The sequence below is a fragment of the Pseudovibrio sp. Ad13 genome (assembly GCF_001623225.1).
In the GTDB taxonomy this organism is placed as follows: domain Bacteria; phylum Pseudomonadota; class Alphaproteobacteria; order Rhizobiales; family Stappiaceae; genus Pseudovibrio.
On record NZ_LMCC01000017.1, the window covers coordinates 171,652 to 229,322 of the forward strand.

The window sequence follows — 57,671 nt, forward strand, 5'->3', positions numbered from 1 at the left end:
ATGAGGATCAGCGTGGGTTAGGCACTCGAAACGCTGTTGGTGTACACGTATACCAAAAGTAGCGATTCGACCTTCGGCCCACGATTACGATCAGTTGCGACCGTCCGGTTTGGTCAACTCTTACGCTCCAAGAGGCCTTCGTAGGTGCTGAAGGTTGCCACCAGCTCGAATGGCCGCTTTGGAGAAATGGCGTTATGCTGCGCATGATAACAAGTGCCTCTGAACAAATGACGGGAATGGTGTTGGAAAGCAAAAAACGGATCAAATTGACCGGTTAGATTTGGCAATCGTCTTCCGGTTTGATGATCCTGCGAACGTCCGCTTGATCCGCACACATAACTCATGACTTTCACGATAAGGCATTTGTTGTCTTAATCAGCAAGTATGAGAGGACCTACTTGAAGTTGATTGCACGCTCTGACAGAGAAAGTTCATAGGTTTCTTGAATGACAGCAATTGGTCATTTGATAACTCCAGATAGCTCATGAACGCTACCATAGAAGCCTTCTGGTGTACCTCTCTCAGCTTCAGTTAGAGTTGCTCGAAAGGTAGGCTTGAACTCGTCTCAAGTAGTTACAGATTATTTACCGGGGAGCTGAAGATGTCGCTTGGTGGAACTAATTCAACCTTTGATAAAACCGCTCGTTTGTCCCGCAATGCAAATATGCAGTAGTGGCCTGAGGTTGAATTCCAAGCAGATTTAAGCTTACAACAAGCTGGGCGCGTGCAGCACAAATACCTTCTGCTCACTCAAGGAAGCCCCCCGGTGCAGTAATGCATTTAAGTAGCGGCGACGTTTGTGGCCCTCGATCAAGAAATACGGCGTATCAATATGTTCTCCAGTGCAATCAATGAAGCCACTAGGGGTTTCCAACACAACCACGGGATAATCCCAACTACCTTCGTCAAGAGCTCTTGCTGTTAGAAGCTTTTCGCCAGTTTTTTGCCCACTAAACACTTCGAAGTCGTGTGTTGGATTTAGCGCCTCATTGCCTCTGACCGTGCCCACCTTGGTGACGAAATCCATGGCAGGCCAGAGCTCTTCTTTACACTGCAGATCCTCAAGTGGAATAAAGGAAGCCACTGAGTCTTGCCAGTGGCGATACACCCATTGTTCAGCGCATGTTTCCGGCAGGTTCTTCAAGAATTCATAGTTTCGATCCCACCAACCTGCGAAGTCTTCTATGCAAAGCTCGCCGTATCCCTCAGGTTGCAAATTATCGGGCCAAACACATTCTTCGCCAATTTCACGTAAATCAATCATGTTCCGCTCCCACCAAGTAAATGCAATCTCAGTACCTACCTAACGGCACTGGAACATAAACCAAAGTCAGCTTTTAAGAATGTGCTGCGGTATCATCGATCATAACAAATGTCGATTAAGGGGCTAGGATGTACTGGGTACGCCCCCCGTTTCAACAACTACCCGAGTTCTCGCAATACAGCAAAAGTCGGCCTTGGTTCACGTCTTACCAAATCAAACAACACCTAACGTGAGTGAATGTGGCTCAATGTTCCATTATTGTTTTTCATAACGCCCCAATATGCACGCTCGATCCAGTTCGGCCTATAAAAGGATGAGCGCTGCCTCCAAGCAAGATCTCGTCTGAAAGTGATTCTGAGGTTCATTTCCAGTCCCTCAATTTGTTGCGGCTTAATTGGCTGTTGGAGTTTGAATGACAGCAAAAATTAAGGATCGAAGGCCCCCAGAAAACACGAGACAACACAGTTCGACTTTCATAAAGATTATTAATCTGATCAAGAATTAGTGAATTGCTGTCTAGAGTTAGCACCCTTTCGGAGGGAAACAAAAATTTTCAGATCGGATGTTGTTCAACTAAACGTGCATTTTTTTACTTCAAGGATATTGCCAGCCAGCTCTATCACAAAGGCTTCTTCTTTTTCCCAAGGAAAAACAATCTTTTCAAGGGCACAGATCTTTTTAAACGGCGCTATGTCAAAGGATGCTCCAAAGTCCATATCGTTTTGAAGCCATCCGATTTTCCGAGCTAGAACACCGAATTTGTAGTCAGTAATTAACACTGAACAAACCAGTGAGTTAATGTCTTGTACAAACGAAATACCCTGATCAATCTCTCGTCGCTTACCTCTACCACGGTAGTGAATATTCTTGTCAATGAGATCCGCACCATCCGTAACGAACATAACCCGATACCCATCGAGTAACGGATAGTCGGCGAGAGTGGCAGCACGAACTCCAACCAAAAAGCGGTCGTTGTGCTTTATCGCATTACTGATCTTGGGCCATTGATCTCTTCGCTTTTTTGCACCTGAAAAGAATTGCTCGAAGTTATCCTAACTGGAGCCAGCAAATTTTTTTGCTTTCGGAATGAGCTTCATTTTCGAATTTTTTGAAATAGATCCATGTATTCGGACCACTTCCTAAGCAGAAAGTCGAAAGACATCATGCTTGATGTTACACTTTTTTCGCCACTGCAAAGCGAGCGTTGATAGTCTTACAAAAAAATACTTAGAGCTCGCGTAAACTCAAATCCCTTGCTAACTGCTTTGGCTGAAAGGGCATTAATTGGCGCTGATGTTGATGAGGGGTTTAAACGCTCATATTTACCAACAACAAAATTTGAAATAAGACGTTCGTTTTCAATCTGAAATCGAATTTTCGACAAAGAGTTAGGATGCACGCGAACCTTCCCATAAAAATTGTATTTTTTGAAAATACATATTTTAGTTGTACCATGGAGTTGATTTGTGATGAATACTGTTGATTAGTACTATTTCGAAAAAGCGCTTTAGGTCCTGTCCTTTTGCAGCGTTTCAGGCTGCTTCGAGCCCAACGTGACCGATGTAACAAGTTAAATGATCGGTAGCTTTTTAAGCTTTGAGAACCAGTATGCGGTTTCAACAGCATAGCTATTGGACGTATTGCAAATTTCCATCAGATGAGCTGCCGTTCCAAGTAAGCTGATGCGTAGCATAGTGAAAGGAACTTACTATTATGGGATTGTATAGTGACCTCCTAAAACGCATCCAAGATGCAAACGAATACGGTGGAGGAGCAGAGATTTTTTTACTTCGTCAGTCCGTGTTTGATGCAATCGACAGAGGTGCTGACGGTGGCGATAGTACATTAATCGCCCTGCGAAGGGATTTGTTGGAACGTTTAAAAAAGTGGGTAGATGTAGAAGATCATGAGGCCCGCAGCAGACTATTCGAGACGTATTGCGAAGCTACTTTCTATCTCTCCAGTGCGAAACACGTTAAACTTGAAGGCATACCTCGCGGTCCAACTAACACGCCAGACTTCCAGACACTAAGTTTGCCCCATGTGAGATTCGAGATCAAAACGCTCGACATCGCCGACCCCATTGCCAGTTACGGTCAACAGATGAATGAAGGGCTTGAAGGTAGAATCGAAGCTACCAAACAAGCGCAGCACAACAGTATTGGTTTTGGCGAACAGAGCATTGCTCCCCACGGACTTGCCGAGACATGGCCTGAAGTTATTGAACAAACGATGCGAAAGCTGAGTGGCAATATCAAACAGGGGCAGTACACTGATGCACCCACATTTTTGGTAGCCAATCTCGGGCGATTGTGTGTCCGCGTAAATTCGGAACAGCTAAACAAGACATCCACAATTTCTGCAGTCGAGACTTTCGACGGACTGCCTGCCGACGTGTCAGGTCACCTGTGGACGATTGCGAACCATGTACCAGAAACGGATTTTTCTTGGCTTGATCCTATAGGGCAACTACATTCTACACCCATCATGCAGGCAGGTTTACTGAGAGACTATCCTTTCATTCAGGGGATAATCTTCACAACTGAACCGTGGAGCGAGTTTGAGGAGCATCAGGATTGGAGGGCTTCCTATGCTTTCCTCGGGGTCTGGAACCGAGACTGCACGTCAAATTTTGATATGGTTAAGACTGATCAAGCGCGTAGTATTTTAGAAGCCATATGTATGCATATCGTCGATACTTGTTAAAAAGCACTCTATCAGTAGGCGTCAGGCTACCCAAAGGAATCTGAAGAGCCGACATGAAAATCCCAGCAATGAGAGCTTACTTTGTCCGCATAACCGTTGCCGGGTTTTGGAAATGCTGCATTAGGCATGAATAGCGACTTTCCGGAATCGGTCACCTCGCGACATTCAATCGCCAAATATCTTCTCAGAGCCGCGATAAGTAAAAAAGTTAACTCTCGAAGGTAGTCTGGGCATCTTTAAAGAGTATGACTTCAACCCTTGAGAGCACCGCCTGATTGTCCGCTGCTAGCTCTTAATGTCAAGCCGATTGAGGTCAGTCCTAAGTTGGCCTCTCACTTGGGATGGGGCTGCTCCATAACCAGGCGAATGCTCGCTAAAGTCACACTGAAACATGCAGATACAGCAAACATCCTCATACTCAAATGCGTCGACTAGCGAGTTCCTAGTCCCCTCCCTTCAACCCCGCCTCAATCCTCTCCCCGACCGTTTCCGAGAGCACGCGGATCGGATGAGCATCATGGTTCACATAGCGGTTGGTGATGGTCACGTTTCGATGGCGCAAGAGATGACTGATAAGGAAAGCGTTACTTCCTGATTGTGCGGCGAAGGTGCCAACCGTATGGCGCAGATCATGAATGCGCACATCAGGAATGCCGGCATGATGGCGCACGCGCTGCCATGCATTTTCCACCAGCTCTTTTGTAATATGCCGTGTTGGATCGTTGATGCGAGCAAGCACATAGGGAGAACCATCTAAGCGCGGTACATCGGAGAGGATGTCGAGCACATTCCCACTTACGGGATGAGGTTTGCGGCCGTCTCCTTTCTTTGAAGGCAAGGCAATTGCTCCTTCTTCAAAATCCACATGCTTCCATTCAAGAGAAGCGATTTCCATTAACCGTGCACCCGTGTAAAGCAGCAGCTTGAGGCAATAAAGCGCCATCGGATTAACCGGTGTTCGCCGCTTCTCAATATCGTGGCGCAAGTGCTTGCGGTTCTCTGGCTTAGCCTTGATGATCCAAGGGAGCCCCTCTTTCTCTGCAAGCTCCAGCGTCTTACCCAAGCGCTGTAACTCATCACCAGATAAGAACCGGTCGCGCTCATTCTCCTTGTAACGCTTCACCAATCGCACCGGGTTACTGTGCTCAGGCCTCAAGCCCCATATTTCAGCCAGATTGAACGCTTTAGAGATGATCGCCAGCACATGGTTTGCTTGTCGTGGAGTTCTGCGCATGGAGCGATGAAGCTTGGAGATATCCTGTCGGGTGACAGAGGCCAGTTTCGCTTTGCCTAAAGGCTTTCGCACACAGCGTTCAAGAATACGCCGGATCTCAATCGCAGATTTCGGTTTGTTGTGCACCTCAACATGTTCGCTGAGATACATATCAAGCAAGTCATCGACTGTTGGCGCATTGCGGATGATCTTGCGGTTAACCGTTGGGTCTTCCCCATTCCGCACCTTGGCCAGAACATCGACTGCCAGTCCTCGTGCCTGATCTGGTGTCAGCTCTCCGTATTTCCCAAGGGTCAGACGGCGGGAGCGCCCTTCTAGTGTGCGATATTGGACAATGAAGGTTTTGCGCCCGGTTGGCGCCACCTGCAGCCCAAATCCCGAGAGCTTACCGTCCCAGACGAAGTACTTCTTCGCCGTTGGCTTGGCTGCATCGACCGTCCGTTTCGTGACATTGGGCATCAGACAAAACTCTCCCGCTGACGGCCCATAACAAGAGCCGCTCCACATGCGAAAATAGAAGTTAAAAGTAGTCCCCGATTTCTGCTGTTTCTGACGGCCTGACAGCTTGTGACAACCTTTTTGGGCTTCTCTATCGGCCCTGTGCAAACACGGCCTCATCCCCTTATAGATCGCTTGCGCTGTGCCTGCCGATTTTGGTCAGCATATTGTAAGCAAATGTACGAGTTTCGCAGCGAAATGCAAGGTAGGCAGGAGCAAATAATTTTCTACAACTCATTGATTCATAGTACTGAATCGTAGTAGAGTGTAAGTGGACGTGAGTTGCAAATTGCAACTTGTAATCAGGGGGTCGCAGGTTCAATTCCTGCTGCTAGCACCTTCGTTTCTCTCTTGATTTATCAAGAAAATTCCAAAGCCTCCCGGAGGAGGCTTTTTTGCTTTTCTGAAATGAGTTCACCCATCCAGATCAATTGGATCTCTGTCAAACGTCAGGCCAGGGACAAGGACGACAGAACCGTCCTTTTCTTTCTTTGCTGCCAGTGACAGATACAAGGTTCCTATGGATCCCACATCCATGATGGCGAAGAGGTAGGGGGTGTCGGGAGTTCCCAATCCTGTGGGATGGTCCAGGCGGCCTGTTGCGAGGCCAACGAGTGCGGCTCCCCATGCTTTTAGTGTTTTGCGATCTCCGGCAACTTTTTGGACCCAGTTCTCGATGGTCTCCGGCACATCACCACCATTCGTAATCAGCGAGAGCCAGTCGATTGCAGGCACTTCGCCCAGATCACCAACAAGGCCACCAAATCCAATAGCTGGAAAAAGAAGCGGGTTCCACTTGCTGAATTCCTCAGCAGCATTTTCAGCCTTATCACTGCTGCCTTTCTTCATGGCCTGTAATGCATCTCTTAGGCAACCGTTGAGATCTTTGCTGACGGTTTGTAGCTGCTTACGCAATTGAGCGATTGGGTCTTTCAACCAGTCTTTGTTAAGTTTGTATTCTACAGGATCTTCCCCTTCGGGAAGAAGCAGCCCAACCAGAAGTCCAAACTCCAGAGTTGCAGCATCCAGCTCATCGGCTCCTATTGTTTTTTTCATACCAAACTCCTCACGGTATCTGCGTTAAAACACTTGTGAGGAATGACGAGAGCCTGGCGACTGCGTGAATATCTGGACTTGTAGAACTCAATAGATGGTTAAGGAATGAGAAACCCATCAGCAAGTTAGCCCCTGATGAAGCCGTTAAAATTCTCATAGAACTTTCGGGCACGATTTAGGCATCGGCTTACCTCAACTCCAACGGACAACGCTCAATACCTCATTTTATGGCTAGATAATAATTACATATCGCCATAGGCACGACCTCATGCTCCCCCAGAACGAGGAGACCTGTAATGAGCTTAGAAAACCCAAACACTGGTGAAGATGTAAATGCTCTTGAAGGGATTATAAGCACCTATCACTCAGAAATCGCAGACAACACGATTTTGCTGGCAGAGCTGGCCAAACTGAAAGATTTTCTGGAACACAGTGGCCAACATTCTCTCAAAGAGCGCGTACAGGTCTTTGACCATATTCTGGAAGAACTTCAGGAAAACTCCGGCGATCACCTTCGTATGACAGAAGAGAGCCCTCAACTGGATCACCACGAAGTAGAAGCCAACCGGCATCTGGATGAACAGGAAACCTTAAGAGACGCACTAAACAGGTTCGGCTCCCGCTACCTGAACTGATTTCAGCGCAAGCACTCAAAAGCATCACCGACTATGGAGTGCTGCGTACACCCCAACACGTAGCACGGCAGTTTTAATTTGACCGTCCCTTCCCTTCGTATCATGCCTGAAAGCAAGACGGAGGCAATCATGTATGTGCTGCGAGATCTGATTTTACAAAATGAAAACACCCTCATAGACCGCATATTCTTTTATGCCAAAAGTCAGGGTTACACGCAGTATACAGCCACACTGCGGGAGGCATGGCGCATATCAGTTGAAGGTCTCTCAAAATCCATCGTCAAAGCGATGGAGTCTTATGACACACCGCCTGAAATTGATGTCAGCTCCGATTTCTCCAGCCACCCCTTCGCTGCATTTGGCGTAGAGCAAGCCAAGAGCCATCGATCCAGAGGTGTAACACTGGGCTATTTCCTCGGTCTGACAAAATACTACCGCAGCGCCTATCTGGATCTGCTGGAAACACAAGAGTTTTCAGAGGCAGATAGAGCCAGATATCGCGCCTACTTACTGCGCTATTTCGATTTCATGGAACTTGGTTTTTCGACGGAATGGAGTGGCGTTGCAGAAGATAAAAAACTGCACGAGGCTTATGAAGAAAACCGCCGTATCACCAATGAGAAGAACAAGTATCTCACCATTCTGGAAAGCCTGAGCGACCCCATCGTATTGATGGATGAAAGTGGCCAGGTCAATGACCTCAACTATGCTGCTCAGGCTGTTTTTTGTGGGTTGCAAAACACGAAGGTCAAATACGTCAATGCAGCCACACGTGAGCTGCTGACAAACCAACTACTGCCTTATCTGCCGCAGAAGCTGGAAAGCTGCTTTACAGACATCACGCTGGACACCGCGATAGGTCCACGCGTTTTTGATATCCGCGCCCAACATATCGTCGACTTCAGCCGCAAGTTTCCCGGGATGATCCTCATCCTCAATGATGTCACCGACCATAAAAATGCCAAGGAAGAAGCTGAAGCCGCGAATAGCGCCAAATCCACCTTCCTTGCCTCCATGAGCCACGAAATCAGAACACCTCTGAACGGAGTGCTTGGACTAGCCGATCTCCTCAAGGACACGAGCCTCAAGCCAGAACAGCACCGCTATCTGGATGGTATCATCTCCTCCGGTGAAATGCTGCGCTCAATCCTCAATGATGTACTGGATTACTCCAAGGTGGAAGCAGGCTCGCTGGAGCTGGAGGCCGTTGATTTCAAGATCAGGCAAGTCATCAAACAGGTTGTTGACCTCACCCAACAAGACGCTGAAACCAAAGGGCTACAACTTCACATAGAGGTACATCCGCAGGTTCCAGAGATACTGCGGGCTGATCCCACCAAGATCAGGCAGATCCTGTTGAATTTCGTCAGCAATGCCATCAAGTTTACCAATGCAGGTTCCATCACCATCGGCGTGCATATTCCTGAAAGCAAGATCCGACAGGCAAGATGTCTTCAGATCATGGTGACGGATACTGGAGTGGGTCTGCCCACCGGAGATCACAGCTACCTGTTTGAACCATTTGTACAGCAAAACGCCGCGATCAATCGCTTATTCGGAGGAACTGGTCTCGGTCTTGCAATCTCAAAACGACTGGTCAATGCGATGGGTGGTGAAATCGGTTGCCGGTCTAATCAAACTCAGGGCGCTAGCTTCCATTTCTCCATTCCGTTTTATGAAGCGGATCAGACCGTCAGCGTCATTGAAGATAAGCAAGAGACCTGGAAGCCAAAGAAGTTGAAAGTCTTGCTTGTTGAAGACAACAAGGTCAATCAGTTGGTCACTGAAGGCTTTCTTGAAAAGGCAGGACATGGATGTAGCACAGTCGGCAGCGGTGAAGACGCACTGGCCCAGTTGCACGAACACCGTTTCGATTTGGTGCTCATGGATAACCGTATGCCCGGTTTGAGCGGCACAGACACAATCGCCCGCATCCGAGCCTCTCATTACCACCATATTTCCAACATTCCCGTTATTGTACAAAGCGCCTGCATCTTCCTGGCTGACATCGAGAAGAGCTTCACTGCTGGTGCCGATGGCTTCCTTGGCAAGCCGTATTCTCAAGAGGACCTTGAGGATGCCATCGCCTCCTGCCTCTCTGACAGAGCCATGTTTGCACGTAAATCCAGACAGACATTGCAGGAGCAACCTACAGAACTCATTGATACAACGGTGTTACGTGGTCACTTCGAGATGCTGGGAGATACGCGAGCCAAACGCATTGTCGATGCATATATGCAAACGTCGCGTTTCATCATTCCAGAGCTGCGAAACCACATCGCAACCCAAAACTTTCCCAAGATCAGAGACAAGGCGCATAGCATGAAGGGCGCATCCCATAATGTGGGTCTCATTCATACCGCTAATCTCGCAGAGCAGTTGGAACAGGCAGCTCAAAACAAGGAAAAGCACAAAATTATGGAGATCTTCAGCGCACTGGAGGTGACCTATACAGCCTCAAAGCACAAGCTGAACGAAACCTGGCTCAATTGCCTGACGAAAGCGCCGGCAAGCGCATAAGCGTCTTCAGTACGCACCTGTAAACACATAGCCAACGCCATGCACAGTCATGATCAAAGTCGGGTCTTTGGGGTTCGCTTCGATCTTACGGCGCAACCGGCCAATCAGCACATCAACAGTACGGTCGCTTGGATCCCATTCACGATGGTTCAGGTGATCCAGCAGATTATCACGGGTGAGCACACGCCCCTTGTTCTCAACCAGCGCAGAGAGCAGCTCAAACTCGCCACGTGTCAAACGAACATCCTCCCCCTCGGGAGACTTAAGTCCGCGCTTGTCCAAGTCCAGAACCCAGCCTGAGAAACTCAACACGCGCTCATCAACAGCGACAGGCACCCGCCCTGCCCTCACCCGGCGCAGCAAATTTTTGGAACGTGCCAACAGTTCACGCGGGTTGAACGGCTTGATCACATAGTCGTCTGCTTCCATTTCAAGCGCAACAATCCGGTCCACATCATCCGTCCGGCCTGTCACCATGATGATCCCGACGTCCGACTTCTTTCGCACGTCCTTCAAAAGCGTCAGGCCATCGTCATCTGGCAGACGAATATCAAGCATAATCAGGTCCACATCACCACCAGCAAAAACCGAGCGCATTTGCGCGCCGTCTTCTGCTTCAGAAACACGGTATCCTTCGGTCTCAAAATATCCGGAAAGTGCCACGCGGCTGGTCAGGTCATCATCAACGACCAGTATATGTGCCTTATTTGTCATATGCTTGTTGTCGGCTTGTGTGTTTACATCATGTTTACACCATTCTACACCCCGTTCATATTTCCTCCAAACGCTATTTACAACCTTAGTCTAATTCTCTGAGCATTGAGCGGACCGACTTGTCCGAGAGTGCAAAAGAGATAGAAGATGAATATCTGGCGACTCCTGCGGACGAAAACCGCAATATTTCCAATAAGCTTATTACTGTTCGGCACATTTGCAGGTGGCGTCGTGTTCTGGGGCGGCTTCCATACTGCAATGGACTACACCAACACTCTGGAGTTCTGCGTCTCGTGTCATGAAATGCGCAGCACGGTCTACGAGGAGTACAAGAAATCTCCGCACTTCTCGAATGCATCCGGTGTTCAGGCAGTCTGTTCAGATTGCCACGTGCCCAAAGAAACTTACCCAAAGATCATTCGCAAGATCGAAGCTGCCAAAGAGGTCTACTCCAAGCTCACTGGTAAGATCGATACCAAGGAGAAATTTGAAGCCCATCGCCTGACCATGGCCAAGAGTGTCTGGGCAGAGATGGAAGCCAACGACTCCCAGCAGTGCCGCAACTGCCACAAGCAAGCTTCCATGGACTTCGCCAAGCAGCATCCCAAAGCCTCTGAAACCATGCAGAAGGGTTTCAAGGACGGCGAGACCTGCATCTCTTGTCACAAAGGCATCGCCCACAAACTGCCAGACATGTCTCAGGGCTACAAAGCTTTGTATGACGAGCTCAAAGCCCTGTCAGTAAGCGAAGGTGCAAGCGCAGATCATCTGTACGCCATCACCAGCAAACCTTTCTTCGTTGAACAGTCAAAAGCGGAAAGTAACGGCAAAAGTGACGGTCGCATTCTGGGCGGAACCGATGTCGCCGTTCTGGAGCGCAGCGGCGATCTGCTCAAAGTGCGCATCGCTGGTTGGCAGCAAGATCAGGTGGATCGCGTGATCTATGCCCTCCGAGGCCAGCGCATCTTCTCTGCCACTGTCGGTAAAAAGGTCATCGATAAAATCAAACGCCTAAAAACCGAGGTAGATCCGGACACAGAACTCACCTGGCATCAGGTACAGATCGACACTTGGATCTCAAAGGCAAATCTGATTTCAAACGGAGATCAGCTCTGGACCTACACCAGGGAAATGTACAGTGCTGCATGCTCCACATGCCATGGCCTGCGCGATCCCGAGCACTTCCTTGCCAACCAGTGGATCGGCTCCCTCAAAGCCATGAAGCGCTTCATCTCACTGGACAAAGAACAATACCGCATTCTGCAGAAGTACCTGCAACTCAACGCAAAAGACACAGGTGGGAGTGAAGCTCATGGGTAAGCACGAAACCATCACTCTTTCCAACAACGACAGATCTCTGGTTTACCGCTGGCTGGCAAGTTTCTTCACCAGTGAAGTGAAAATCGAAACTCTGGAGAGCTACAGCTCTCCAGAAGGACGGGCGCTTCTGGATGTCTTCTCACAAGCACCGGCACTCACATCATTTACGGGTGAGCTTACCAAGCTGACAGAGCTTCCCGTTGAGAGTTATCAAAGCAAGGTGCTCGATCTGGCAACTGCATATTCTCGTCTGTTTCTCGGTGTTGGCGGTCAACACTCTGCCCCTCCTTACGAGTCCGCCTATTACAACGAAAAAGGCACGCTCTTCCAAAAACCAACAGCAGACATGAACAAGATCCTTCAGGATCTGGGTATCTCCATTGAGAATTCAATGAAAGAACCCGCCGATCACCTCGGCGTTCAACTCAACGTACTGGCAGAGTACATCGACCGCGAAGCTCTGGCAGAAGCCAATGGCGATCATGAGACCGCATACACCTCACATCAGAACCAGATCCGCTTCCTCTCGAACCATCTTCTGAACTGGGTGCCCTCTTTTTGCGAGAGCTGTAAGCGCTTTGACAAGTCAGATTTTTACAAAGAACTGGCCAATGCCCTCAACGCCTGGCTTGCCATGGACCTTGCTCGCTTGAATGAGGCAAAGACCACCACCTGACCAACTCCATTTACAACCTGTTTACTCGATTTTACATCCCGTTCAATCAACGCGCGAACCACGTTTACACGCAGTGACTACGGTGAATCTCAAGAGAAAACAGGCTGTTTTCATCGAGCAACTCGCTCAACTCATTGATTGTCTGCCAAAATAAAAGGACAGCAGAGATGTCGAAAATCATTGCAAACTATACGTCTCGCCGTAGTTTCCTGAAAGGCGCATCCGCACTGGGCGCTCTGGGTGTATTGGCTCCATCCATCTTCTCACCGCGCTTTGCACAAGCAGCCGTCAACGGAGAAGTTCTCTCCGGTTGTCACTGGGGTGCATTCCGTGCAGTGGTTAAAGATGGACGCTGGACCGAAGTTAAGCCTTGGGAGCAGGATCCACATCCTAGCCATCAGTTGGCTGGCGTCATGGACTCCGTCTACTCACCATCCCGCATCAAATATCCAATGGTCCGCCGTGCCTACCTTGAAAAAGGCCGTGGTGCAGACGTTGAAGACCGTGGCAGCAACGATTTTGTGCGCGTCAGCTGGGACAAAGCGCTCGACCTTGTTGCACAAGAACTCAAATACGCCAAAGCAACTCACGGCCCACGTAGCGTCTTCACCGGTACTTATGGCTGGAAGAGCGCTGGCAAAATCCATAACAGCCGCAGCCTGTTGCGCCGTCTGATCAACCGCGGCCTGCAAATGCCAAACGTGACTCACACAGGCGATTACTCAACCGGTGCCTCTCAGGTGATCATGCCGCATGTTATGGGCACGCTGGAAGTCTACGAACAGCAGACAGTCTGGCCCGTTGTTGTCGACAACACAGAAGTACTGGTCGTTTGGGGTGCAGACCCAATCAAGACCAACCAGATCGACTGGCTAATCGCAGACCATGACAGCTACACCTACCTTGAAGAATTCAAGAAAACCGGCAAGAAAGTCATCTGTATCGACCCACTGAAATCCAAAACCGCAGAGTTCATGGATGCAGAATGGGTGCAGGTCAAACCACAAACCGACGTGGCTTTGATGCTCGGCATGGCACACACACTCTTTGTTGAAGAGCTGTACGATGTCGACTTCATGGACGAGTACACCGCAGGCTTTGAAAAGTTCCTGCCATATCTGACTGGTGAGACAGATCAGACACCAAAATCAGCTGAATGGGCCTCAGAAATCTGCGGTGTCCCAGCAGATAAGATCAAGGAACTGGCACGCCTGTTCATGGGCAACCGCACCATGCTCACCAGCGGCTGGTCCTTGCAACGTCAGCATCACGGCGAACAACCACATTGGATGCTGGTCACACTGGCTTCCATGCTAGGTCAGATCGGCCTGCCGGGCGGCGGCTTCGGTCTCTCCTATCACTACTCCAACGGCGGCACACCAACCTCCAACGGCCCTGCCCTGTCTGGCATGAACGATGGCGGCGCAATGGAAGGCTCTGTCTCCATTCCTGTGGCACGCGTTGTTGAAATGCTGGAGCGTCCGGGCGAGGAATACGACTTCAACGGCACCCGCTATACCTTCCCGGATATCAAGATTGCTTACTGGGCTGGCGGCAATCCGTTCCATCATCATCAAGACCGTAACCGCATGATCAAGGCCTGGCAGAAACTGGAAACAGTGATCGTTCAGGACTACCAGTGGACAGCAACAGCACGCTTTGCTGATATCGTTCTTCCAGCAGCTTCTGCCTATGAGCGCAATGACATTGAAGCGATGGGCTCTTACTCCAACAAAGCAACTGTGGCCATGAAGAAGATCGTTGATCCGGTCTTTGAAGCACGCAGTGAATACGACATCTTTGTTGATCTGGCAGACCGCCTTGGCAACAAAGAAGCATACACCGACGGTCGCGACGAGATGGATTGGGTCCGTCATTACTACGAGCAAGCTCAAAAACAGGCAGCAAGCAAAAATCTTGAAATGCCTGCATTCGAGAAGTTCTGGGAAGACGGCATCGTCGTTCATCCCGTCTCACAGGCAGCAAAGGAATATGTCCGCTACGCCGACTTCCGCGAAGATCCTCTTCTGGAACCGCTGGGCACACCAACTGGTAAGATCGAGATTTACTCCAAAAACATCGAGAAAATGGGCTACGACGACTGTCCTCCACATCCAATGTGGATGGAACCGCTCGAACGTCTCGATGGCCCGGATGCTAAGTTCCCGGTTCACGTCAACACAGGCCATCCAAACGATCGCTTGCACTCTCAGCTCTGCGGAACAGTCCTTCGTGAAGGCTATGCAGTTGCAGACCGCGAGCCATGCATGATCAACCCAAAAGACGCAGACGCTCGTGGCATCAAGTCCGGTGACGTCATCCGCATCTTCAATGATCGTGGCCAGACACTGGCTGGCGCAATCGTCAGCGAAGACATCATGCCAAGCGTCATTCGCCTTTATGAAGGTGCTTGGTACGATCCTGTCGAAGGCGGCAAAGTCGGCAGTCTCTGCGCTTATGGTGATGTTAACACCCTTACGCCAGACCTTGGCACCTCCAAGTTGGCACAGGGCAACTGCGGTCACACCGTCATCGCAGACTTTGAGAAATTTGAGGGTGAACTGCCAGAAGTCAAAGTCTTCACCGCTCCAAAAAACGGATAGATCAGGAACCAACTAAACACCGAAAGGGCTGCTTAGTGCAGCCCTTTTTTTTGGCACAATCCCAGCATTTTAGTCGATGTTTAGAGCCGTCTATCAGCCTTCAATAACTGCCATCACATAGCATTCAGGCTAGAAAACACGAGTGTGCTAGAACCATCTATGAAATAGACTTGCGGGGAAATGATGACAGAAAAACAACAGAATACATCAGCCCACACCAAGGAAAAAATGGCGCGGCGCTATGACGACGATCATGAGCACAAGCATGATAAAGATCGGCAAGAGTATGAACGCGGCCAGAAAAGCCATCCGGAAACCCAACATGGTGGAGACCCGGAGGGCCACAAACACCCACACAAGCACCGCCCAGGCAAAAGTCATTCGGACGATGGCCACCACCACGCAAAAATGCATGATCACAAAGAGCACACCAGAGAGCATCACAAAAAAGACGAGCATTGATCTCTGGCTATAGGTTCTCACAAAAACACCCCGACCATTTCTGATCGGGGTGTTTTTTATTCTCAGATTTTCAGCTGTATCAGCTACCCAGCAGACCGTTCAGTATCTCCCAGGCACCGGCCAACGGAGCCATAAACCGCGTGGCCAAGGTCAAAAAATTCAACCAAACTAATACAGCAAAGTAGTTCAGCCATCCACCAAGCATCACCCAGATAACAGCCAATGGAGCCACGATCCGCATGATCCATGTGAAGGCGCCCATCCACTTGAAGGTCAAAGATCCGTCGTTGCTCAACTCTTTGCCCATCTTCTCAAGCACAACCCAACCAGCAAACAGCGAGGTCAAAATACCGCCGATTGGCAGGGTGTAGTTGTCAACCGCATAGACCATCAGGTCAAAGAAGTTCATGCCGAACAGCTTGTACTCGCCCCAGACACCCAGAGCCAGTGAACATGGCACGCCGATCAGGAAGATCACAATGCCCACCACAATAGCAGACCATTTGCGCTCAATGCCGTATTCCTCTGCAAAGTAAGCCACCGGAATAGCCAACAAAGAGATGGAAGAGGTCAGAGCAGCAATCAGCAACATGGCGAAGAAGATGATCTGGAACAGATAGCCACCAATCATCTCGCCAAACACAGCTGGCAGAGTGATGAAGGTGAGGCCCGGGCCAGCACCTGGATCCATGCCGAAAGCAAACACAGCTGGCAGAACCAGCAGACCACCCAGCACACCAACCAGCGCCGCTAAGAATACCACCCAGCAAGACGCATTCGGAATGTCTGCATCCTTATCCAGATAAGAACCGTAGGTGATCATCGCGCCCATACCCAGCGACAGGCTGAAGAACGCCTGACCAAGAGCTGCACGCAGCATCTCGCCATTCACCTGCGACCAGTCAGGCACGAGGAAGAACTCAATACCTTCCCAGGCACCCGGCAGGGTCACACTGCGCACCACCAGAACCATCAGCAGAATAAACAGCAATGGCATCAGGACTTTAACGGAACGCTCGATACCTTGAGCAACACCTGCGATCACGATCCCCATGGTCAACACCATGAACACACCGTGATAGAAGATTGGCTCCCATACAGCAGAGACCAACCCGCCAAACTGGGCCTCCAGAAGCTCAGGCTGTGCAGATTCAATGGTGCCAGCAATGCTCTTCACCAGATACGCGATCGTCCAGCCGCCAACAACGGAGTAGAAGGATAGGATCAGGAACCCCGTGATCACTCCAATCACACCCGTAACTGACCACAACCGGCCACCCAGCGCGCGGAACGCACCAACAGGGTTCATCTTCGCTGAACGACCAATGGCAATCTCTGCCATGATCAGCGCTGCGCCGATGGTTGCCATGATGACAAGATAGACCACCAGAAAGGCGCCACCGCCCTGTGTACCTGCCAGGTATGGGAATTTCCAGATGTTACCAAGACCAACCGCAGACCCTGCAGCAGCCATAATGAAGCCGAAGCGGCTTCCCCATTGCTCACGTTTCATTTTTTGTTATTGCCAATCAACATGTGATGGTTTGTTTCAATCAAGCGCAAAAGCTTGAAATGAATTCGTTGTTCCAGCTCTTTTGATGAAATCTTTAGCCTTGTTGACCTGACAGATTGTCGCAGGTAATTTCCCTTACCTCAAAAAATATGCGTTTTTGACAGCTGCACTTAATGGGCGAATTCAAAATATAGTCACATACGCCCATAATTCGCCATCAAACAACGAAACTAACTATAAAATACATATATATTGGTTGTTCATACCATTTATTACGTTAACCAAGCGACAGCAACGCAACTTCCTGCCACCACATGCAGCCCACAAGTTTTTTCGTCGCAGGTTCTGCTCACGCACCGCACCAACACAGTTCAGACACAAAAAAGCACCGCTCAAACGGTGCTTCTTTCTCTCGTTGGGACGGTGATAAGGCCTTATTCCTGAGGCCAACGTCCCCTTACACTGCGATACCTGGCCTGCTTTTCCTCGTCCAGACATACCATCTCACGCGGCAATCTGGCATTCATGGAATGCACCCAATAGCGCTTCAGCTGCCTCAACATAACCCTGTTCCTTATCAAGACCATCTCGGGTGAAGGGACTATGCCCAACAGGTACATTCTCCTCCCTCTTCCGGCCCAGATTAAGTCAAACTACGGATGACCATAAAACAGCATTAAAAAAGGCCACCAAAACTGGCGGCCTTTTCATTGTTTTTGAGTGAAGCTTTATGCTCCGAAGATGGAATGGACCATCACCCAGATGATCGCAAGCGGTGCAACCACACGGCACATCCACTTCCATGCTGTCAGATAGGCAAACGGACGTTCACCGTTATTGGTCACTTCCGCAGCAAACTTGTCATAGCTCACCCAACCAGCAACCAGACAGGTCGCAATCGCGCCAAGTGGCAGGAAGTAGTTGTCAGTGAGGTAGCCAAGGAATTCGAAGAAATTCAGCTCGAAGAATGTGATATCACCCCACACGCCTAGCGCCAGAGAACTTGGAACACCAAACAGGAAGATCACAATGCCAACCCAGATGGTGGCCGCCTTACGACCAACATTGAACTCTTCGCAAATGAACGCAACCACGACCTGCAGCAAGGAGATTGCTGAGGTGATCGCAGCCACAAACAGCAGCACGAAGAAACAAAGCTGAATAAACATGCCAAATGGCAGTTCAGCAAAGATCGCTGGCAGTGTGATGAAGGTCAATCCCGGGCCTGCAGCCGGATCCATGTTGAACGCGAACACAGCTGGCAAAATAAGGAAACCAGCCAGAACCGCGACCAGAAGATCAAGACCAACGACCCATAGCGATGCGCTTGGAATGCTCTCTTTGTTACCCAGATAAGAACCATAGGTGATCAAAGCACCCATACCCAGAGACAGCGTGAAGAACGCCTGCCCCAGAGCTGCGGCAACCATGTCTGCATTTAGGTGAGACCAATCAGGAACGAGGAAGTACTCAACACCTGCCATTGCCCCATCAAGGGTTAGAGAACGAATTACCAATAGCCCCAGCAGGATAAACAGGAGAGGCATCATGATCTTCGATGCCTTTTCAATGCCGCCGGTAATACCGTTGATCACAATCAGTACGCCAATCGCCATAAAGGCTGCGTGATAAATGATCGGCTCAACCGCGTTTGACACAAGAGCATCAAAGTGTCCCTTAAACTCCGCATCGGAGTAACCAGAAAATGCACCGGTGATTGTCTTAACCACGTAGGCGATGGTCCAGCCACCAACAACGGAATAAAACGAGAGAATAAGAAACGCGGTCAAAACCGCCATGAGACCAAAAATTGACCAGCCTGCGCCGCCAACACGTTTAAACGCGCTGAATGGATTGGCCTGAGCCTGACGGCCCAGCGCAATCTCTGCGATCATCACGCACAAACCAATCGCGATCAAAAACGCAACATAGACAATGAGGAACGCCCCGCCGCCTTGCGCGCCAACTAAATATGGAAATTTCCAGATATTACCTAATCCAACCGCTGAACCTGCAGCAGCCAGAATGAAGCCGATACGACTTCCCCAATGCTCTCGTTGCATGTGACCTGAGCCATTCTTGTTGATTTTGCTTAAGTGTATTTTTGAAATCAACTTTCACAAGTTGCCCGATTCTAGCAATATAACGCTAGAGATACACCCCTTTTATGCAACAGAGTTTCTCATATATGACCATCAGGTGTCACGATACCTATAAAAGTGTAATACTGATTACTACGCGGCATTTGGTGAGATTAACTCAACAAGATAAGTAGTATTGATTACTTTAGACATGCAGCAATCAATACTACCAGTGATATATCTTATACTCAATTACACTTAGCACAAGAGTTTGGCCACAGTGTCGTATTGCAAAGAGACTGGATGTTGCTGACAATTGCATCCGCACCAACAGCTTTTGCACTCTGACAAGCACCGTTTGCATTGCCCACGGACAGTTTGCCATTAGAGACCACAGACAGCGGAAAGCTCATGTTTGTGCGTTGATAAACCAGCGAGTTCTGACCGCACTTGATCATCGGCATTGGGCCGTCTGCATTGCTTCCATCCGCATACAGCACATCACCGCGATTACAGTACTGTGTCATGGGCGGAGTAACCTGGTTGGAACTCCCCTGAGCATAGCCTTCAGAGGCAACCATGAAAGGAACGGCCAATAGAAGGCCGAGACACAAAAAGTTACGCATTTTTCTTCCTTCTTGTTTGGTCCCACCCCTACACAATCATGGCAGGACACTGATAAGGACGAAACATCCGCACAGATGTGAAAGAAAAGGCTGCTGAGCCAAACCCAGCAGCCTTGTAATATGTATCAATATCGAACCGGCTTGCGAGGTATCACGCAAGCCCCGCTTACTCAGCAGGCTCCAGTGTAGAAGTTTGCGCCGTCACCGCTTTGCGAGCCTCATCATACTCTGACGACAACCGAGCAACCAGATCACCAGTGCTGCCAATGGTTTTCACCGCACCAATGCCCTGACCGCAGCCCCAGATCTCTTTCCAGCTCTTCGGCTTTCCCTTGTCAGCACTGTGAAAGTCCATGGTCTTCAGATCGCCTTCTGGCAGATTACTGGGATCCATGCCTGCTTGCTCGATGGATGGCTTCAGATAGTTGCCATGCACACCGGTAAACAGATTGGAATAAACGATATCCTCTGCACCGCTATCAACGATCATCTGCTTATAGGCCTGCTGAGCATTCGCTTCCTCAGTCGCAATAAAAGCGGACCCGATGTAAGCCAGATCAGCACCCATCACCTGTGATGCAAGAATAGACTTGCCAGTACTGATACTGCCTGAAAGCAGAAGTGGGCCATCATACCACTCACGGATTTCCTGAATAAGCGCAAACGGTGATGTTGTGCCTGCATGGCCACCAGCACCAGCGGCAACAGCAATCAGACCATCAGCCCCCTTCGCAACCGCCTTATGCGCATGGGTGTTGGTAATGATGTCATGCAGCACGATGCCGCCGTAAGAATGAACCGCATCAAACACCTCTGGGCGCGCACCAAGAGAGGTAATCACGATTGGCACCTTGTACTTCACGCAAAGCTCAACATCATGCTGCAGACGATCATTGGAGCGATGCACAATCTGGTTCACAGCAAACGGAGCTGACGGTTTGTCAGGATTTGCCGCATCATAAGCTGCCAGCTCTTCTGTAATCTGGATCAACCACTCTTCCAGCTTTTCCTGCGGGCGAGCATTAAGCGCCGGGAAGGAACCAACAATCCCTGCCTTACACTGTGCAATCACAAGGTCTGGATTGCTGATGATAAACAAAGGACTGCCAACAACTGGCAGGCGCAACTTATTCTTCAAAAAATCCGGCAAAGCCATTTCAAACACACTCCCTTACAATTCAATCTGCTGCCTGTTTGATCTCAAAATCGGGCAGCATCACCTCTCCGGCGCTTCAACCTCTCCTGAATGTCCTGCATCATCTCGCCACTCTGGTCATCAACCAGTGCCAGAACATCCCGGGCACTCAATTCTCTGTAGTCTTGCGAAAGCACACGCACATCACGCACTGGCTCTCCGCTTTGCTTGTCCAGCAGTTCCAGCCTCGGCCCGTCTTCACGGGCTTCCCAGCGCTCACTCCATTGGTGCAGCGCAATCATCACCGGGTAAAAGTCCATGCCCTTCTCGGTGAGCAGATAGACCGTTCCGCGCTTGTCCTGCTGGTCTTGCTCCTTCCGCAGCAAACCCGTTTGCACCAGACGCCGCAAACGATCTGTCAGTACACTGGTGGAGATCTGCAAATGCCCCTGAAAGTCATCAAAGCGCTTGATGCCCTGAAACTGGCACCTCAGGATAAGCAGGATCCAGGGATCCCCCATTTGCTCGATCGCTTGAGCAACCGCGCAGTCAACACCTGCAAAGCTTCGTCGCGCTCCACTCATTCCCGGCTCCGGCACTTTCAATTTAACTTCGTTTAAAGAAGCTATTTCCAGTTTACCTAATGGGCAACCTAGCTCTTTGGCCTAGTCTTCAACCGAACCACTGAGTCCTTTTCAAAACCTCTGCACAACACCAAAATCGCTCTGGATTGCCGCGTCCAGCCGGTCCGTGTCAAGTTGTCCCCAGCCCTGCCAAACTTTTTTCAAGCTAAGTTTCGCTCACCGAAACCACCCGAAACCCTCTTTCCGAAAAACCTTGTGTTTCGGTTTCCAAAACCGATTTCGGACTTAACAAAACCGATTTTGTTGACTTCCAAAATCGGTTTTGTAAGCATCATCGATGAAATCAGATCATGAATGGGAGCGATCTGATGACAACCTATTGGGTGGGAATTCTGTGAGCATCACTGACCAGAATGTGCAACAGAGAAAATCTGTGACCATTGGAGACGTGGCACGCCATGTAGGCGTTGCAAAGGGCACCGTGTCCCGCGTCCTGAACAACTACACGGACATTTCCAAAGCAACTCGCGAGCGCGTCCTCAAAGCAGTCGAAGAGCTGGGCTATCGCCCCTCCTCCACAGCACGCAATCTTAAGCGTGGCCGTGTCGACACCTTCGGCATCGTACTGCCGCTCATGCCCGGCAAAGGAGCTGACCCGTTCCTCGCCGAGTTTTTAAACGGCATGACCCGGGCACTCAATGCCGTCGATAAAGACCTGCTGGTGACAACGGCAAGCTCCATGGATGATGCTGTGCTGGCAATCCGCCGCCTGATCTCCTCGCAAAAGGTCGATGGCTTCGTTCTCACAAGAACCGCCACCAACGACCCTCGCGTGGACTATCTATTGGACCGGGGTTTTCCGTTTGTCAGCCATGGCCGTACAGCCCGCGAAAGCCAACATCCATGGTTCGACATCGACAACCACGCCGCGTTCTATTCAGCAGCCAGAAAGGTCATTGCGCAAGGCCACACCCGCATCGCGCTGGTGATGTCCAATCCGCAAATGAACTTCAGTCGTCTGCGTATTGAAGGGTTCCAACAAGGCTTGGAAGAAGCCGGCCTGTCTTTTGAAGACCAGCTGATCGTCGAAACATCCTTGGATGAACCGGGCGGGGAGCAGGCAGCGCTTCAGCTACTGCATCAGGACCGTCCGCCAACAGCTATCATCTGCATGACCGATGCCATTGCCATCGGCGTCACCAAGATCATTCGCCGCCATGGTTTGACGATTGGTGAGGACGTCACAGTCATTGGTTACGACGGCCTGCCTGTGTGCGAGCACTTCGACCCGCCGCTTACCAGCTTCGCTCAGGAACCAGTCCTTGCAGGCAGCACACTGGCAGAGCTTCTCACAAAAGCAATCAGCGGCCAGCCAGCACGGGAGCTGCAGGTATTGGCCGAAGCAAGACTTATTCAGCGTGGCTCTGATGGTCCGCCACGCAAAACACCTGAGGAGCTGAAAGCTCACCTCAGCACATACTTCGCAACCGCATAATGGAGGAAATTATGTTCGGGAGGAACATTCTAAGAACGACAGCCCTTGTTGGCACGCTTGCATTTGCAATGAGTGCTGCACAGGCTGAAGCGCTGCGCTTCTGGACCACAGAAGAACAGCCTGCACGTCTTGCCAAGCAGGAGGCAATGGCAAAGGCGTTTACCGAGAAGACCGGCATTGAAGTCAATGTCATTCCGGTAACCGAAAAAGACATGGGCACCCGCGCAACAGCAGCTTATGCAGCTGGTGATCTGCCTGACGTCATCTATCATCCGCTGATCCACGTTCTGCCATGGGCAGAAGCTGGCATCATCGACACCGATGCAGCAACCGAAGTCATCGAAGATCTGGAAGAAAGCACCTTCGCATCCGGCGCTCTGAACATGGCAGCCCTGCCTGACGGCTACGCAGCTGTTCCGGTGGATGGCTGGACTCAGATGATCGTCTACCGCAAGGACCTGTTTGATGCTGCCGGTCTGGAAGCACCAAACACCTACGCTTCCATCCTCGCAGCTCTCGAAAAACTGCACAATCCGCCAGAGCAGTTCGGCTTTGTGGCTGCAACAAAGATCGACGAAAGCTTCATGAGCCAGCTGCTGGAACATGTGCTTCTGGCAAATGGTGCAACTCCGGTTGACGAAAACGGCTTCAAAGGCTTTGACGAGAAGAAGCTGGCAGAAGCTCTGACTTTCTACAAAGCATTGGCAAAAGCATCTCCTCCAGGCGATCTGTACTGGAAACAGTCCCGTGAGTTGTACTTCGCTGGCAAGGCAGCCATGATCATCTGGTCACCGTTCATTCTGGACGAGCTGGCAGGCCTGCGTGACAGCGCACCACCAACCATCAACGGTGACCCAACCTCCAAGGAACTGGCAGGTAAGACCGGCGTTGTAACCACTCTGTCAGGCCCATCCAACAAGGCTGGCGCAGCATGGGGCGACATTCGTTACTTCTCCATAACCAACGATGCTGACACAGAAGCTGCACAGCAATTCGTGGAATACTCCATGAACGATGGCTATCTGGCGACCCTGTCCATCGCGCCAGAAGGCAAATTCCCTGTCCGCCGCGGCAATGCAGAAGACAAAGAAGCCTTCATCAAAGGCTGGGCAACCCTGCCAGTGGGTGTGGACCGCAAAGCACCGCTTACAGAGCTCTATCCGGCTGAGACAATCACCCAGCTTGTGGAAGGTCTGGATACGGCCAGCCGTTGGGGAGTGAAGGAAGGCCAGCTCAGCCTCGCCTCCAAGATCCTGAACTCCATGGCCATCAACCGCTACACCCGCGAGTTCATTGATGACGAACTCTCTGCAGAAGAAGCGGTCACCAAGATCAATCAGGAACTTGCCAAGATCAAGTAAGGCCTGATGCCACGATCTCAGCCCGCAGGCCTCATGTCTGCGGGCTCTCAACCCACCAAAACCACCGTGATATCAGGAGCACAGCGCAATGAGCGCCATAGCCGATCAGGCCGGAAAATCTGTTAGCACAGCGGGTGAAAGCGTGAGCCAACCGCCCAAAGGCGCAGGCCCCATGCAAAAGCGGGAAGCACGCCTTGCCTACACCATGCTGGCGCCCACGTTTCTGATCATCCTCGCAATTGTTCTCGGACCTCTGGTCGCCAACTTCTGGATCAGCTTTAAGCCCGTGGAGCTGGGCGATCTGCGCGCTCCGAAAGTCCTCATCAACGAACGCGTCAAAGGCAAACCAAAGCAGGTAGGCGATCCGGCAACGCTGGAGTACCGCGTCAGAAATTCCTCCCAGAAAAACTCCATCGCAGACGCAGGCTTTACCGATATCCTCCCACCCGGTTTCACCGCGCTAAAGCTGCCGAATGCCTGCTCTCTCAATGCGGTCAACATACAGTGCGACCTTGGCACGCTTGAGGGCAAAGCCCGCGAAAAACTGGTCATTTCAGGCACAGTCTCTGACGAATACCTTGCTTTGAGAAAGCCGGAGAAAGCCAGCAAGCCCGTTTCTTACGGCGATGCTGACAGTGTGCTCACCAACGGCACGTTCACGCTCGATAACTTCCGCCGTGTGTTTGACAGTGACGAGTTCTGGAACGTTCTGCGTGTCACGTTCTACTACACCATCTTCGGCACAGTTGGCGCACTGGTCCTCGGCCTGTTTGCAGCCCAGCTCCTCAACACCTCCTTCAAGGGCAGAGGCATTCTGCGTGGGCTCTTCCTGTTCCCCTACGTATCTCCAGTGATTGCCGTTGCTTTCACCTGGGTCGTCTTGCTGGATCCATTCTCCGGAACCCTGAATGCCCTGCTCACCAAGATGGGAGTTCTCGCAGAACCGGTAAACTTCTTCGGTCAGCGCGCGGTAGATCTGCACCTGTTCGGAACCTCCTTCGAGTTTCCACTGGCGCTCTCAACTGTCATCGCGTTTGAGGCATGGCGTTACTTCCCGCTGTCTTTCCTGTTCATTCTGGCTCGCATGCAATCCGTTTCAACGGACATCTATGAGGCAGCTGAAATGGACGGCGCCACTCCAATTCAGCAGTTCTGGTACATTTCCCTGCCACAACTCATGGGCATCCTGTCCGTCCTCTTCCTGTTGCGCTTCATCTGGACCTTCAACAAGTTCGACGACATCTTCCTGCTCACTGGTGGTAACGCCGGAACCCGCACCCTGACCGTAGATGTGTACGAACAAGGCTTTGCCCTTTCCAATCTGGGTGCAGGTGCTGCCGTTGCCGTGGTCGTCTTTGTTGTTCTCGTCACCTTCGCCACCTTGTTCATCCGCTTTTCCACCAAGGAGGAAGGGCTATGAGATTGCTCAGTAGTTACGTTCTTGCCGGCCTAAGCGGCGCCGTCTGGGGCTTCCTCTCCATGATCGTGATTGGTGTCACCCTGACACTCATCACAGGAGAGCTCGCCATCCCACAAGTGGGCGCCGCCGTCCTCGCCTCCGCGCTGGGCGCTCTCTTCACCCATCTGTGGGAGAGCAAATCCGCCAGCACCGGACAAAAATACGCACCAGCCGCCATCATCCTACTGGCCCTGTTGGCAGCAACCTTCGGCGCTCCGTTTGCCCTGCCGCTTTCCGTAGAACCGCTCTGGCAGCTCATCGCACTGATCTCCTTTGTAGCCATAACGTTCTGGGCCAATCGACAGACACTGGCAGGCACGCCAAAGGGCAACCTCACGCGATATGAGAAGGAAGTCGTCTTTCTACGTGTCGCAAAAGGCTTTGGCTTCGTCATATTCACGGTGATGGTTGCCCTGCCATTCTACGTCATGGTCATGACCAGCCTGAAAAGCCAACAACAACTGCTCGGCAACCCGCTGGATCTGTCCATTGATCTGTCAGGCGGCATCTCCGGCATGTTCCGCTCTTACGTAGAGCTGTTCACCCAGTTCAACTTCGGCACCTACCTGACGGTCTCTGCTATTGTTTCAGTAGCAACTGTCATCCTGACCCTTCTGTTCTCAGTTCCGGGCGCCTATGCGGTCTCCCGCCTAAACTTCCCGGGGCGCAGCTGGATGTCCCGCTCCGTGCTGCTCATCTACATGGTGCCGGCGATTGTTCTGGTCATACCGCTTTACGCTGTCTTCTCTCAGCTGGGCCTGCGCAACTCACTGACAGGCCTGCTCATCGTCTATCCGGCAACCACCATTCCGGTCGCCCTTTACATGCTGCAAGGCTATTTCAAAGGCCTGCCTGCTGAGCTGGAAGAAGCAGGCCTCATGGATGGTCTCAGCCGTCTGGGTGTGATCCTCAAAATCACCCTGCCGCTGTCCTTGCCAGCGCTGGCATCCGTATCCCTTTACGTCTTCATGATCGCGTGGAACGAATTCCTCTTCGCCTTCATGTTCCTGGATGATCCGGACATCTTCACCCTTTCGCGCGGTGTCGTGTCCCTCAACTCTTCAGAAGTCCCCCGTCAACATTTGATGGCCGGTGCGGTCATCGCAACAGTCCCTGTTCTTGGCATCTTCCTGTGGTTCGAACGCTTTCTCGTTCAGGGCCTCACAGCAGGCAGCGTCAAAGGCTAAGCGGCACTGTCAAAAAGAAAAAACATCGGAGTATCTACTATGTCCGCACAACTCGACAATCAGGCCATTTCCATCCTCAAGGAAAATGATCTGGGCGGCTATACCATCCCGACCAAAGGCCTCTACCCATACCAGTGGAACTGGGACAGCGCCTTCGTCGCCCTCGGCTTTGCCACGTTCAACATGGACCGCGCATGGGAAGAGATTGAACTGCTCTTTGAAGGCCAGTGGGATGACGGCATGGTTCCGCACATCATTTTCCGTAAGGATGACCCGAGCTACTTCCCGGGCCCATCCGTCTGGGGCACCACAAACCCGAAAATCCCAACCTCCGGTCACTCTCAGCCACCAGTGGCAGCAACCGTTGTTCGTCGTTTGTTTGAGCAGGACACCTCAGAAGCCGGCATCGAGAAAATCAAAACCCTCTTCCCGAAATTACTGGCATGGCATCGCTGGTATCACACCTATCGCGATCCGGAAGGTCACGGCGTCATCGCAATCATGCACCCATGGGAATCTGGCCGCGACAACCTGCCAGACTGGGACAACGCGGCAAGCCACGTCGATATCTCCGAGATCGGCGAGTACACCCGTAAAGACACATCTCACGTAAACCCTGAGATGCGCCCGAAGAAGATCGACTACGACCGCTATCTTGCAATCGTGAAGTTTGGCCGCGACAACAACTGGGACCCAAAGATCGTTGCAGATCAGTGTCCATTCTTTGTGGCTGACCCAGGCAACACCTTCATCCTGCTGCGCGCAGACCGTGACCTGCTGGCCATGGCCGAAGCGCTGGGAGAAACAGACGCAGCCGAAGAACTGAAGGGCTGGATTGCGCTGACGGAAAAAGGCGTGGCCAAGCTCTGGAATGAAGAAAAACAAGCCTTCTGCACTTACGATCTGCGCAATGACGTTCTGGGAGACGGCATCTCCAGCGCCTCCTTCCTCGCACCATATGCAGGCATTCGCGAAGAGAAGTACATCAACCCAACACGTAAGCATTTCGACCGTATCGCGGCAAAGGTCAACTACACCATGCCAAGCTACGATCCGGATCATCCGCTGTTTGAAAGCATGCGCTACTGGCGTGGTCCGGTCTGGGGCATCATCAACTACCTCATCGCAACTGGCTTTGCTGATATGGGCGACACAGCACGCGCTGAGCGCCTGCGCACAGACACTGTTTCGCTGATCGAAAAGAGTGATTTTGCGGAATACTTTGATCCAATCACTGGCGAAGGTGCTGGCGGCAACTCCTTCTCATGGACATCCGCCATCTGGCTCACATGGGCCACACCAAGCCTGACCGCTAAAGCAGCCTGAGGAGGAACGGAAGAATGGGAGCTATTCGCCTTGAGGGTGTCGAAAAATGGTTTGGGGATCTTCAGGTCATCAAAGGGATTGATCTTGAGATCGATCACGGGGAGTTCGTCATCTTTGTTGGCCCCTCTGGCTGCGGCAAGTCCACACTTCTGCGGGTGATCTCCGGTCTGGAAGAAGCCAGCCGTGGCACCGTACACATTGATGGCAAGGACGTCACCGCTCTGCCACCGGCCGGGCGTGGACTCTCTATGGTGTTTCAGAGTTATGCGCTCTACCCACATATGAGCGTGCGCGAAAACATGGGCTTTGCTCTGAAAACTGCAGGCGCTCCAAAAGCTGAGATCGAGGCCAAAGTTAACAAGGCAGCCGAAGTTCTTCAGCTGGAAGAATATCTGGATCGCCGCCCTAAGGCGCTCTCTGGTGGTCAACGCCAGCGCGTTGCCATTGGCCGGTCCATCGTCCGTGATCCAGCTGCCTTCCTGTTTGACGAGCCGCTCTCCAACCTCGATGCAGCCCTGCGTGTTGAAATGCGTTTCGAGATTGCAAAACTACACCGCAATCTGGATGCCACCATGATCTATGTGACCCATGATCAGGTGGAAGCCATGACACTGGCAGACAAGATCGTGGTTCTGCAGTCTGGTCGTATCGAACAGGTCGGCTCTCCGCGAGAACTCTATGAGCGCCCGGACAACCTGTTTGTGGCTCAGTTCATCGGCTCACCAAAGATGAACATCATACCCGTTGAGTTCAGCAGCGATACCTTCACGCTAGCTGGCTTCTCCGAGCAGCCATCCCCTTTCAGAGATAACGAAGCTACACCTGTGAAACTGGGCATCCGCCCAGAACACATCAGCGTTGTTCCACCAGCAGAAGCCGCTGTGACGGGTACGGTGGAACACGTCGAGTACCTCGGCGCAGACCTCTTCATCTATGTTGCAGCCAAAGGGCTTGGCACCATTTTGGTCAGACTATCCGGCCTGGAGCACTACAGCGCAGGCGACACCGTCGGCCTGTCTTTCGACCCCGCCCTCACCCACTTCTTCGGGGCTGATGGCAAAGCCGTACGGGTGAACAGCGAGAAGGCAATAGAACCAGCCTGAAACAACAAGCAGTCTCGATAAACAAAAGGCTTGGGTGCTCACACATCCAAGCCTAACTTTTTAAGCCACTAAAACCCGCTTAGAAACGATAGGTGATACCAGCACCAACCAGCCAGGGATTCAGCTCAGCTGTGCCCTTCAGCTTGTTACTGCCAACTTTCACGTCAAAGTCTGGCTCAAGGAACAGCTTCTTGACGTCGAGGTTTACACCCCAGTTGTCATCAATCATGTAATCGAAACCAACCTGAAGCGCTGCACCAAATGTGTTTTCAATATCAAGATCATCAACATCGTTGGCATCTTGATTATAGAAAATCGTGTAGTTCACGCCCGCACCGATATAAGGCTTGAAAGCGCCAAAGTTGGTGAAGTGATACTGCAAAGTCAAAGTTGGCGGCAGGATCCATGTGTCTCCCACATCGGTACCAGCAAGAGCACCATCACCATCTACGTTTGCCCACGTCGTTCCCAAAATAAGCTCAGCAGCAATATTTTCAGTGAAGTAATAGGTGATATCCAGCTCGGGCACCACTGTGTTGGAATAGGACAGATCTGAGCCGGAAACACCATTAACGTGCCCGCTATCTTCAGTAATCACACCCAGAGCGCGCACACGGATCTGCCAAGGGCTCTTTTCAGATGCAGCCGCAGCAATGATATCTTCCTGTGGCACAGGCATATCTGCCGCCAGAACCTGACCAGCAGGCACCACCATCGCAGCAGTGACCATAAGGCCCATCACCCTTTTCAAACTCATCTCCACCTCCAGTTGTATAAGTAAATTTTACACTTATTCCAATTATTGAGAGTGGAGCACGTGAGCATTGAGGTGCATCAAACCAGCATTGATAATATAAGTACTATTTATAATAGTAATTTTGCCGGATAAGAAATGTGAAATGTTGATTTCAAATAGACATTTCCTGCAAGAAAACTAGCACAACCGCCAGATCACAACAAGCCTAAGGAAACTCTCATCACTTTATTTCATCATAATAATTGATATATAACCCGTACAACAATGCCTCCTACCACCACAATCACCAGCTGAAAACACACAGGCTTCCATCACTCCAACGTTTGTCACTGCGCCCAGAACCCGCTATGAAGTGGAGACTTCGTGCAGGCAGATCCGTAAGGCACACACCTTCCTTGCAACATCTGGCTCTGACCGAAGTCTCTTCAGTTTTAAGTCTACCGGGTTTTGTGAGTGGGGGAATAAATGGCTGCGCAGTGGTGCATCGGTCTGATGACCGGAACGGTAATGGACGGCAACGTCGACATCGCCATGCTGAAAACCGATGGACAAACCATCGAAGAGTTCGGCCCTTACACACTGGCAAGTTATCCCCCTGAAACCAATCAGCTGATCGCCGAAGCCATGGCCACCGCTCAGGACTGGAATTTCGCATCCAAGGAACCTGAAATTTTCTCACGAGCGGAGAAAGCACTCAGCGAGGGACAAGCCCACGCAATTTCACATTTCCTTTCAAAAAACTCCATTTCAACGCAAAATATTGCGTTAATCGGTTTTCACGGCCAAACCGTCCTGCACCGCGCACCCAAAGGCAGCCAAAAAGGCGCAACCCGCCAGCTCGGTGACGGCCAGATCATCGCTGATATCCTCGATATTCCAGTGCTTTACGACTTCAGAACGCAAGATATCGAAGCAGGTGGACAAGGCGCGCCCCTCGCAGCCATCTACCATCAGGCCCTCTTAAGAAGCGCCGGTCTGTCCGACAATCCAACGGACACAACAATTCTGAATCTCGGCGGCGTCGCCAACATCTCGTGGTGGGACGGGCATAACACCCTGATTGCCTTCGACACAGGCCCGGCCAACGCGCCTATAAACGACTGGATCAGCTCCCATAATCGCGGCGACATGGACCGCGACGGCCTCATCGCTGCCAGCGGACAAGTGGACGAAGACCACCTCAAAAAGCTTCTCGAACACCCCTATCTCACCGAAGCCTTCCCCAAATCCCTCGACCGCAACAGCTTCACAAAAGACATGGCAACCGGCCTTTCTCTGCAAAACGGCGCAGCAACACTCACCGCATTTTCGGCAAGCGCAGTCGGCAAGGGGTTGGACATGCTACCAAAACGTCCAGCCCGCCTGGTAGCATGCGGTGGAGGTCGTAAAAACCCGCAGCTTCTGAAAGAGATCGAAGCACGGGCAAACGTAAAAATCATTCAGGCAGAAGAGCTTGGCTGGCGTGGCGATGCAGTGGAGGCCGAATGCTTCGCCTTCCTCGCGGCCAGATGCGATCGCAATTTGCCGATCAGTTTTCCGGGAACCACAGGCGTTCCAATGGCCATGTCAGGTGGTACAAAGGCGCTTCCACACCAACACACCAGCTAAACAGCCGTACCAGAAGTAAAAAGGTGGGAGCCCTTGCCGCCGCGCAAGAGCTCCCACCGACCTCTTGTTTAAAGCTCAAAAGGTCTCAACTTCAAATATCTATAAGAAAAGGTAGGCAGTATATTCTGGTCGCAACATTGTAGATATTTGATATCTTGAAAGAATTTCAACTATCTGCAACACAATCAACATACTCGAAAGTTATTTTAACAAAAACCCCTCCAAACAACCAAAACAACAACTGTTGCAATTCAGTACCTTGATGTTTATTCGAACACAAACAAGTAGTATTGCACAAATACACAACACAATACTTATAGGGTCTATGTATTTTTTACAGTAAAAACTGGCAAGGCATGTGCTAATCCATTGGCAATCCCACGAGAAGCGACATAAAGGCAGTTTGAATTTTCCCAAAGTCATGCTACCTCCTTTTTAAGGGAGGAGCCGTCTTTGAAGAGAAGAACTATCAACCGCATTGCCTTTGTTTCCAGCGATACGCCAGAAGCACTTGCTGCACGCCAAGCTCTTGAAAAGATGTATGGATCTGCCTCGCAAGACGATGCGGACGTCATTGTCGCGCTTGGCGGCGACGGAGTTATGCTCTCTTATCTACATAAGTTTATGAACAAAGGCATGCCGATCTACGGCATGAATCGCGGTTCAGTCGGCTTTCTCATGAATGAGTACAAGACTGAAGGCCTGATCGAACGCCTTGAAAAAGCAGAGATAACACCTCTCCATCCACTCAACATTGAAGCTGTCGACAAAGACGGAAACGAGTTCACCGCTCGTGCAATCAATGAAGTCTCTTTCCTCCGCAAATCCCATCAGGCTGCGAAACTGCGCATCTCCGTTGATGGCCGCGTCCGCATGGAAGAGCTGGCCTGCGATGGTATCATTATCTCTACTCCCCAGGGCAGCACAGCTTATAACCTGTCAGCCCATGGCCCGATCCTGCCGATTGACTCTCCCCTGATGGCACTTACACCCATCAGTGCCTTCCGTCCAAGACGCTGGCGCGGAGCTCTGCTCTCGACACAGAACACCGTTAAGATTGAAGTACTTGAAGCAGACAAGCGCCCGGTCAACGCAGCCGCTGATCACCGTGAGTTCCGAAATGTTATCAGCACGACCATCTATCAGGACGCGACAGCTCAAAGCTGCATCATGTTCGATAATGAACACAGCTGGGACGAACGTATCCTCTCTGAGATGTTTAAGTACTAAGACACAACCAGTTGATGCTGTGATCACAACCAAATATGCTAGAAGAAACAACTTCGGGTTGGAATTGCTCGTAAAATAGTTAGATATTATTTCGAATTCGAAATATAATCACACCTACAGCAATGCAGGCTCAGGAATTACGCAGGACAATGGCTTCTTTAACTGGTTCAGATAAATCTTCTCAGGAACACATCCGCGTTCCAAACGACCTTTCCAAAAAAGTCCGGAAGATGTCGACCATTGAAGCTGCCAAGTTCGATCCGGTCAAAGCTGCTGAAGAAGCCATCGAGAAACTCTCTGACAAGTTTGAGAGCTGGATGGGATCGGAAGTCGATTGCCTGAAAGAGACCAATCAGGCAGCTCAGAATGCTGATTTTACAGAGGAAACCTACGACGCACTGTTCCGCTGCGCCCACGATATCAAAGGCCAGGCGGAGACTCTGGGCTTCCCACTGGTTGGCCGCGTTGCAAACAATCTGACACTCTTGCTGGTCGCCGCCAAGACACAAGAGAGCTTCCCGAAAGAGCTCATCGCTCAACACGTAAGCGCAATCAATGCAATGATTTCTGAAGATGCCCGCGACGAAACCAATCGGCTTGGTGTCGCGCTTGTGACAAGGCTGGAAGAAGCAAGCGCACCGCTCACGGAGCTCGTCGACAGCTAATCAAGCAATAATCTGAATACCTTAAGCAACGTCGCTCAGCATTTCAGCTACACGAGTACGTGCACTTTCGCGCGCAGCCTCATTTGAGAGGCGATGCAACAAGTCTTGCAGATCTCCCAGATCCTCAATACCCAGCTCATCTTCCAGCGCAATCAGATCACCCGCTACAATGCGTGACTTGGACCAATGGTCGATCTGCATGTTTTCGACCCGTTGCCAGCTGGCAATACACTCCTGGAAAAGTGCATGCGTGCGATCAGGTAAGCCAGCGGCTGATAAGACGCGTCGCAGCGAAGCACCAAATGGCGTCGCCAATGCGTCAAACACCTGATCCTCCTCATAATCAGACAAACGAGCCAACGAGCTTGTAAGCAAGTTAAAGCAACCGGTTACTGCTGAACGAAGCAAAAGAACGCTTGTCATCTGAGCGGAAACAACCAGATGTTCAACAAGCCCGTGCAGCTCTTTGTCAGAGGCACTCCAGGCCAGTGAAATCGTGGAACGATCCTGCGCATCAGCAACCAGCTGCTCGGGAGCACGCATATTCCTTGCACCAAGCACCTGCGGATGATCACCAAGACCTTCAGTGTAACGCCGCAGCATCATATGTCGGATTTGCAAGGGAACATCATCACGAGACATCAGAGCATCTTTCACGTCCCGGCTTTCGCCAAACCGTGCAACCACACGTTCCATACTGTTGGGTGTGATCTCTGCTTTCTCATTTGCAAGCAAAGCAACACAGGCCTCTTCACAAGCAACTTCGCAGATAGCAGCAGACAAGCCCACCGTAATTTCAGGTCGGCTGGCAACTGCAACACAACGCTGAGTGGAGCCTGTCGCAACAAGATCCACCAGCTCACCTTCTGGAATAGTCGTTGCACCAGAAAGCAAAGGCAGCGCAACTTCATCTTCGTCCACGAGCAAAGCAGAAATGATGTGAGAAGGAACAATCTTTGCAGCGCCAAAGGCTTCTGCAAGAGCGGTCCGAACCGCGACATCACGATCATCAAGCAGGAAGGTCAATGCTGCCTCTGCTTCGCTGTACTCAGAGCTTTCAAGTTCAGAGTACAAGAAAGCACGCACCAAAGCACCAGCCGCCTGTACGCGACTTCCACTTGGCGCATACTGCACCCAATTCAGAAAACTCTTGATAATCATGGCACTCAGAAACCTGTATCCACCAACTATGGGTAGAAATAATTAATCATAATTCTTAAGGCTTCGTTCACCGCACCCGCAGTTTCTCGTAAAACTTGTTTTTTGAAAGATTAGAGCAGCAAGAAACGCCTGTAAGTCACAGGTTCTAGACCTTCTTACTTAAGGACTTTCCACTTGTTTGGGACGGCGCAAGAAATTTGGTCAGGTCCAAAGGCGCACCAGATGGTCGCGCAACTGGTTTTGGTGCAACAAACTGTTGGCTGATTGATTCCTGAACCTCAACACCGGATCGCTTCGTCTCACTCACAGCTTTGGACGCAGTTAATGCTGCCGCTTCGTCAGTTCGAAACAGGGACTGAAAAGGAGCCTCATCTTTATCAACCGTCGTCGCACGCCATGCTGTCAGGATACGGCTTTCAACGCGGTGGCTGTCAATCGGCTTAGTGATAGGCCCCTTACGCACACCAACTGCCGGACGACCTGAACCAGCAATCGTATCATTAAAGCGCCCAACCAAACGGTCATGCACATCGCTGACAGTCCGTGCCTGCCCATCCTTGTTGTAAAATACAGCCTTATTGGACCGCGCTTGCAGCGGAAACAGGTCCGCAGCCGGGTGCTCAGGTCGGTCCTGAGCAGCATTCAAAAGCCGTAGACTACCGTTCACCCCAAGAAAATGCGCAAGATACAGCTCACCAGCGGACGGGTCCCGCCCCAGATTTGAAGAAAGTCCAGAGGCGTTGTCTTTTGCCAAAGCACCGGCAACAAGCGAAGAGATATCAGGGTCATAACGCAGATCCAGAAGCTGTTGCTTCAGGTGCTTGTTGTCGACGCGGTACTTACCATTTGCATCAACACGAATGTGCTGCGCATAGTCTTGCAAGCCCAATTCCTCGCCATTTTTCTTGAGCGTCTCAAGCCAGGTGGACCCGATGAATTGAAAAAGCCCCGAGGCAGAGGAGGTTTTAGCTTTGGCGTTCGGGTCAAAGGAAGATTCACGGGCAGCCGCTTGCAGCAGAAAGTCAAAAGACGTACCTGTTTTGGAACTGGCCTTTTGAAAAGCCGATTCAATACGCCCTGTAATGGAAGGATCGCCTGCAACCTTCACGAGAATCTGCCCCCTATAATACCATTAGTTAATATCTCTTAATATTAGTTAACAAATAGTTAAATTTTAATTTTGCCCTACTGAAATCACTGAGTTATTTGAGTTGAAACAGATTTTTCGCCTATCCTGTTCTCTACGAATTATGCATTACAATTCAATTTCTGATTGGATTCGGAGAAAAGCAATGAACTGCCTGCTGAGCGTGATGGCCTCAACATTCGATAAGACAGAAAAGCTGAAAGCTCTGAGGAATGTATCACTCGCCATTCTGCCAGAAAAGCCCGTCAGCAAGTTCGAGCCTTATGGCTCGCCAAACACTCTGGCAGAGCTGGGCAAACACCACGATCTTTATCTCACACTAAACGAACCATCAGAGAGCACGATCCTCTCAACGCTCAAGCCCTGTGCTCATGTGAAGCCAAGAGGCGTCGTTCCAACCTTCATCAAATCGCGCGCTGATATTGAACGTTTGCACGCGATACTTTCTGTCTTTGAAGCCGAACACGCATTGCAAGACAGCACAGTGAAGATCATTCCTGAACTCGGCAAATATCCTGCAGCCTTTCACAACCTCATGAACCTCTCCAACACCAGCCCGCGCCTCACCGCACTGGCATGGAATGAAGAGGCGTTGAAAGAAGCACTGGATGCAAAACAGTCCAGAGATCAAAACGGAGATTTGTTGCCGCCATTTCAATATGCACAAACACAATGCCTGTTTGCTGCAAAATCGGCTCACCTGATTGCTCTGGATACAGCACCACCGGCAGCACCTGAAGATCTGAAAAAATCAGTAGCACTCGGCTTTACCGGCATGAACGCAAACACGCCTGAAGACGCGCATCAGATACAACAGGTCTTTTCGAGATAAGAAAAGGGGCGCCTGAGCGCCCGCCATCATGCTTTTTCTGGAAGAACTGGCCGGTCCATCTGAAATACAGAATCAACCACCGAGTAATCCATGTAACCCAACCGGGCCAAAGGCTTCATTTTCGCCACATTGAGCAAGCCGTTATCAAGCACACTCTCGTCGATATGCACACCAACAACCTGACCCAGTATAAGCCAGCTGTTGGTCTCATTTCCGTCAATATCGATCAGACGCTGCACATTAACCAGCTTACATTCCAACGCAGTTTTTGCCTCTAAAACGCGTGGAGCCTTGATCAATTTGGATGGCTCTGCCGTTAATCCGGAAAGCTCGAACTCATCAACATCAGTACCAACCATTGCAGAGGACAGATTCATCGCATCTGCAAGATCCAATGTGGCCTGGTTGCAGACAAACTCGCCTGTTTCTTCAATGTTGCGAACAGAGTCTTTGTAACCGCTGGAACCAATCACAACCATCGGCGGTGTATCACACACTGCATTGAAAAAACTGTAAGGAGCCAAGTTGCGCACACCGTCTTTAGAGACGGTAGAAACCCAACCAATCGGACGAGGTGCAACAACAGCCTTGAATGGATTGTGGGGCAATCCATGCGGCTTATTCGCTTCATAAAACATATACTTGCCTCAACTCCTACGCATCAACACCGGAAAGAGAACTTTCAAAATATTCAGTCAATCGGGCAACATCAGGCCGAGGACGCTCACTCGGAACAATGCTAGCGCTTCCGATATGAATGAAGCCTGCAAACCGCTCCCCATCACGAGCACCAAGATAGGCAACTGCCTCATCATCAAAAGCATACCACTCAGAGAGCCACTGGCCTACAAAACCCATTGAAAAGCAGGCATTAAGGAGCGAAACACAAACCGCCCCAACAGCAAGCTCCTGTTCCCAGACCGGAACTTTATGTTCCCGGTTTGGAGAAGACAGAACGCCAATAACCAACGGCGCACGCTTGAAACGCTCCAGCTCCATTGCCTTGGTGTTCTCGCCAAGGGAGCCCTGACGCTTTTCTGCAATTTCAGCAAGCTTTAGACCGATAGGGTCAGCCTGTGAATTGTCATAGATAATAAACCGCCAAGGAGAAATTTTTCCGTGATCTGGAACACGGCAAGCCATTTCAAGAAGCTCAGAAATTTGTGCTTGATTGGGACCAGGATGCACGAGCGTTGCAGCGAGATGGGAGCGACGAGTTTTGAGAAAACTCTTCAGTTCTGGAAGGTCTTTAGTTTCCACGGTCTCGATTCTTTTCAGGATTTCAACGATTAAAGCTACGCAATAGTCCTATACAGAATATCAACTGTGTCAATTAAAGGATGGTCTTGCCCCATTCTTGCCACATTGACTACCAATCCCCAACCCACTTAGTAAAAATTTATAAAACACTTCCAAATCACAGTTTGTCACTGTAATCTGATTTCACTCGATCGGGTGTCGGTTTTGTATTTACTGTCGCACACGGGTAACACTTTCTGAAGTAGTAGCGAGAGCACACGTGAAGTTAGAGCGGATATCGACGTTCAGCAAAGCGCTACAACGCGCAGCAACCGCCACAGCATTTTGTGCTGGAATGGCCTTGCTTGGAAACGCCGCTCAGGCTGCCGGTCCTATTCCTGTTTCCAAACCTGCTTTGCCATTCTCTAAAGAAGTGCTGGACTTGGGCGCAAAGCCAGACAAGACCATCGCACCTCCTATCAGCTATGATCCGCTCAGCGGTTATCAGGGACAATCCCTTGCACCAACAATGGGTACGAGCTTCTTGCCGTACGCTCCCCCATCTGTAGGCGCAGAGCAGGCACCTGTCGGCGCACAGCCTGTCCTTTATCTGGTAGCAAAGCTGGCTGAGGGAACACCGAACCTCACACGTGGCCTAAAATGGCGCGTCTACTCTTCAAAAGAAAATGATGATGGGTCTTTGACCATGGTCGCGTCCTCTCAAGATCAGGACGCAGAATTTCGTCTAGATCCGGGCACGTACCTCGTTCACACCTCTTTTGGCAAAGTCACTGCAACCACGCGCTATGAACTTAAAAGCGGTGTGAAGACAGGAACAATCATCCTGAACGCAGGTGGTATTCGTCTGGACGCTGCTCTGGGCAACGATCAGCAGATGCCACGCAAAGATGTGCGCTTTAACATCTACGATATGACTTACGACACCACAGGTAACCGCGGTCTCATTGCATCTGGCATCAAGCCGGGCGAGCTGGTTCCAGTGAGCGCAGGCACCTACCATGTTGAAAGCCGCTACGGCGATGTCAACGCTGTCGTACGCGCAGATATTCACGTTCAGGCAGGCAAGCTGACCGAAGCAACCCTTTACCATCAGGCAGGCAACATCACGCTGAAGCTGGTAAGCGCTAAAAACAAGACATCTTTGGCCAACACGTCTTGGACGATCCTCTCTCCAGGCGGCGACACAGTTGCAAGCGGCAATGGTGCGTTCCTTGATCTCACCCTAGCAGCCGGAACCTATACGGTTATGGCGCGCAACAACGGTGAGATGTATCGCGAAGAGTTCACGGTCAATCCAAGCGTAAACAACGTGGAAGTGGAAGTGCTTGCAGAAAACCCTCTATAAGGCTAGCACGACATCAAGAATGACCAAGGCGCCTCACTCGGCGCCTTTTTTATTGGCTCACGCCGGCTCTAAGGAGGAGGCCCTACGGGAGAAAAAAGGTTTCCCCCTTTGGCGCCTCAACGCCATCCCGCAAGTTCATAACAGTTGCCTGAAGCTCATCCATCATTTCTCTCTGGCTTTCGCATCCCTCTAAAACCTCGTAGGAAATAGGAGAGCCAATCCGCGCAAGAATGGTTTGTCCCAAAATGCTCTTGAACTCGCCTATCAGAAGCGACAGTCGTAAACTCAGGGAAAAGCGACTGACCATATGGAACAACGCCGAGTTCTGCCCCTCAAAATAAACTGGCAACACCGTTGCTCGCGCACTTCGAATGAGCTTGGCACTGAACGTCTTCCAAGGCAGCTCTTCAGCTCTGCCAAATGGCTTAGAAGCTGTCGCGACACCACCACCGGGAAAGATCACGATCGTCACCCCTTCCCGCAGCAATCTCAGCGCTTCCTGCCGGGTTTTCAGATTGGTGCGCAAAGCCTCTTCGGTTTCTTCAAAGTCTACTGGCAAAGCGAAAGGCCTGATTTCAGGCACCTTCAACAGCTCATTATTGATCAGCACGCGGTAAGGACGATTGAGCTGTTCAGCAAGCGAAAGAATCGCGATTCCATCTGCAATGCCATAGGGATGGTTCGCAATCAGCACCAGCGGCTTCCCATCCAGATCAGCGGGCGGCCAGTCGTTTCCGGTACATTCCACACGTAGGTCAATCTGATCCAGCAGATCACGCCAGAGCGCCCGATCAGAGACTGAAAAACCAGCACGCCACTCCTCATAAAGGCCCAACAGCGCTCGCTTGCCAGAGAGCCCTTCAATGCTGCGAATAAGCCATCGCTTCAATAAGGGATGAGTACTATTGGCATAGCTTAAATCCGCGTGGTTCACGACATCCTCACTTCACATAACTCATTTCATCTGAGCCGGTTTTGTAAGCTTTCGCAAACTTACGTGAAGTTTAGGCGACAGTGAGGCCAAAAAGAAAAAGGCTGGCAACAGAAACCTGCGGCCAGCCTTCAAAATTTCACTCAGTCTATAAAGATCAGGAAGCCTGCTCTTTCAGATCTGGTGCTGTTGCTTCATCAGTAAGGCTTGCCACCGCTTCATCCAATGTCATTGATGTTTGGTTGCGCGAACCAAGACGACGGATACTCACTGTCTTCTCTTCTGCTTCACGCTTACCAACCGCAATAATCACAGGGATCTTGGCATGAGAATGCTCGCGAACCTTGTAGTTGATCTTCTCGTTACGAAGATCCAGCTCACCGCGCAAACCAGCTTTTTTCAGCGCTGCATGCACTTCTTTCGCATAATCATCTGCATCAGAGGTGATTGCTGCCACAACGAAGTGCTGAGGTGTCAGCCACAACGGGAAATGACCAGCAAAGTTCTCGATGAGGATGCCGAGGAAGCGTTCCAGAGAACCACAGATCGCGCGGTGGATCATCACCGGTTGCTTCTTCTCACCATCGCTGTCAACATAGAACGCACCAAAGCGCTCTGGCAAGGTAAAGTCTACCTGAGTGGTACCGCACTGCCATTCACGACCAATCGCATCGCGCAGAGTGTACTCAAACTTAGGACCGTAGAACGCACCTTCGCCTTCAAGAATACCTGTCTTGATCTTGCCGCCAGAGTTCGCTTCGATCTCCTTCAGCACTTCTCCCATCACTGCTTCAGCGTGATCCCAGACTTCATCAGAACCAACACGCTTTTCAGGACGGGTTGAGAGCTTCACAACAATCTCTTCAAACCCGAAGTCCTTGTAGACGGACATAATCAGGTCGTTGATCTTGTGGCATTCCGCAGCCATCTGCTCTTCAGTACAGAACACATGCGCATCATCCTGCGTAAACGCGCGAACGCGCATCAGGCCATGCAACGCACCGGATGGCTCATAGCGGGAAACAGCACCGAACTCAGCCATACGCAGAGGCAGATCACGATAGGACTTCAGGCCGTGCTTGAAGATCTGGACGTGACCAGGACAGTTCATCGGCTTGATCGCAAAGACGCGGTGGTCTTCGGTCTCAGTCGCAAACATGTTCTCGCGGTACCATTCCCAGTGACCGGAAGTTTCCCAAAGCGACTTATCCAGAATCTGTGGTGCGTTCACTTCCTGATAATCATCAGCAAGACGGCGACGCATGTAGTTGGTCAGGTTCTGGAACAGCTGCCAGCCCTTGTGATGCCAGAAGACAACACCCGGACCTTCCTCCTGGAAGTGGTAGAGATCCATTTCGCGGCCAAGCTTACGGTGGTCACGCTTCTCAGCTTCCTCAAGCATATGGAGGTAAGCTTTCAGATCTTTCTCATTAGACCATGCAGTACCATAGATGCGGGTCAGCATTTCATTGTTGGAATCGCCGCGCCAGTAAGCACCAGCAACGGTCATCAACTTGAATGCCTGACCGACCTGGCCAGTGGATGCCATATGTGGACCACGGCAGAGATCCAGCCAATCACCCTGCTTATAGATCTTAACGGTTTGATCTTCAGGAATCGCATCAACAAGCTCAACCTTGTAATCTTCGCCCTTGGAAGCAAAGTATTCCTTCGCTTCGTCGCGGCTCCAGATTTCCTTGGTGAACTTCGCGTTGCGCTGAATGATCTGCTGCATCTTCTTTTCGATTTTTGGCAGATCTTCAGGCGTGAACGGCGTTTCACGCTTAAAGTCGTAATAAAAACCGTTCTCGATAACAGGGCCGATTGTAACCTGTGTATCAGGCCACAGCTCCTGCACAGCTTCTGCCATCACGTGCGCCGCATCGTGGCGGATCAATTCCAGCGCACGAGGGTCATCGCGAGTAACAAATTCAATCGCAGCACTTGCTGGAATAGGATCAGAAAGATCGCGCAGCTCACCGTCAATCACGACGGCAACAGCTTTCTTCAAGAGAGATTTAGAAATGCTCCCCGCAACGTCAGCTCCGGTGGAACCAGCGTCATATTCGCGAACGGAATTGTCAGGGAAAGTCAATTGCAGCATATCAAGTCTCCAGCTCACTCCTGCAAACAAGGCAGGTAAGCGGTTTGGTGTTAATCATGGATTGCCTGAATAAACAATTCTTGAAGACGCGTCCAGATGATTTTAAGCACGCCCAACTCTGTTTTCCTCGGGAGAGATCACCTAATCGACAGGTTACACACCTTGAATTACCACTGGTTAGCAAGGGTTTAGCTAGCCTTCCCCCTCCCCACTCCGCATACTGTTTGCAACAACAGGATTCGCAAACTCCATTACAAGGAATGCATGACGCACACTCTACCAGCAACCAGGAGCTGAGCATGACGACGCCAAAGCCAAAGCTCTACTTTGATTTGACCACCTTGAGGCAGAACCGCTCTACCTCATTACAGGCGAATGGCGTCACCAGAACACTCTATGAAACAGCCAGACGCTTTTATAAGGATGACCTTGAAGTCACCTTCATCTGCCATGACGCCCGAACAAACGAATATGTGAGTGTGCAAGCCGATCCTCTATTTAAGGATGATGACCTTAACCCTGCATATCTGCCCGACTTGCTGGGCGCTCCTGTAAAAACATTCCATCTTGAAAAATACAGGAACCGCAAGATCAAAGGACTATTTCACAGGTTGCGGCATACATTACGCTCACACGCGGATGAAACCATCGGAGCTTATGATGGAGAAGCGCTTGGAGATCCACTCTCCGACATTGACGCTCCCTTTCTTTCATTGGGAAATCTGGAAGAAGCCCGGCGTCTAACTGAGTATGTGAAGAGCCGCGCGCCATATGTACCAGTTTACGTCATGATCCATGACATCTCTCCTTTGCGTCTCAACGACCCTGAAGAAGACCTCGGCGCAAAACTTTGGCTGGAACATTTAAGGCGAACTGTCACCACAAGACCGCACGTTTTGGCAAACTCTGAGTATACGAGAAGCGATCTGCTGAAATTCCTAGCAGAGCAGAAACTCCCATCCCCTCAGAGCACAAGCGTTATACATTTGGCTCATGAATTTCAGGAAACAGATCCGATCTACCCCCTCAGACAACGCCCGGAGAATGGGTTCTTTTTGCTGTTAGGTGACATTAGATACCGAAAAAATGCGAAGCTGGTTTTTGACGCTTACTTGCACATTCTAGAGCACAACGAAGATACCCCGCTGCCACAGCTCATATGCGCAGGCGCAATTCCAAATGGCGCCTTCGCAAGCCTCAACAAAGATCAGCAATATACGGCTATTGGCAAGTACGTGACGATTGTCCAATCGCCCTCGCAAGCCGAGCTCACCGCCCTTTACAAAGAAGCAATTGCGCTGGTGTATCCGAGCTTGTTTGAAGGATATGGCCTGCCCGTCGGCGAAGCTCTTTGGATGGGGACACCTGTGCTTGCCTCAAATGCGACCTCTATTCCAGAAGTTGGCGGTGATCATTGCCGATATTTCGACCCGCACAACGCTGAGGAACTGGCTGCCCTGATCCAATCAACATTAAAAACCAAGGACGCCTTACGCGCAGAACTACCCTTAAGGGCTGAGCTCCGGCAATGGCAGAATGTTAAAGAGGATATCTGGCAGGCTATTCAAAGCCACAGCACATCACCGGACAAGCGATCATCCGGCTCAGAGAGCATCTCACAAAAACTGGAAGAGACTTAATTCGGCTTAGCTTGATCGCGTTCGAAGATCTTTACCAGCTGGAAATACTCACAAACCAACTTCATATCTTGAGCAAAGACACCGTTCCGCTCAAAATATTCACGATGCGCGTCCTGCCAGAATTCAAGGCTAAGATCGCCTTCACCTTCCAGCACAGCCCAAATTTCATCAATCTCGTCGAACTGGCGCACATCAACCGTAACCATCTCAATGACGCAAGCGGCTTGCCCCTTACCATCAAGAATAACGAACTGATCACCCGGCTGAGGAAGCGGATCCCCTTCTTTCTCATAGGAAAGCAGATCGCCACAGGTAGCCGTCTTTGTTCCATTCAGAACAAGCTCAAGCAAGCTGTCAGCAAGGTCAGGGCTGTCGCCAAAAGCATAACTTGGGAGGTCTTCAAAACCTTCAATAGACATGCATCTCTACCGTAACAAACTGATTTTATGAAAGAAAAATGGTGGAGGAGGTTGGATTCGAACCAACGTAGGCATAGCCAGCGGATTTACAGTCCGCCCCCTTTAGCCACTCGGGCACTCCTCCGTCGCATTGGCCAAGTTGGCCGCGCCGTGTGAGGACGGGTTATCTTCATTTGAGCCCCTCTTGTCAACGCTCCTTTGAAATTTGGGTTGGGAAAACATAGGAAAAAACGTTTTTGGCCCTCAATCTGTGAACAACACGCCTCTAGGCAGCCCTCACCTAGGCAAAACCACGTATTTCGCGCACAAAAATTTCATGAATTTCAACACCGGTAGATAGCTTTTCATTAAGCCAAGAACCCGGAACCACTGCAAGTTGCTGGACGCAACTCTACATTAAGCCATTATCTTCAAACGAAATTATGAGTTTCTGTATTGGAGTGCACACCACACTGATCATCCAAAGGTATTCAAATGAGCAGGCACTGGCTTTTCACATATCTCGTCGTCATGGGGTTTACGCTCACGTCTGGAGCGCGTCCTGCTCACGCTCAGATATCTATTGAACCCTCTCTTGGAACCTCTGGAACTGTCGAACCAGCACCAGATAATCCAGAAGAAGACCCATCCATGATGAGTGGCATGCCGGAATACCAAATGAGCAATCCGCACGACATGCCGGCACCATCCGAACCGACGACTGATCCAACCGCTACTGACAATGAGAATAGCGAGAATGACAAAGGAAGTTTTTGGTCGCAGTTCTTTCAGTAGCCTTTGAACTCAATCAAACAGCGGCAAGAATGAAAACAGGATAGCCCAATGAAACCCTTAGCAATCCTGAGCGCAAGCGCAGTCTTGTTCATTCATTCATCTGGTCTGCTAGCAGTTGCACAGGTTACGGGAGATGGCCTGCCCGTCCCAACCAGCAAAAGCCTCCAAAGCGACATCTATACACTCGCAGAAACTGGAAGTGGCACCTCCTCTGCAAAAGCCGCCGAGCAATGGTTAGGGAAATCATTGAATTTCGCCTGGACTATTACAAAAGAAGGCGCAGAGGCGATCGAGGAGAAATTCACGACCTTCATTTGCAACAGTGAGGCACTCGCCTGGAACACCACCTCCAAACTTGGCAAGAGCAAAGGATCTGCAACCTACACTGTGCAGCAGATCACACCGGAAATTACTCAAATCTCATGGAAGGATAATCCGCAGGAATCCAATCTCGGATGGGTTTGGACATTAGATGCTGCCAGCGGAAAAGCATACGGTGTTGTTATCAACTCACAGCCCTATGAAAACCTCTCCATTGAAGGAGAGTTCGCGGTTTTACCAGTCCTCACTGAAGAAGAGAAAAACGAGTTCACCTGTCCTTAGCAACAGGACCGGTTTCTAGTCCGGCAGATCAAAGCGCGTCTTGGGGTCAATATGGTGTCCAGTCCAGTGCCCATAGCGCCAGGGCAGATACCATCTGGAATGCTCGGGCAAACTTGCAGGCACAGGATCATACCCGCTCGCTCCATATGGATTACAACGGATGATCCGTGATAACCCAATCCAACCGCCACGCCAAAAGCCGAAACGCACCATCGCCTCAGCTGTATAATGTGAGCAGGAAGGCTGATAACGGCACGCACGCCCGAGTATCAACGACAAACTGTGTTGGTAAATCCAAATAAGCCCGATCCCAACCCGCGCCATCAGGCTGGCAGGCCTCACTTTGGGGAGCGGTTCGGGCTTACACATTTCAGTTGGCCTTAAGCAACAGTAGCTTCAACATCATCAAGCGCTTTCACCAAAGCTTCAAACGCAAGCATGGTGGACGCATGACGCGCTTTATAATCGCGCACCGGCTCAAGGAAGGACAGATCAGCGAAACGACCATTCGGCGGTGGTCCATTTTCCTTCAACATCGCATGGAGCTGCGCATAAGCCTCCCGAATTTCAGAGGATGAGGCCCCAATAACATGTTGGCCTAAAATAGAGGCTGAGGCTTGCCCAAGCGCGCACGCTTTCACGTCCTGCGCAAATGAGGTTATTAGACCATCGGCTACACAAACCTCAACGCTCACCGTCGAACCACAAAGCCGCGAGTGTGCTTTTGCCTGAGCTTGCGGGGCATCGAGATGTCCCAGTAAAGGGATATTCCCTGCAAACTCAAGGATCTTAGTATTGTAAATGTCGTCCAACATGCAAAACTCTGGCTACTATTCTGACACTCGCTTTATAACTTAAAGCGACCTTGGATCACTCAGTAGTAAGGGAAGACCCTTTCCTAACCAAGACATCTATCTTATATAGGTGGTGCTGCCGAGACCTTGCTAGAGGTCAAAAGCGGAATATCGCAATCTAGCACACATTACCTAGAAGAAACCATAGGTGCCAATTTATTGGCTGTCTAAACGGGTTGTCGTAGTTTATACCCTGCGCCATACTCGCATCTCCTTAGGTAAGCTATAGATTTGCGTATGACAATGGGAAGAGCCTGACTGAAAACAGGCCGACAAAAATAGTTGTTGCGCAGGAACCTATGGCGGGTTCAGTGTTTTTTTAAGAGAAGTATGTCTTAAATTACACTCATCGACTGCGTATTGTTGGAGACATAATATGGACGCTGTTTTGAGACCGGTTACAGAGACCGATCCCACGGCTACAGAAGACAACAAGCTCCCCAACCGCCCTAGCCGGGCTGAAGCTGAGGCTGCTGCACGCGTACTTCTTCAATGGATCGGTGATGACACCGAACGTGAAGGACTGCTGGATACACCAAAACGCGTGGTAAAAGCCTACGAAGATCTCTTCTCTGGATACAAAGAAGATCCTCGCGAGCACTTGGAACGAACCTTCGAAGAAGTCGGCGGCTACAATGATATTGTACTGCTGAAGGATATCTCTTTCACTTCTTTCTGTGAGCATCATGTGCTGCCGTTTACCGGAAAAGCACATATCGCTTATTATCCAGATCATGCTGTGGTCGGCCTGTCCAAGATCGCACGTGTTGTAGAAATTTACGCACGTCGCCTTCAGACACAGGAACATCTGACCGTTCAGATCGCAACGGCATTGGAAGAGTATCTGGCTCCACGTGGCGTCGCCGTCATGATTGAGGCAGAACACCAGTGCATGTCCATGCGTGGCATTCAAAAGCAGGGTGTATCAACACTCACCAACCGGTTCTCTGGTGTTTTTGAAGACAACGCATCTGAACAGGTACGCTTTATGACAATGGTCCGTTCGTAAGCTCGGACCATTCATCACAAAATTCGAGCATTTCATGTCGACGAATATTAAAGCCGACGGCTTCGCGCCGCGTGCTGACAAAAAAGCAATTGAGCTGGGTGATGAACTCTGCCCAAAATTTGACGATAACGGTCTGATCGCAGCTGCAGTTACGGATTTCGAGACCGGTGAGCTACTCATGGTGGGCTATATGAACACCGAGAGCCTGCGTCGTACAATTGAAACCGGCGAAGCTTGGTACTGGAGCCGCTCCAGACAGGAATACTGGAAAAAGGGCGGCACTTCCGGCCAGGTGCAGGAAGTCATTGAAATCCGGACCGATTGCGATCAGGACGCCATATGGCTGCGCGTCAAAGTGCACGGCAACGGCGCAACCTGTCACGTCGGTTACCGCTCCTGCTTCTTCCGAAAAGTGGACAGCAACGACACAGGCGACGTTTGGCTGGAGAAGACGGAAGTCGCTCCGGTATATGACCCCCAAGAAGTTTACGGGAAAAAACAGTAGGTTTCGCTGTGCCCCGATTCAGTCTTTTTATAGGTTTAAATAGCATAGTTACCCCAAGGTAATTTTGATTATTCAACCGTTGAAAGACAGTCGGGGAGATAGCAGTGCTGCAAAATCTACCTCTGTGGCCAAACAGCAAACAGCCTGTAGAAGAAGAGCCTGAGACACCACCCACCACACCTGAGCCAGAGATCACACCAGGTATCGGATTGGCTCTGGGCGGTGGTGCGGCTCGTGGTTGGGCGCATATTGGCGTACTTAAAGCCCTTTCAGAAGCAGGCATTCAGCCAGACTTTATAGCAGGCACGTCTATTGGCGCTGTTGTCGGTGGTTGTTATCTCTGCGGCAAGCTTGACCAACTCGAAGAGTGGGTTGTGTCGCTTTCTCGCCGTCGGGTCTTCAGCATGGTCGACCTCTCCTTCGGCGGTTCCGGCCTCATCTCAGGCAAAAAAGTCCTTTCATTGTTCGAAGACCACTTCGGCGGGATCATGATCGAGGATCTTGATCGACCGTTTGCAGCCGTTGCAACAGAGCTTGGGACAGGACACGAAATCTGGTTGAAGAAGGGTCCACTCACGCAGGCGATGCGGTGTTCCACCTCCCTCCCCGGCGTGTTCGAGCCGGTCGCATATGGTGGTCGCTGGCTGGTGGACGGTGCGTTGGTCAATCCAATCCCGGTTTCCGTCTGCCGTGCGATGGGCGCACGAGCTGTGATCGCAGTCAACCTCAACTCCGACACATTCGGCCGAGGCTCTACAGTTGTCCATGAACTGCCCCCAATCCCGAAAGACATGATCCCGGAGATCGATAGCAAGCTGCAAAAAGATCCGGGCGGCGCAATCAAGCGCGTCTTACGACGTCAGATATTCGGTGGGAAGCCAAAAGGGTTGCCGGGCATCTCCGGCGTAATGATGGACAGCTACAATATCATTCAGGACAGGATCGGACGCTCGCGACTTGCAGGAGACCCACCAGACAACATTCTGACACTGCGCCTCTCACATCTGGGTCTGTTCGACTTCCATCGTGGTGAAGAAGCAATTCGCGTTGGATATGAAACCACATGCCGTGCGCTTCCAGAACTCCATCAACTGGCAGAGATGCAGCCTTGATGAAGTGCATTGACCAACAGTGTATTGATAATAAATAGACTGGATGGAACTGCTGTGCCTTAGAAGCACAGCAGTTTAGGCACAAATCATACGGCCTGAATGTAACTCCGCAGATCCTCTGCTTCACGCTCAACTTGAGCAATGCGGAACTTCACGATATCACCGATCGAGACTAACCCGATGAGCTTTCCGTCTTCCACAACTGGCATATGACGGAACCGCCCATCAGTCATACGCGCCATAACACCGTTCACGGAATCGGTTTCGTTACAGACGGCAACTTCTTTAGTCATGTAGTCACTGACGGGTTGTGCAAGTGCATCAGTTCCTTCCATGGAAATTGCCTTAACCACATCACGCTCCGACACGATCCCAACAATCACACCCGGCTGATCACACAACACAATAGCACCTATGCGGCGGCCTCCAAGGCTTGCGCATATCTCGCTTAAACTACGTGTGCTCGGTTCCGTAAAAACGTCCCGCCCTTTGCCGTTCAATATGGCAGCAACTGTCATGGCGACCTCCTCGTTTGTTTATGTCATCCTTCTTTCTCAGAGAAAAAAGAGGAAGAGAACAAATCTAACCCTACGGCATCATGACACAAAAAAACAATGCTTGCCTAGCCACCAACTTAGGTGCTGTTAACATATGTAGTTAGCTAACTATTAAACGCTCCACTTCAACGCGGTTTAATCGGATCCAATAATGGGAATAGGATCAAGCCAGCGATAAATCCACCTACGTGAGCTTGCCAGGCAATACTAACACCCTCACCCGCAATTGGCGCGGACCACATGCCAAATAAGAAGTTCAAGCCAAACCATACCAGAATAAAGGTAAGTACACGGCGATCGCTCAACGCCTCCATCAAAGGTCGGGCAGGAATAGAATAGGCTGCATTATCATAGCGCCGAAACGAGCTCATCGGACCACCAGCTTCAAAGATAAAGCGTAAGGAAGCTGCCATCTGCCCTGAGACTGCCGCCGATGCACCAATCACCGGGATACTCTGCCCCCAGTTTGTAGCAAGGTGAGCCCCCGCACCAGCAACAGCGCATACAGCCGACAGCAGCAGAAACCGGGTCGCTCCAAAACGTCGTGCAACAGCACTCCCGAACACTGCCATCCAAAGCACATTGAAACCTACATGCTGCACGCTACCATGCAAAAATCCGTAGGTCAGAAAACTCCAGATCGCCGACACGGTTTCTCCTGGCCAGGAATATTCAGCCATAAAACCACTAAGATATCGGACGGGCCAGAACGCAAACAAAAGCAGCGTCTGCAAATCTGCATTGGGCGTCAACACATAGGCACGAACCAGATGTATCCCAATAAAGATCAGAGACAGTCCAACAACCACGGTTGGCAGATTGAACATCGGCTCCCGTGCTGGTCTCTGAAGGTTGGGGCCGTGAGGTGCCATATGGTCTTCATTGGATTGGTTCATTTTATTACAGATCCAAAATTATTGTCCCATTTTGAACTAAGACAACTTGGCATGCTTCGCAAGGCTTGCCGCAAAATGTAAGGATCAAATGAAAACAATAAACCGCCAGCACTCCCCCAAGCGCTGACGGTTTATCGGAGCTTCTCCCCGTTAGGCGTTTGATTTCCCGACTTTTTATCAGCACACGAAATGCTGAAAACCTAGGTTTACCGCCAACAATAGCTCAATTCTTAGGGCCTCAAGGGTTCAGGTGAGGCAACTGCAACCAAGATTATACAAGCCCCCCAACAGCACAACTTAAACTCTTTGTTAAGGTTAATATTTTATTAAATTTTTATGATATTTCCAACTTGGCACGCTCCATGCTTATTCCCCACCATAGACCAGCGGATAGTTAAAGTTGTCCATAAAAAGGACACTGACCCCAATGGGAAAACCCAATAAGCGGACTGGGGAAGGCGGGAATATGAAACACGGTGCATCACGGATACTCTTCGAATACTGGGACGAAATTCGGGCTGAACGACCAGCTCCCGAACGTGGCGATATTCAACCTTCCGCAATCAAAAGTGTTTTGGGCGATACGTTTATTCTGGAACTGGCACAGCAGAACAATTTCAGGTTCCGTCTCGCAGGGACACGATTGTGTTCCCTGTTCTGTCGTGAACTGAAAGGCCGCAGTTTCCTTGATGGTTGGGATGAGAAAGACCAGCAAGCCGTCACAGCCATGCTCTCTGCCATAACACAGGATGGCGCTGCAGCCGTGATCAGCTTCACCGGCACAACTGAAATGGGCCAGTCAGTAGATCTGGAACTCCTGCTCCTGCCAATCCGTGTTCAGGGGGAAGGTTGTACGCGTATTCTTGGCTGCATGGCACCGCTCAAGCGTCCATTCTGGCTCGGTGTTCAGGCGATCTCCAAGCAAAAAGTCAACAGCCTGAGGTTGATCTGGCCAGATGAAGACGCACCTCTCTTCAGTGACGAAAATGACTGCGTCCCACATTTTGGGACCCCAACACATCGCGCTGTTAGCTCAATGGAACCAAGAGTTAGCCGTGGAAGTCACTTGCAACGATCAGCAGCACCAAAGGCAGTTGAAATTCCAAACAGCCGACAGGTAGGACACCTTAGAGTTGTTGATGGGGGCAAAATATAAACCTGTACTCCGCACCACAGTTACCATTCTGTTAACCTTGTTTTCCTAGGGTGTGACCCAAGTTTCTACTAGTCAATAATCGCGTAGTCGGGATTCCTAGGAAAATGGCAGGGCGCACAGCGACCAACAGAATTGCTGCACTAGCGGCAAAAGCACCTGACAGACGCCGTTTTTCTCGCGTTGAAATCAACGTGCTGGGCCGTTTCATGCTGGAAAACCGACGTGAGTACCCTTGCCAGGTCGTCAACATGTCACCTGGTGGCGCCGCCTTTATCTCTCCGGTAATGGGCGAAGTTGGCGAGCGCGTTGTCGCTTATCTCGATCACATTGGTCGCGTTGAAGGAAAGATCGTCCGCGAGATCGATGGCGGCTTTGCAATGACGCTCAATGCCAGTGCACGCAAGCGCGATAAGCTGGCTTCTGTCCTGACTTGGCTGGCCAACAAAGACGAGCTTAATCTGCCAGAAGATCGCAGATTTGATCGCTTCACTCCAAAGAACCCGATTACGAAGATCATTTTGCCAGACGGCAGAGAATACGCCTGCCGCATTGTGGATGTCTCCCTCTCTGGCGCAGCACTCAAGACAGATGTACGTCCAGCACTTGGAACACCAATCACGCTTGGTAAGATGCGTGCGCGGATCGTTCGCCACTTTGAAGAAGGCGTCGCAGTCGAATTCGCCACCGTCCAGAATAAGGAACTGCTGGAGCACCATATCTCCAACGCTGAAAAGCGCTAAGCCAGCCAGACCGATTCCTGTCTTATCAACGGTTAAGCCTCAGCTTTTCGATAAATTTATAAAAAAATATTTGCAGTGAGAATTACATGCAACTGACACAGCTTCACATGCCAACTCTCTAATTAACTGTAACTAAACCATAAAACTCTCGTTAGGTCTCATCAGAAACTCCAGTTTCCTGCGGAGTCTTAGTATAATTACAATTTGAATTAATATTGACTCTTATTTTATGAAATATTGATTTAACTGATATTCAATCTTGATTTAAATACTGCTCAATTTTGATTAAATACTGACTTTAAAGATTATAACCAAATAAAAATGCGCGAAGGAAAGTAGAGCCTGCCATGATTGGAGGGCGCTACTTGTGTTTGAGTATAAGCTGTTCGCGAAAAGTGTTTTGGGGGTCGCATTGGGTGGGCTAATCAGCCTGTCTCAGGCTCACGCTGAGCAAGTTCCAGGACGCTTTATGCCAATTATCGGACAAGCCACTGCCCCCGTTGGTCATATCGAATTCTGTCAAAACTACCCGCAACAGTGCCGCTATGGTACCAACACGCCGCTGGTTGTCCGCTTGACCAAAGAGCGCTGGCAGGAATTGCTGGATGTAAACGCCTCAATCAATACACAAGTTCGCCCGCTAACAGACGAGCAACTGTTCGGAGTGCCTGAATACTGGACATACCCGCAAGGTGCGGGTGATTGCGAAGAGTACGTTCTGGAAAAACAGCGGCAACTCATTGCCTTGGGCTGGCCGCCAAGCTCCCTGCTCATAACGGTCGTGAAAGACCTGAGTAACGGCGGGCACGCTGTCTTAAGCGTGCGCACTGATCAGGGAGATCTCATTCTCGACAATCAGATCTCTTCAATCTTGCCTTGGTATTCAACCCCATACCGCTACGTGAAACGCCAGTCCGCTCGCCATGCTTCTGCTTGGTCCGCTATTTCGGATAAACGCGTCACCACCGTTGCAAGTATTCCAGAATAAAGCTGCCAAGATCTTGGCAAACAACAAAGCCGCGGGAAATGCCGCGGCTTGTTTTGTTTTCAAAAGTCGTGATGGCTTCAGAGTTCAACCAGCTGCTCTTTAAAGCGCTGTGCATTCATCACGTAGCCATCTGCTGAGCGGATAAGCATGGCCTGAGCTTCATCATCCAACTCACGAACCACCTTCCCCGGCATTCCCACAACCAGAGAACCATCTGGAATAACCTTGCCTTCAGGAACCAGTGCATTTGCGCCGATGATACAGCCCTTACCAATCTTAGCGCCGTTCAAGATTGTCACGCCCATGCCAATAAGCGAGCCCTCCCCCACAGTGCACCCATGCAAAATCGCCTTGTGACCAACCGTACAGTTTGCGCCAACAACCAGCGGATACCCCAAATCTGTATGAAGAACCGATCCGTCCTGAATGTTGGAACGCGCACCAATATGGATAAGCTCATTGTCACCGCGCAAAACAGCGCCAAACCAAATATTCGCTTCTTCATCCAACTGCACATGCCCAATCAGACTTGCACATGGCGCGACCCAGTAGTTTCCATTTTCAGGAACATTAGGGCTTCTGTCTCCAAGCTTATAAAAAGGCACAAGGTTCTCCTAGATTGCACAAATCAAATCCCGCGCAATCTAGCATATGGCTTGCTCAAAGTGCCAAGAGAAAACTCAAAACAAACGTACCGGAAAGAATGCTCCACATAGCGGTGAGCCCTCCTGCGGCGGCCAGCATCTTTGGGCTAAATGACTCTCGGTAATAACCTTGGATAGCATTGCGCATAAATATAAAAGGACCAGCAACAAGCCATAACCCAACGACAATAAGCCAGGACAGAGGCCCTTTCATCTCAGCAAAAAATCGCGGCGGCTCCCCAGTCACCAAGTGATAGAAGCTACCCAGAATTCCCGCAGTCACAAAACCAGAAGCCGCTATAAACGCGGCCAACAGCAAATCGCCTAGCATGCACTTCCCCCATTCTCAGCTGGCTCAATCCAGCTCAAACGCGTTACTGTGCAGTTGAAAGCAATTCCTATGCCGCGTGCTATCCTCGAGTTAACCTCCTGTTAATATTTACATATGAAATCCGCATAGGAAATAAAGGCAGGTGAACAAACTCCATCCCGTTTCAATTCAGGACGCCCACAGCCCTTAGGAGTCTCATTTTGATGCAAAAAGGGCCCCAAAACGGAGCCCTTCAAATCAATCAGATTTTGCGTGAAGCCTTAGAGGCCTTCCACGTCAATATCAAGGATAGCCATCTGGAAGTTCCAGCTCAGTTCGCCATCTTCCTCGTCGCGGAAGATAACGCCAAGAAACTCATCCTTGATATAAACTTCTGCGGAATCATCTTTACGAGGACGCGCACGCACTTCAAGTTCTGGCGACTTGAAAGTATTGCGCATGTAGGTTTGCACCTTACGAATTTCATCAGGCTTCACAGCCGTCTCCTTACCAATTTCACTTCAAACTTGGGGCACAAACTATACAAGTTTATCGTCCTGCCAACCCTAGGAAACTAGCTTATCCTTGTTTGTTTTGCGAGGAAAGTCCTTGACCTTGACCGATCATTTGATCCATGGCACGAGCCGGCTGGTCGCAACCAGCTTCACCCACAACCTTGGCAGGAACACCCGCCACAGTCGTGCACGGATCAACGTCTTTAAGAACCACAGATCCTGCTGCAACACGTGAGCAATGGCCAATTTCCAGATTGCCTAGAACTTTGGCACCTGCACCAATCAGCACGCCCTGACGGATCTTCGGATGACGGTCGCCAGAGACCTTGCCCGTACCACCAAGTGTCACACCTTGCAGAATAGAGACATCGTCTTCAATCACAGCAGTTCCGCCAACCACGATGCCGGTACCGTGGTCAAAGAAAACACCACGCCCGATAGGCACCTGAGGATGAATATCCATCTGGAACACTTCAGAGCAACGGCTTTGCAGGTAAAGCGCGAAATCCTCTCGCCCCTGCTTCCACAACCAGTTGGCTAACCGGTGTGTCTGCAGCGCATGGAACCCTTTGAAATAAAGCAGAGGCTCCAGGAATCGGTCACAGGCAGGATCACGATCAAAAACAGCACCCAGATCAACACGGAAGGCCTGAACAATATCAGGTGCCTGATCCAGAACATCCAGATAAGTCTGGCGAATAAGAGAAGAAGAGACAACCACATGGCCTAGCCGGTCAGCCACACGATGAACAATCGCTTCCTCTAGAGAAGAGTGGTTCAGCACCGTCTCGTAAACAAAAGACGCAAGTGCTGGCTCAGAGCTGGCCATCGCCTGGGCTTCGGCTTTCACGCGATCCCAAACAGGATCATGCGATGCGAACTCCTTGGGGCTACTTGAAGAAAATTGCACCATGAAAGAGCGTTCCTTTATGGATAGGACCTATTCAACCTTACATAGGTGCAGACTGTCTCGATCCAAGCCCCACCCACTCACTATGAATTATCCGCCTATAGTACATCACGCAGTATTGCCATTAGAGAAAGCGCGTACCAAACCTGCATAGACAATTAGAAAGTGAACCTACATTTTCTTCAAAAATCAGAAACTGATTCTAATTTTAAGCTGCCGCTTGGTACTCTTTTAAAAATGGCATGATCGCAGCAGTGAAAATATCATTCACATCACCTGCCACCATATGACCAGCTTCTTTCACATCTGTGAATTGTGCATGGGGAACCAATGCGAGAAATTCATCGACATGGCTCTGCTTCACAAGCTCTGATGCCGCTCCACGAACAAGCATACTCGGCACTTTGAGATTAGCTGCTGCCTCCAACAACTCACTCTGCACCTTATCTTTTATATCAGCACGATCAGCGTGATGCGTGATAAAGCGAGGGTCCCAGTGCCAGCGATAGCGCCCATCATCCCGTAAACGCAGGTTTTTCGAAAGGCCGTCCAATGTCTTGGGCCGCTTTCGATGCGGAAGATAAGAGGCAATCATGTCCGCCGCTTCTTCCACACTGCCAAACCCGTCCTCAACCTTTTCAGCCATAAACGACAGGATCTTGCTCACCCCGCCTTCATCTAGGCGCGGGGTCACGTCAACCAGAATAACGCCAGCCAGAACGCCAGGACGCAAAGCCCCCTCAGCCAGAATAGACGCAAGACCACCCAAAGAAGCACCGATCGCAATTGGCTTGAAACCGGTTTCCTCATAGATTTGCGAGGCAGCTGCAGCAACATCTGCGCCGAAGTCAGAAAAGAAGTACTTCTCCCCTTCAACCCACGCACTGTCACCGTGCCCACGCATATCAAGACAGAACGCCTGCATACCTGCATTGGCGATCATCTCAGCAGTCTTGCCCCACGAATGTCTCGTCTGCCCGCCACCATGCATCATCATCACCGGCTGGCCTTTTGAGCCGAACCGGTCTGCAACAATGCGGTTGCCATCGGCTCCGATAAATTCGTGGGTGCCTCTATTCATGAAAATTGCTCCAAAAACTCTAATGTGCCTTTTTTGAAAATCTTGTCGCCAACAGCGGTCATATGGTCCCGGTTGGTAATCTCCAGATAACTGGCATTCGGCATAAGATCAGCAAGCGCCTTTGGATCACCGGCCACGTCATCGTTTGTACCAACAGCAACAAGTGTCGGTGCCGTAATCTTAGATACCATATCCTCAGAAATAGGCTTCCGGGCTGACTGCATACACGCAGCAAGCGCCCGCCGGTCTGATTTGGTCTGCTCTGCAAAGGCTCTGAAGGCACGACCCGTCCGGTCTTTCACATCAGAGATCTTGTCAGCCAACAATCCTTCAATGATTGGCTCAGGATTACCAACACCA

The 57,671-nt window shown here is 50.6% G+C and carries 55 protein-coding genes and 1 tRNA gene (1 of these 56 running past the window's edge); 27 read left to right on the forward strand and 29 right to left on the reverse strand.

What is annotated here, in order from left to right; translation table 11 throughout:
• Positions 1 to 706: 706 nt before the first annotated feature.
• Together PsAD13_RS20430 and PsAD13_RS20435 are read right to left on the reverse strand one after the other, a co-directional pair.
• Positions 707 to 1,264 carry a hypothetical protein gene (locus tag PsAD13_RS20430; protein WP_063319307.1) on the reverse strand — a complete coding sequence of 186 codons (558 nt, stop codon included), beginning with the start codon at positions 1,262 to 1,264 and terminating at the stop codon, positions 707 to 709.
• 569 nt (positions 1,265 to 1,833) lie between these two features.
• Positions 1,834 to 2,166: a hypothetical protein gene (locus tag PsAD13_RS20435; protein WP_063319308.1), complete on the reverse strand. Its 333-nt coding sequence runs from the start codon at positions 2,164 to 2,166 to the stop codon at positions 1,834 to 1,836.
• Positions 2,167 to 2,977: 811 nt separating this feature from the next.
• Here PsAD13_RS20435 and PsAD13_RS20440 point away from each other — a divergent pair.
• On the forward strand, positions 2,978 to 3,970 hold the full coding sequence (locus PsAD13_RS20440; RefSeq protein ID WP_063319309.1) for a hypothetical protein: 993 nt from the start codon (positions 2,978 to 2,980) through the stop codon (positions 3,968 to 3,970).
• A gap of 442 nt (positions 3,971 to 4,412) precedes the next feature.
• Here PsAD13_RS20440 and PsAD13_RS20445 read toward each other — a convergent pair whose 3' ends face one another.
• On the reverse strand, positions 4,413 to 5,663 hold the full coding sequence (locus tag PsAD13_RS20445) for a site-specific integrase (RefSeq protein ID WP_063319310.1): 1,251 nt from the start codon (positions 5,661 to 5,663) through the stop codon (positions 4,413 to 4,415).
• A gap of 453 nt (positions 5,664 to 6,116) precedes the next feature.
• Positions 6,117 to 6,758: a hypothetical protein gene (locus tag PsAD13_RS20450; RefSeq protein WP_063319311.1), complete on the reverse strand. Its 642-nt coding sequence runs from the start codon at positions 6,756 to 6,758 to the stop codon at positions 6,117 to 6,119.
• A gap of 296 nt (positions 6,759 to 7,054) precedes the next feature.
• Here PsAD13_RS20450 and PsAD13_RS20455 point away from each other — a divergent pair, with 296 nt between their 5' ends.
• Together PsAD13_RS20455 and PsAD13_RS20460 are read left to right on the forward strand one after the other, a co-directional pair.
• Positions 7,055 to 7,393, forward strand: coding sequence for a hypothetical protein (locus tag PsAD13_RS20455; RefSeq protein ID WP_057462490.1), 339 nt, complete (start codon positions 7,055 to 7,057; stop codon positions 7,391 to 7,393).
• Positions 7,394 to 7,471: 78 nt separating this feature from the next.
• Entirely contained in the window at positions 7,472 to 9,913 is a 2,442-nt protein-coding gene (locus PsAD13_RS20460) for an ATP-binding protein (RefSeq protein ID WP_208986835.1), read from the forward strand.
• Positions 9,914 to 9,919: 6 nt separating this feature from the next.
• Here the strand turns inward: PsAD13_RS20460 and PsAD13_RS20465 are convergent, their stop codons facing one another.
• Complete coding sequence (locus PsAD13_RS20465) at positions 9,920 to 10,627, reverse strand: response regulator (RefSeq protein ID WP_063319313.1); 708 nt, start codon at positions 10,625 to 10,627, stop codon at positions 9,920 to 9,922.
• A gap of 147 nt (positions 10,628 to 10,774) precedes the next feature.
• On the opposite strand from PsAD13_RS20465, the gene PsAD13_RS20470 reads away from it, so the two are divergent.
• From PsAD13_RS20470 to PsAD13_RS27430, 4 genes are all read left to right on the forward strand, one after another.
• Positions 10,775 to 11,947 carry a NapC/NirT family cytochrome c gene (locus PsAD13_RS20470; RefSeq protein WP_063319314.1) on the forward strand — a complete coding sequence of 391 codons (1,173 nt, stop codon included), beginning with the start codon at positions 10,775 to 10,777 and terminating at the stop codon, positions 11,945 to 11,947.
• On the forward strand, positions 11,940 to 12,623 hold the full coding sequence (torD, locus tag PsAD13_RS20475) for a molecular chaperone TorD (protein WP_063319315.1): 684 nt from the start codon (positions 11,940 to 11,942) through the stop codon (positions 12,621 to 12,623). Before PsAD13_RS20470 ends, torD begins: the two co-directional genes overlap by 8 nt.
• 167 nt (positions 12,624 to 12,790) lie before the next feature.
• Complete coding sequence (torA, locus tag PsAD13_RS20480) at positions 12,791 to 15,226, forward strand: trimethylamine-N-oxide reductase TorA (RefSeq protein WP_063319316.1); 2,436 nt, start codon at positions 12,791 to 12,793, stop codon at positions 15,224 to 15,226.
• Between the two features lie 180 nt (positions 15,227 to 15,406).
• Positions 15,407 to 15,688 carry a hypothetical protein gene (locus PsAD13_RS27430; RefSeq protein WP_208986836.1) on the forward strand — a complete coding sequence of 94 codons (282 nt, stop codon included), beginning with the start codon at positions 15,407 to 15,409 and terminating at the stop codon, positions 15,686 to 15,688.
• A 79-nt stretch (positions 15,689 to 15,767) separates the two neighbouring features.
• Here PsAD13_RS27430 and PsAD13_RS20490 read toward each other — a convergent pair whose 3' ends face one another.
• From PsAD13_RS20490 to PsAD13_RS20515, 5 genes are all read right to left on the reverse strand, one after another.
• Positions 15,768 to 17,201 carry a sodium-dependent transporter gene (locus PsAD13_RS20490; protein WP_208986837.1) on the reverse strand — a complete coding sequence of 478 codons (1,434 nt, stop codon included), beginning with the start codon at positions 17,199 to 17,201 and terminating at the stop codon, positions 15,768 to 15,770.
• A 728-nt stretch (positions 17,202 to 17,929) separates the two neighbouring features.
• Positions 17,930 to 19,264, reverse strand: a complete 1,335-nt coding sequence (locus PsAD13_RS20500; protein WP_063319318.1) for a sodium-dependent transporter — start codon at positions 19,262 to 19,264, stop codon at positions 17,930 to 17,932.
• Between the two features lie 266 nt (positions 19,265 to 19,530).
• Complete coding sequence (locus tag PsAD13_RS20505) at positions 19,531 to 19,908, reverse strand: hypothetical protein (RefSeq protein ID WP_057462495.1); 378 nt, start codon at positions 19,906 to 19,908, stop codon at positions 19,531 to 19,533.
• 166 nt (positions 19,909 to 20,074) lie between these two features.
• Positions 20,075 to 21,064 (reverse strand): nitronate monooxygenase family protein, encoded by a 990-nt coding sequence (locus PsAD13_RS20510; RefSeq protein ID WP_063319319.1) that lies wholly within the window; start codon positions 21,062 to 21,064, stop codon positions 20,075 to 20,077.
• Between the two features lie 44 nt (positions 21,065 to 21,108).
• A complete protein-coding gene (locus PsAD13_RS20515; RefSeq protein ID WP_063319320.1) occupies positions 21,109 to 21,627 on the reverse strand; it encodes a helix-turn-helix domain-containing protein in 519 nt (172 codons plus the stop codon).
• 337 nt (positions 21,628 to 21,964) lie between these two features.
• Here PsAD13_RS20515 and PsAD13_RS20520 point away from each other — a divergent pair, with 337 nt between their 5' ends.
• The 6 genes from PsAD13_RS20520 (at position 21,965) to ugpC (ending at position 29,558) form a co-directional block, all read left to right on the forward strand.
• Complete coding sequence (locus tag PsAD13_RS20520) at positions 21,965 to 23,122, forward strand: substrate-binding domain-containing protein (RefSeq protein ID WP_208986838.1); 1,158 nt, start codon at positions 21,965 to 21,967, stop codon at positions 23,120 to 23,122.
• An 11-nt stretch (positions 23,123 to 23,133) separates the two neighbouring features.
• The gene (locus PsAD13_RS20525) at positions 23,134 to 24,483 is read left to right on the forward strand and encodes an extracellular solute-binding protein (protein ID WP_063319426.1); all 1,350 of its coding nucleotides are present in this window, start codon (positions 23,134 to 23,136) and stop codon (positions 24,481 to 24,483) included.
• A gap of 88 nt (positions 24,484 to 24,571) precedes the next feature.
• Entirely contained in the window at positions 24,572 to 25,903 is a 1,332-nt protein-coding gene (locus tag PsAD13_RS20530; RefSeq protein WP_063319321.1) for a sugar ABC transporter permease, read from the forward strand.
• Positions 25,900 to 27,129 (forward strand): carbohydrate ABC transporter permease, encoded by a 1,230-nt coding sequence (locus tag PsAD13_RS20535; protein ID WP_063319322.1) that lies wholly within the window; start codon positions 25,900 to 25,902, stop codon positions 27,127 to 27,129. The genes PsAD13_RS20530 and PsAD13_RS20535 overlap by 4 nt, the downstream gene beginning before the upstream one ends.
• A gap of 39 nt (positions 27,130 to 27,168) precedes the next feature.
• The gene (locus PsAD13_RS20540) at positions 27,169 to 28,455 is read left to right on the forward strand and encodes a trehalase family glycosidase (protein WP_063319323.1); all 1,287 of its coding nucleotides are present in this window, start codon (positions 27,169 to 27,171) and stop codon (positions 28,453 to 28,455) included.
• A 14-nt stretch (positions 28,456 to 28,469) separates the two neighbouring features.
• Positions 28,470 to 29,558 (forward strand): sn-glycerol-3-phosphate ABC transporter ATP-binding protein UgpC, encoded by a 1,089-nt coding sequence (gene ugpC, locus PsAD13_RS20545; protein ID WP_063319324.1) that lies wholly within the window; start codon positions 28,470 to 28,472, stop codon positions 29,556 to 29,558.
• A gap of 79 nt (positions 29,559 to 29,637) precedes the next feature.
• Here the strand turns inward: ugpC and PsAD13_RS20550 are convergent, their stop codons facing one another.
• Positions 29,638 to 30,315, reverse strand: a complete 678-nt coding sequence (locus PsAD13_RS20550) for an OmpW family protein (protein ID WP_057462502.1) — start codon at positions 30,313 to 30,315, stop codon at positions 29,638 to 29,640.
• 465 nt (positions 30,316 to 30,780) lie between these two features.
• Between PsAD13_RS20550 and PsAD13_RS20555 the strand changes: the two genes are divergently transcribed.
• The 3 genes from PsAD13_RS20555 (at position 30,781) to PsAD13_RS20565 (ending at position 33,818) form a co-directional block, all read left to right on the forward strand.
• Positions 30,781 to 31,923 carry an anhydro-N-acetylmuramic acid kinase gene (locus PsAD13_RS20555; protein ID WP_063319325.1) on the forward strand — a complete coding sequence of 381 codons (1,143 nt, stop codon included), beginning with the start codon at positions 30,781 to 30,783 and terminating at the stop codon, positions 31,921 to 31,923.
• 453 nt (positions 31,924 to 32,376) lie between these two features.
• Positions 32,377 to 33,153: an NAD kinase gene (locus PsAD13_RS20560; protein WP_063289517.1), complete on the forward strand. Its 777-nt coding sequence runs from the start codon at positions 32,377 to 32,379 to the stop codon at positions 33,151 to 33,153.
• Between the two features lie 149 nt (positions 33,154 to 33,302).
• Positions 33,303 to 33,818 carry an Hpt domain-containing protein gene (locus tag PsAD13_RS20565; protein ID WP_057462504.1) on the forward strand — a complete coding sequence of 172 codons (516 nt, stop codon included), beginning with the start codon at positions 33,303 to 33,305 and terminating at the stop codon, positions 33,816 to 33,818.
• A 21-nt stretch (positions 33,819 to 33,839) separates the two neighbouring features.
• On the opposite strand, the gene PsAD13_RS20570 is transcribed toward PsAD13_RS20565, so the two are convergent.
• Together PsAD13_RS20570 and PsAD13_RS20575 are read right to left on the reverse strand one after the other, a co-directional pair.
• The gene (locus PsAD13_RS20570; RefSeq protein WP_063304074.1) at positions 33,840 to 34,979 is read right to left on the reverse strand and encodes a DUF2336 domain-containing protein; all 1,140 of its coding nucleotides are present in this window, start codon (positions 34,977 to 34,979) and stop codon (positions 33,840 to 33,842) included.
• Between the two features lie 145 nt (positions 34,980 to 35,124).
• Positions 35,125 to 36,087: a transglycosylase SLT domain-containing protein gene (locus PsAD13_RS20575; RefSeq protein WP_063319326.1), complete on the reverse strand. Its 963-nt coding sequence runs from the start codon at positions 36,085 to 36,087 to the stop codon at positions 35,125 to 35,127.
• A gap of 184 nt (positions 36,088 to 36,271) precedes the next feature.
• On the opposite strand from PsAD13_RS20575, the gene PsAD13_RS20580 reads away from it, so the two are divergent.
• Positions 36,272 to 36,958 carry a hypothetical protein gene (locus tag PsAD13_RS20580; protein ID WP_063319327.1) on the forward strand — a complete coding sequence of 229 codons (687 nt, stop codon included), beginning with the start codon at positions 36,272 to 36,274 and terminating at the stop codon, positions 36,956 to 36,958.
• 26 nt (positions 36,959 to 36,984) lie between these two features.
• Here the strand turns inward: PsAD13_RS20580 and PsAD13_RS20585 are convergent, their stop codons facing one another.
• Together PsAD13_RS20585 and PsAD13_RS20590 are read right to left on the reverse strand one after the other, a co-directional pair.
• Complete coding sequence (locus PsAD13_RS20585; RefSeq protein ID WP_063319328.1) at positions 36,985 to 37,596, reverse strand: flavin reductase family protein; 612 nt, start codon at positions 37,594 to 37,596, stop codon at positions 36,985 to 36,987.
• Between the two features lie 16 nt (positions 37,597 to 37,612).
• Positions 37,613 to 38,218: a nitroreductase gene (locus PsAD13_RS20590; protein ID WP_063319329.1), complete on the reverse strand. Its 606-nt coding sequence runs from the start codon at positions 38,216 to 38,218 to the stop codon at positions 37,613 to 37,615.
• A 259-nt stretch (positions 38,219 to 38,477) separates the two neighbouring features.
• On the opposite strand from PsAD13_RS20590, the gene PsAD13_RS20595 reads away from it, so the two are divergent.
• Positions 38,478 to 39,563, forward strand: coding sequence for a hypothetical protein (locus PsAD13_RS20595; RefSeq protein ID WP_063319330.1), 1,086 nt, complete (start codon positions 38,478 to 38,480; stop codon positions 39,561 to 39,563).
• A gap of 82 nt (positions 39,564 to 39,645) precedes the next feature.
• On the opposite strand, the gene PsAD13_RS20600 is transcribed toward PsAD13_RS20595, so the two are convergent.
• Together PsAD13_RS20600 and thrS are read right to left on the reverse strand one after the other, a co-directional pair.
• The gene (locus tag PsAD13_RS20600; RefSeq protein WP_063319331.1) at positions 39,646 to 40,497 is read right to left on the reverse strand and encodes a 1-acyl-sn-glycerol-3-phosphate acyltransferase; all 852 of its coding nucleotides are present in this window, start codon (positions 40,495 to 40,497) and stop codon (positions 39,646 to 39,648) included.
• 154 nt (positions 40,498 to 40,651) lie between these two features.
• A complete protein-coding gene (thrS, locus tag PsAD13_RS20605) occupies positions 40,652 to 42,598 on the reverse strand; it encodes a threonine--tRNA ligase (RefSeq protein WP_063319332.1) in 1,947 nt (648 codons plus the stop codon).
• A 299-nt stretch (positions 42,599 to 42,897) separates the two neighbouring features.
• Here thrS and PsAD13_RS20610 point away from each other — a divergent pair, with 299 nt between their 5' ends.
• Positions 42,898 to 44,238, forward strand: coding sequence for a glycosyltransferase family 1 protein (locus tag PsAD13_RS20610; protein ID WP_208986839.1), 1,341 nt, complete (start codon positions 42,898 to 42,900; stop codon positions 44,236 to 44,238).
• Here the strand turns inward: PsAD13_RS20610 and PsAD13_RS20615 are convergent.
• Together PsAD13_RS20615 and PsAD13_RS20620 are read right to left on the reverse strand one after the other, a co-directional pair.
• A complete protein-coding gene (locus PsAD13_RS20615; protein WP_063319334.1) occupies positions 44,235 to 44,657 on the reverse strand; it encodes an ASCH domain-containing protein in 423 nt (140 codons plus the stop codon). The genes PsAD13_RS20610 and PsAD13_RS20615 overlap by 4 nt on opposite strands.
• A gap of 39 nt (positions 44,658 to 44,696) precedes the next feature.
• Positions 44,697 to 44,781: transfer RNA gene (locus PsAD13_RS20620), tRNA-Tyr, on the reverse strand.
• Between the two features lie 350 nt (positions 44,782 to 45,131).
• Between PsAD13_RS20620 and PsAD13_RS20625 the strand changes: the two genes are divergently transcribed.
• Positions 45,132 to 45,431 carry a hypothetical protein gene (locus PsAD13_RS20625; protein WP_063307910.1) on the forward strand — a complete coding sequence of 100 codons (300 nt, stop codon included), beginning with the start codon at positions 45,132 to 45,134 and terminating at the stop codon, positions 45,429 to 45,431.
• A gap of 48 nt (positions 45,432 to 45,479) precedes the next feature.
• The gene (locus PsAD13_RS20630; RefSeq protein WP_063319335.1) at positions 45,480 to 46,034 is read left to right on the forward strand and encodes a hypothetical protein; all 555 of its coding nucleotides are present in this window, start codon (positions 45,480 to 45,482) and stop codon (positions 46,032 to 46,034) included.
• A gap of 15 nt (positions 46,035 to 46,049) precedes the next feature.
• Here the strand turns inward: PsAD13_RS20630 and yidD are convergent, their stop codons facing one another.
• Both yidD and PsAD13_RS20635 read right to left on the reverse strand, forming a co-directional pair.
• The gene (gene yidD / locus PsAD13_RS27435) at positions 46,050 to 46,403 is read right to left on the reverse strand and encodes a membrane protein insertion efficiency factor YidD (protein WP_082827031.1); all 354 of its coding nucleotides are present in this window, start codon (positions 46,401 to 46,403) and stop codon (positions 46,050 to 46,052) included.
• A gap of 11 nt (positions 46,404 to 46,414) precedes the next feature.
• Positions 46,415 to 46,849 carry an iron-sulfur cluster assembly scaffold protein gene (locus PsAD13_RS20635; RefSeq protein WP_063319336.1) on the reverse strand — a complete coding sequence of 145 codons (435 nt, stop codon included), beginning with the start codon at positions 46,847 to 46,849 and terminating at the stop codon, positions 46,415 to 46,417.
• 415 nt (positions 46,850 to 47,264) lie between these two features.
• Here PsAD13_RS20635 and folE point away from each other — a divergent pair, with 415 nt between their 5' ends.
• The 3 genes from folE to PsAD13_RS20650 all read left to right on the forward strand — a co-directional run bounded on the left by folE (position 47,265) and on the right by PsAD13_RS20650 (position 49,514).
• Positions 47,265 to 47,897, forward strand: a complete 633-nt coding sequence (folE, locus tag PsAD13_RS20640; protein ID WP_057462520.1) for a GTP cyclohydrolase I FolE — start codon at positions 47,265 to 47,267, stop codon at positions 47,895 to 47,897.
• A 34-nt stretch (positions 47,898 to 47,931) separates the two neighbouring features.
• Positions 47,932 to 48,402 carry a phosphoribosyl-AMP cyclohydrolase gene (hisI, locus tag PsAD13_RS20645; RefSeq protein WP_063300839.1) on the forward strand — a complete coding sequence of 157 codons (471 nt, stop codon included), beginning with the start codon at positions 47,932 to 47,934 and terminating at the stop codon, positions 48,400 to 48,402.
• Between the two features lie 98 nt (positions 48,403 to 48,500).
• On the forward strand, positions 48,501 to 49,514 hold the full coding sequence (locus tag PsAD13_RS20650; RefSeq protein ID WP_057462522.1) for a patatin-like phospholipase family protein: 1,014 nt from the start codon (positions 48,501 to 48,503) through the stop codon (positions 49,512 to 49,514).
• Positions 49,515 to 49,600: 86 nt separating this feature from the next.
• On the opposite strand, the gene PsAD13_RS20655 is transcribed toward PsAD13_RS20650, so the two are convergent.
• A complete protein-coding gene (locus PsAD13_RS20655) occupies positions 49,601 to 50,032 on the reverse strand; it encodes a CBS domain-containing protein (RefSeq protein WP_057462523.1) in 432 nt (143 codons plus the stop codon).
• Positions 50,033 to 50,196: 164 nt separating this feature from the next.
• Positions 50,197 to 50,967, reverse strand: a complete 771-nt coding sequence (locus tag PsAD13_RS20660) for a rhomboid family intramembrane serine protease (RefSeq protein ID WP_063289532.1) — start codon at positions 50,965 to 50,967, stop codon at positions 50,197 to 50,199.
• Positions 50,968 to 51,433: 466 nt separating this feature from the next.
• Between PsAD13_RS20660 and PsAD13_RS20665 the strand changes: the two genes are divergently transcribed.
• The 3 genes from PsAD13_RS20665 (at position 51,434) to PsAD13_RS20675 (ending at position 53,851) form a co-directional block, all read left to right on the forward strand.
• A complete protein-coding gene (locus PsAD13_RS20665) occupies positions 51,434 to 52,123 on the forward strand; it encodes a PAS domain-containing protein (RefSeq protein ID WP_063319337.1) in 690 nt (229 codons plus the stop codon).
• Positions 52,124 to 52,227: 104 nt separating this feature from the next.
• The gene (locus tag PsAD13_RS20670; protein ID WP_057462526.1) at positions 52,228 to 52,863 is read left to right on the forward strand and encodes a PilZ domain-containing protein; all 636 of its coding nucleotides are present in this window, start codon (positions 52,228 to 52,230) and stop codon (positions 52,861 to 52,863) included.
• A gap of 367 nt (positions 52,864 to 53,230) precedes the next feature.
• Positions 53,231 to 53,851: a transglutaminase-like cysteine peptidase gene (locus PsAD13_RS20675; RefSeq protein WP_063300844.1), complete on the forward strand. Its 621-nt coding sequence runs from the start codon at positions 53,231 to 53,233 to the stop codon at positions 53,849 to 53,851.
• 77 nt (positions 53,852 to 53,928) lie between these two features.
• Here the strand turns inward: PsAD13_RS20675 and PsAD13_RS20680 are convergent, their stop codons facing one another.
• From PsAD13_RS20680 to PsAD13_RS20705, 6 genes are all read right to left on the reverse strand, one after another.
• Positions 53,929 to 54,456, reverse strand: coding sequence for a gamma carbonic anhydrase family protein (locus tag PsAD13_RS20680; protein WP_063319338.1), 528 nt, complete (start codon positions 54,454 to 54,456; stop codon positions 53,929 to 53,931).
• Between the two features lie 55 nt (positions 54,457 to 54,511).
• Complete coding sequence (locus PsAD13_RS20685; RefSeq protein ID WP_063289534.1) at positions 54,512 to 54,826, reverse strand: hypothetical protein; 315 nt, start codon at positions 54,824 to 54,826, stop codon at positions 54,512 to 54,514.
• 260 nt (positions 54,827 to 55,086) lie between these two features.
• Positions 55,087 to 55,302, reverse strand: coding sequence for a DUF3126 family protein (locus tag PsAD13_RS20690; protein WP_063289535.1), 216 nt, complete (start codon positions 55,300 to 55,302; stop codon positions 55,087 to 55,089).
• 82 nt (positions 55,303 to 55,384) lie between these two features.
• Positions 55,385 to 56,233, reverse strand: coding sequence for a serine O-acetyltransferase (gene cysE / locus PsAD13_RS20695; RefSeq protein WP_063289536.1), 849 nt, complete (start codon positions 56,231 to 56,233; stop codon positions 55,385 to 55,387).
• A 205-nt stretch (positions 56,234 to 56,438) separates the two neighbouring features.
• Positions 56,439 to 57,311 (reverse strand): alpha/beta hydrolase, encoded by an 873-nt coding sequence (locus PsAD13_RS20700; protein WP_063319339.1) that lies wholly within the window; start codon positions 57,309 to 57,311, stop codon positions 56,439 to 56,441.
• Positions 57,308 to 57,671 carry the final stretch of an alpha/beta hydrolase gene (locus tag PsAD13_RS20705; RefSeq protein WP_063297991.1) on the reverse strand. The gene runs 389 nt beyond the window's last position, so only the last 364 of its 753 coding nucleotides appear in the window; its start codon lies off the right edge, out of view; it ends in the stop codon at positions 57,308 to 57,310. The genes PsAD13_RS20700 and PsAD13_RS20705 overlap by 4 nt, the downstream gene beginning before the upstream one ends.

Coding starts and splice junctions, on each gene's coding strand:
- PsAD13_RS20435 (WP_063319308.1), bottom strand. CDS start 2,166: ATGTTCGTTACGGATGGTGCGGATCTCATTGACAAGAATATTCACTAC.
- PsAD13_RS20685 (WP_063289534.1), bottom strand. CDS start 54,826: ATGCTAGGCGATTTGCTGTTGGCCGCGTTTATAGCGGCTTCTGGTTTT.
- PsAD13_RS20535 (WP_063319322.1), top strand. CDS start 25,900: ATGAGATTGCTCAGTAGTTACGTTCTTGCCGGCCTAAGCGGCGCCGTC.
- PsAD13_RS20450 (WP_063319311.1), bottom strand. CDS start 6,758: ATGAAAAAAACAATAGGAGCCGATGAGCTGGATGCTGCAACTCTGGAG.
- PsAD13_RS20610 (WP_208986839.1), top strand. CDS start 42,898: ATGACGACGCCAAAGCCAAAGCTCTACTTTGATTTGACCACCTTGAGG.
- PsAD13_RS20490 (WP_208986837.1), bottom strand. CDS start 17,201: ATGAAACGTGAGCAATGGGGAAGCCGCTTCGGCTTCATTATGGCTGCT.
- PsAD13_RS20500 (WP_063319318.1), bottom strand. CDS start 19,264: ATGCAACGAGAGCATTGGGGAAGTCGTATCGGCTTCATTCTGGCTGCT.
- PsAD13_RS20505 (WP_057462495.1), bottom strand. CDS start 19,908: ATGCGTAACTTTTTGTGTCTCGGCCTTCTATTGGCCGTTCCTTTCATG.
- PsAD13_RS20665 (WP_063319337.1), top strand. CDS start 51,434: ATGAAACACGGTGCATCACGGATACTCTTCGAATACTGGGACGAAATT.
- PsAD13_RS20510 (WP_063319319.1), bottom strand. CDS start 21,064: ATGGCTTTGCCGGATTTTTTGAAGAATAAGTTGCGCCTGCCAGTTGTT.
- PsAD13_RS20550 (WP_057462502.1), bottom strand. CDS start 30,315: ATGAGTTTGAAAAGGGTGATGGGCCTTATGGTCACTGCTGCGATGGTG.
- PsAD13_RS20625 (WP_063307910.1), top strand. CDS start 45,132: ATGAGCAGGCACTGGCTTTTCACATATCTCGTCGTCATGGGGTTTACG.
- PsAD13_RS27430 (WP_208986836.1), top strand. CDS start 15,407: ATGATGACAGAAAAACAACAGAATACATCAGCCCACACCAAGGAAAAA.
- PsAD13_RS20430 (WP_063319307.1), bottom strand. CDS start 1,264: ATGATTGATTTACGTGAAATTGGCGAAGAATGTGTTTGGCCCGATAAT.
- folE (WP_057462520.1), top strand. CDS start 47,265: ATGGACGCTGTTTTGAGACCGGTTACAGAGACCGATCCCACGGCTACA.
- PsAD13_RS20520 (WP_208986838.1), top strand. CDS start 21,965: ATGAAATCAGATCATGAATGGGAGCGATCTGATGACAACCTATTGGGT.
- PsAD13_RS20525 (WP_063319426.1), top strand. CDS start 23,134: ATGTTCGGGAGGAACATTCTAAGAACGACAGCCCTTGTTGGCACGCTT.
- PsAD13_RS20465 (WP_063319313.1), bottom strand. CDS start 10,627: ATGACAAATAAGGCACATATACTGGTCGTTGATGATGACCTGACCAGC.
- PsAD13_RS20445 (WP_063319310.1), bottom strand. CDS start 5,663: ATGCCCAATGTCACGAAACGGACGGTCGATGCAGCCAAGCCAACGGCG.
- PsAD13_RS20660 (WP_063289532.1), bottom strand. CDS start 50,967: ATGAACCAATCCAATGAAGACCATATGGCACCTCACGGCCCCAACCTT.
- PsAD13_RS20540 (WP_063319323.1), top strand. CDS start 27,169: ATGTCCGCACAACTCGACAATCAGGCCATTTCCATCCTCAAGGAAAAT.
- PsAD13_RS20630 (WP_063319335.1), top strand. CDS start 45,480: ATGAAACCCTTAGCAATCCTGAGCGCAAGCGCAGTCTTGTTCATTCAT.
- PsAD13_RS20565 (WP_057462504.1), top strand. CDS start 33,303: ATGGCTTCTTTAACTGGTTCAGATAAATCTTCTCAGGAACACATCCGC.
- torA (WP_063319316.1), top strand. CDS start 12,791: ATGTCGAAAATCATTGCAAACTATACGTCTCGCCGTAGTTTCCTGAAA.
- PsAD13_RS20455 (WP_057462490.1), top strand. CDS start 7,055: ATGAGCTTAGAAAACCCAAACACTGGTGAAGATGTAAATGCTCTTGAA.
- PsAD13_RS20700 (WP_063319339.1), bottom strand. CDS start 57,311: ATGAATAGAGGCACCCACGAATTTATCGGAGCCGATGGCAACCGCATT.
- PsAD13_RS20470 (WP_063319314.1), top strand. CDS start 10,775: ATGAATATCTGGCGACTCCTGCGGACGAAAACCGCAATATTTCCAATA.
- torD (WP_063319315.1), top strand. CDS start 11,940: ATGGGTAAGCACGAAACCATCACTCTTTCCAACAACGACAGATCTCTG.
- PsAD13_RS20530 (WP_063319321.1), top strand. CDS start 24,572: ATGAGCGCCATAGCCGATCAGGCCGGAAAATCTGTTAGCACAGCGGGT.
- cysE (WP_063289536.1), bottom strand. CDS start 56,233: ATGGTGCAATTTTCTTCAAGTAGCCCCAAGGAGTTCGCATCGCATGAT.
- PsAD13_RS20570 (WP_063304074.1), bottom strand. CDS start 34,979: ATGATTATCAAGAGTTTTCTGAATTGGGTGCAGTATGCGCCAAGTGGA.
- PsAD13_RS20555 (WP_063319325.1), top strand. CDS start 30,781: ATGGCTGCGCAGTGGTGCATCGGTCTGATGACCGGAACGGTAATGGAC.
- hisI (WP_063300839.1), top strand. CDS start 47,932: ATGTCGACGAATATTAAAGCCGACGGCTTCGCGCCGCGTGCTGACAAA.
- PsAD13_RS20515 (WP_063319320.1), bottom strand. CDS start 21,627: ATGAGTGGAGCGCGACGAAGCTTTGCAGGTGTTGACTGCGCGGTTGCT.
- PsAD13_RS20585 (WP_063319328.1), bottom strand. CDS start 37,596: ATGTTTTATGAAGCGAATAAGCCGCATGGATTGCCCCACAATCCATTC.
- PsAD13_RS20635 (WP_063319336.1), bottom strand. CDS start 46,849: ATGTTGGACGACATTTACAATACTAAGATCCTTGAGTTTGCAGGGAAT.
- thrS (WP_063319332.1), bottom strand. CDS start 42,598: ATGCTGCAATTGACTTTCCCTGACAATTCCGTTCGCGAATATGACGCT.
- PsAD13_RS20440 (WP_063319309.1), top strand. CDS start 2,978: ATGGGATTGTATAGTGACCTCCTAAAACGCATCCAAGATGCAAACGAA.
- PsAD13_RS20655 (WP_057462523.1), bottom strand. CDS start 50,032: ATGACAGTTGCTGCCATATTGAACGGCAAAGGGCGGGACGTTTTTACG.
- PsAD13_RS20615 (WP_063319334.1), bottom strand. CDS start 44,657: ATGTCTATTGAAGGTTTTGAAGACCTCCCAAGTTATGCTTTTGGCGAC.
- yidD (WP_082827031.1), bottom strand. CDS start 46,403: ATGTGTAAGCCCGAACCGCTCCCCAAAGTGAGGCCTGCCAGCCTGATG.
- PsAD13_RS20670 (WP_057462526.1), top strand. CDS start 52,228: ATGGCAGGGCGCACAGCGACCAACAGAATTGCTGCACTAGCGGCAAAA.
- ugpC (WP_063319324.1), top strand. CDS start 28,470: ATGGGAGCTATTCGCCTTGAGGGTGTCGAAAAATGGTTTGGGGATCTT.
- PsAD13_RS20580 (WP_063319327.1), top strand. CDS start 36,272: ATGAACTGCCTGCTGAGCGTGATGGCCTCAACATTCGATAAGACAGAA.